General features: G+C 49.1%; 50 protein-coding genes and 1 riboswitch (2 of these 51 running past the window's edge). Of the genes, 21 read left to right on the top strand and 29 right to left on the bottom strand.

Features of this window, described 5'->3' with window-relative positions; all coding sequences use genetic code 11:
* A protein-coding gene (locus IYN85_RS19765) for a peptide ABC transporter substrate-binding protein (RefSeq protein ID WP_196160675.1) crosses the window boundary here: on the bottom strand, window positions 1-571 show its start. 1,052 nt of this gene lie to the left of the window's left edge; the window shows 571 of its 1,623 coding nt (coding positions 1-571); its start codon is at window positions 569-571; its stop codon lies off the left edge, out of view.
* Window positions 572-1,556: 985 nt separating this feature from the next.
* On the opposite strand from IYN85_RS19765, the gene IYN85_RS19760 reads away from it, so the two are divergent.
* Complete coding sequence (locus tag IYN85_RS19760; RefSeq protein ID WP_196160674.1) at window positions 1,557-1,928, top strand: hypothetical protein; 372 nt, start codon at window positions 1,557-1,559, stop codon at window positions 1,926-1,928.
* A 6-nt stretch (window positions 1,929-1,934) separates the two neighbouring features.
* Here IYN85_RS19760 and IYN85_RS19755 read toward each other — a convergent pair whose 3' ends face one another.
* Complete coding sequence (locus tag IYN85_RS19755) at window positions 1,935-2,780, bottom strand: 23S rRNA (adenine(2030)-N(6))-methyltransferase RlmJ (protein ID WP_196160673.1); 846 nt, start codon at window positions 2,778-2,780, stop codon at window positions 1,935-1,937.
* Window positions 2,781-2,973: 193 nt separating this feature from the next.
* On the opposite strand from IYN85_RS19755, the gene IYN85_RS19750 reads away from it, so the two are divergent.
* Complete coding sequence (locus IYN85_RS19750; RefSeq protein ID WP_196160672.1) at window positions 2,974-3,162, top strand: hypothetical protein; 189 nt, start codon at window positions 2,974-2,976, stop codon at window positions 3,160-3,162.
* A gap of 6 nt (window positions 3,163-3,168) precedes the next feature.
* Here IYN85_RS19750 and IYN85_RS19745 read toward each other — a convergent pair whose 3' ends face one another.
* Window positions 3,169-4,908, bottom strand: a complete 1,740-nt coding sequence (locus IYN85_RS19745; RefSeq protein ID WP_196160671.1) for a histidine kinase N-terminal 7TM domain-containing protein — start codon at window positions 4,906-4,908, stop codon at window positions 3,169-3,171.
* 198 nt (window positions 4,909-5,106) lie between these two features.
* On the opposite strand from IYN85_RS19745, the gene IYN85_RS19740 reads away from it, so the two are divergent.
* The gene (locus tag IYN85_RS19740; RefSeq protein ID WP_196160670.1) at window positions 5,107-5,592 is read left to right on the top strand and encodes a GNAT family N-acetyltransferase; all 486 of its coding nucleotides are present in this window, start codon (window positions 5,107-5,109) and stop codon (window positions 5,590-5,592) included.
* A gap of 167 nt (window positions 5,593-5,759) precedes the next feature.
* Window positions 5,760-6,551 (top strand): ABC transporter substrate-binding protein, encoded by a 792-nt coding sequence (locus IYN85_RS19735; RefSeq protein WP_196160669.1) that lies wholly within the window; start codon window positions 5,760-5,762, stop codon window positions 6,549-6,551.
* A 56-nt stretch (window positions 6,552-6,607) separates the two neighbouring features.
* Here IYN85_RS19735 and IYN85_RS19730 read toward each other — a convergent pair whose 3' ends face one another.
* The 4 genes from IYN85_RS19730 to IYN85_RS19715 form a co-directional block, all read right to left on the bottom strand.
* Window positions 6,608-7,915, bottom strand: a complete 1,308-nt coding sequence (locus IYN85_RS19730; RefSeq protein ID WP_196160668.1) for a glucan 1,4-alpha-maltotetraohydrolase domain-containing protein — start codon at window positions 7,913-7,915, stop codon at window positions 6,608-6,610.
* A 275-nt stretch (window positions 7,916-8,190) separates the two neighbouring features.
* Window positions 8,191-10,902 (bottom strand): HTH-type transcriptional regulator MalT, encoded by a 2,712-nt coding sequence (gene malT, locus IYN85_RS19725; protein ID WP_196160667.1) that lies wholly within the window; start codon window positions 10,900-10,902, stop codon window positions 8,191-8,193.
* A 152-nt stretch (window positions 10,903-11,054) separates the two neighbouring features.
* Window positions 11,055-12,116: a low specificity L-threonine aldolase gene (locus IYN85_RS19720; protein WP_196160666.1), complete on the bottom strand. Its 1,062-nt coding sequence runs from the start codon at window positions 12,114-12,116 to the stop codon at window positions 11,055-11,057.
* A gap of 75 nt (window positions 12,117-12,191) precedes the next feature.
* On the bottom strand, window positions 12,192-12,596 hold the full coding sequence (locus IYN85_RS19715; protein WP_196160665.1) for a heme-binding protein: 405 nt from the start codon (window positions 12,594-12,596) through the stop codon (window positions 12,192-12,194).
* Window positions 12,597-12,769: 173 nt separating this feature from the next.
* On the opposite strand from IYN85_RS19715, the gene IYN85_RS19710 reads away from it, so the two are divergent.
* The gene (locus IYN85_RS19710; protein ID WP_196160664.1) at window positions 12,770-13,993 is read left to right on the top strand and encodes a GGDEF domain-containing protein; all 1,224 of its coding nucleotides are present in this window, start codon (window positions 12,770-12,772) and stop codon (window positions 13,991-13,993) included.
* Window positions 13,994-14,024: 31 nt separating this feature from the next.
* Here the strand turns inward: IYN85_RS19710 and mgtE are convergent, their stop codons facing one another.
* From mgtE to IYN85_RS19685, 5 genes are all read right to left on the bottom strand, one after another.
* Window positions 14,025-15,359 carry a magnesium transporter gene (gene mgtE / locus IYN85_RS19705; protein ID WP_196160663.1) on the bottom strand — a complete coding sequence of 445 codons (1,335 nt, stop codon included), beginning with the start codon at window positions 15,357-15,359 and terminating at the stop codon, window positions 14,025-14,027.
* Window positions 15,360-15,463: 104 nt separating this feature from the next.
* A complete protein-coding gene (locus IYN85_RS19700) occupies window positions 15,464-18,766 on the bottom strand; it encodes a response regulator (protein ID WP_196160662.1) in 3,303 nt (1,100 codons plus the stop codon).
* Between the two features lie 132 nt (window positions 18,767-18,898).
* On the bottom strand, window positions 18,899-20,158 hold the full coding sequence (locus tag IYN85_RS19695; protein ID WP_196160661.1) for an ABC transporter ATP-binding protein: 1,260 nt from the start codon (window positions 20,156-20,158) through the stop codon (window positions 18,899-18,901).
* Entirely contained in the window at window positions 20,155-21,213 is a 1,059-nt protein-coding gene (locus IYN85_RS19690; protein ID WP_230390875.1) for an iron ABC transporter permease, read from the bottom strand. The genes IYN85_RS19695 and IYN85_RS19690 overlap by 4 nt, the downstream gene beginning before the upstream one ends.
* Window positions 21,206-22,135, bottom strand: coding sequence for an ABC transporter substrate-binding protein (locus IYN85_RS19685; RefSeq protein ID WP_196160660.1), 930 nt, complete (start codon window positions 22,133-22,135; stop codon window positions 21,206-21,208). Before IYN85_RS19685 ends, IYN85_RS19690 begins: the two co-directional genes overlap by 8 nt.
* 23 nt (window positions 22,136-22,158) lie before the next feature.
* Window positions 22,159-22,293, bottom strand: a riboswitch (cobalamin riboswitch).
* 50 nt (window positions 22,294-22,343) lie between these two features.
* Between IYN85_RS19685 and IYN85_RS19680 the strand changes: the two genes are divergently transcribed.
* Together IYN85_RS19680 and folE are read left to right on the top strand one after the other, a co-directional pair.
* Window positions 22,344-22,901, top strand: a complete 558-nt coding sequence (locus IYN85_RS19680; RefSeq protein ID WP_370592232.1) for an ATP:cob(I)alamin adenosyltransferase — start codon at window positions 22,344-22,346, stop codon at window positions 22,899-22,901.
* A gap of 141 nt (window positions 22,902-23,042) precedes the next feature.
* Entirely contained in the window at window positions 23,043-23,684 is a 642-nt protein-coding gene (folE, locus tag IYN85_RS19675) for a GTP cyclohydrolase I FolE (protein WP_230390874.1), read from the top strand.
* A gap of 10 nt (window positions 23,685-23,694) precedes the next feature.
* Here folE and folX read toward each other — a convergent pair whose 3' ends face one another.
* Both folX and IYN85_RS19665 read right to left on the bottom strand, forming a co-directional pair.
* Window positions 23,695-24,060, bottom strand: coding sequence for a dihydroneopterin triphosphate 2'-epimerase (gene folX, locus IYN85_RS19670; protein WP_196160658.1), 366 nt, complete (start codon window positions 24,058-24,060; stop codon window positions 23,695-23,697).
* A 9-nt stretch (window positions 24,061-24,069) separates the two neighbouring features.
* On the bottom strand, window positions 24,070-24,771 hold the full coding sequence (locus tag IYN85_RS19665; RefSeq protein WP_196160657.1) for an SDR family NAD(P)-dependent oxidoreductase: 702 nt from the start codon (window positions 24,769-24,771) through the stop codon (window positions 24,070-24,072).
* A gap of 523 nt (window positions 24,772-25,294) precedes the next feature.
* On the opposite strand from IYN85_RS19665, the gene IYN85_RS19660 reads away from it, so the two are divergent.
* Together IYN85_RS19660 and IYN85_RS19655 are read left to right on the top strand one after the other, a co-directional pair.
* Complete coding sequence (locus tag IYN85_RS19660) at window positions 25,295-25,564, top strand: hypothetical protein (RefSeq protein ID WP_196160656.1); 270 nt, start codon at window positions 25,295-25,297, stop codon at window positions 25,562-25,564.
* Between the two features lie 55 nt (window positions 25,565-25,619).
* Window positions 25,620-26,375 (top strand): sulfite exporter TauE/SafE family protein, encoded by a 756-nt coding sequence (locus IYN85_RS19655; protein ID WP_196160655.1) that lies wholly within the window; start codon window positions 25,620-25,622, stop codon window positions 26,373-26,375.
* A 15-nt stretch (window positions 26,376-26,390) separates the two neighbouring features.
* Here IYN85_RS19655 and IYN85_RS19650 read toward each other — a convergent pair whose 3' ends face one another.
* Window positions 26,391-27,080 (bottom strand): hypothetical protein, encoded by a 690-nt coding sequence (locus IYN85_RS19650; protein ID WP_196160654.1) that lies wholly within the window; start codon window positions 27,078-27,080, stop codon window positions 26,391-26,393.
* Between the two features lie 133 nt (window positions 27,081-27,213).
* Here IYN85_RS19650 and IYN85_RS19645 point away from each other — a divergent pair, with 133 nt between their 5' ends.
* The 3 genes from IYN85_RS19645 to IYN85_RS19635 are packed head-to-tail and all read left to right on the top strand — an operon-like array spanning window position 27,214 to window position 29,327.
* Window positions 27,214-28,587, top strand: a complete 1,374-nt coding sequence (locus tag IYN85_RS19645) for a hypothetical protein (RefSeq protein ID WP_196160653.1) — start codon at window positions 27,214-27,216, stop codon at window positions 28,585-28,587.
* The gene (locus IYN85_RS19640; RefSeq protein WP_230390873.1) at window positions 28,584-29,015 is read left to right on the top strand and encodes a type II toxin-antitoxin system RatA family toxin; all 432 of its coding nucleotides are present in this window, start codon (window positions 28,584-28,586) and stop codon (window positions 29,013-29,015) included. The genes IYN85_RS19645 and IYN85_RS19640 overlap by 4 nt, the downstream gene beginning before the upstream one ends.
* 12 nt (window positions 29,016-29,027) lie before the next feature.
* Window positions 29,028-29,327: an RnfH family protein gene (locus IYN85_RS19635; protein ID WP_196160652.1), complete on the top strand. Its 300-nt coding sequence runs from the start codon at window positions 29,028-29,030 to the stop codon at window positions 29,325-29,327.
* 138 nt (window positions 29,328-29,465) lie between these two features.
* Here IYN85_RS19635 and IYN85_RS19630 read toward each other — a convergent pair whose 3' ends face one another.
* Window positions 29,466-29,702 (bottom strand): outer membrane protein assembly factor BamE, encoded by a 237-nt coding sequence (locus IYN85_RS19630; RefSeq protein WP_196160651.1) that lies wholly within the window; start codon window positions 29,700-29,702, stop codon window positions 29,466-29,468.
* A gap of 136 nt (window positions 29,703-29,838) precedes the next feature.
* Between IYN85_RS19630 and fur the strand changes: the two genes are divergently transcribed.
* A complete protein-coding gene (gene fur, locus IYN85_RS19625) occupies window positions 29,839-30,246 on the top strand; it encodes a ferric iron uptake transcriptional regulator (RefSeq protein WP_370592231.1) in 408 nt (135 codons plus the stop codon).
* Window positions 30,247-30,379: 133 nt separating this feature from the next.
* The gene (locus IYN85_RS19620; RefSeq protein ID WP_196160649.1) at window positions 30,380-30,865 is read left to right on the top strand and encodes a TlpA disulfide reductase family protein; all 486 of its coding nucleotides are present in this window, start codon (window positions 30,380-30,382) and stop codon (window positions 30,863-30,865) included.
* A gap of 226 nt (window positions 30,866-31,091) precedes the next feature.
* On the opposite strand, the gene recN is transcribed toward IYN85_RS19620, so the two are convergent.
* Window positions 31,092-32,765 carry a DNA repair protein RecN gene (recN, locus tag IYN85_RS19615; RefSeq protein ID WP_196160648.1) on the bottom strand — a complete coding sequence of 558 codons (1,674 nt, stop codon included), beginning with the start codon at window positions 32,763-32,765 and terminating at the stop codon, window positions 31,092-31,094.
* A gap of 207 nt (window positions 32,766-32,972) precedes the next feature.
* Here recN and grpE point away from each other — a divergent pair, with 207 nt between their 5' ends.
* The 6 genes from grpE (at window position 32,973) to IYN85_RS19585 (ending at window position 40,143) form a co-directional block, all read left to right on the top strand.
* Window positions 32,973-33,581 carry a nucleotide exchange factor GrpE gene (gene grpE / locus IYN85_RS19610; protein ID WP_196160647.1) on the top strand — a complete coding sequence of 203 codons (609 nt, stop codon included), beginning with the start codon at window positions 32,973-32,975 and terminating at the stop codon, window positions 33,579-33,581.
* Window positions 33,582-33,664: 83 nt separating this feature from the next.
* The gene (dnaK, locus tag IYN85_RS19605) at window positions 33,665-35,578 is read left to right on the top strand and encodes a molecular chaperone DnaK (RefSeq protein ID WP_196160646.1); all 1,914 of its coding nucleotides are present in this window, start codon (window positions 33,665-33,667) and stop codon (window positions 35,576-35,578) included.
* Between the two features lie 109 nt (window positions 35,579-35,687).
* A complete protein-coding gene (gene dnaJ / locus IYN85_RS19600) occupies window positions 35,688-36,812 on the top strand; it encodes a molecular chaperone DnaJ (protein ID WP_196160645.1) in 1,125 nt (374 codons plus the stop codon).
* Between the two features lie 179 nt (window positions 36,813-36,991).
* A complete protein-coding gene (gene dapB / locus IYN85_RS19595) occupies window positions 36,992-37,804 on the top strand; it encodes a 4-hydroxy-tetrahydrodipicolinate reductase (RefSeq protein ID WP_196160644.1) in 813 nt (270 codons plus the stop codon).
* 530 nt (window positions 37,805-38,334) lie between these two features.
* The gene (locus IYN85_RS19590; RefSeq protein ID WP_196160643.1) at window positions 38,335-39,441 is read left to right on the top strand and encodes a hypothetical protein; all 1,107 of its coding nucleotides are present in this window, start codon (window positions 38,335-38,337) and stop codon (window positions 39,439-39,441) included.
* A 168-nt stretch (window positions 39,442-39,609) separates the two neighbouring features.
* Entirely contained in the window at window positions 39,610-40,143 is a 534-nt protein-coding gene (locus tag IYN85_RS19585; protein ID WP_196160642.1) for a hypothetical protein, read from the top strand.
* Window positions 40,144-40,253: 110 nt separating this feature from the next.
* Here the strand turns inward: IYN85_RS19585 and IYN85_RS19580 are convergent, their stop codons facing one another.
* The 8 genes from IYN85_RS19580 to IYN85_RS19545 all read right to left on the bottom strand — a co-directional run bounded on the left by IYN85_RS19580 (window position 40,254) and on the right by IYN85_RS19545 (window position 52,122).
* Window positions 40,254-41,102, bottom strand: a complete 849-nt coding sequence (locus tag IYN85_RS19580; protein ID WP_196160641.1) for an ABC transporter ATP-binding protein — start codon at window positions 41,100-41,102, stop codon at window positions 40,254-40,256.
* A gap of 84 nt (window positions 41,103-41,186) precedes the next feature.
* Window positions 41,187-42,173, bottom strand: coding sequence for an ABC transporter permease (locus IYN85_RS19575; RefSeq protein ID WP_196160640.1), 987 nt, complete (start codon window positions 42,171-42,173; stop codon window positions 41,187-41,189).
* Window positions 42,174-42,248: 75 nt separating this feature from the next.
* Window positions 42,249-43,628, bottom strand: coding sequence for a CmpA/NrtA family ABC transporter substrate-binding protein (locus IYN85_RS19570; RefSeq protein ID WP_196160639.1), 1,380 nt, complete (start codon window positions 43,626-43,628; stop codon window positions 42,249-42,251).
* A 370-nt stretch (window positions 43,629-43,998) separates the two neighbouring features.
* Window positions 43,999-45,723 carry a bifunctional protein-serine/threonine kinase/phosphatase gene (locus tag IYN85_RS19565; protein WP_196160638.1) on the bottom strand — a complete coding sequence of 575 codons (1,725 nt, stop codon included), beginning with the start codon at window positions 45,721-45,723 and terminating at the stop codon, window positions 43,999-44,001.
* 75 nt (window positions 45,724-45,798) lie between these two features.
* The gene (locus IYN85_RS19560) at window positions 45,799-47,274 is read right to left on the bottom strand and encodes a NarK family nitrate/nitrite MFS transporter (RefSeq protein ID WP_196160637.1); all 1,476 of its coding nucleotides are present in this window, start codon (window positions 47,272-47,274) and stop codon (window positions 45,799-45,801) included.
* A gap of 340 nt (window positions 47,275-47,614) precedes the next feature.
* Window positions 47,615-49,003 (bottom strand): HDOD domain-containing protein, encoded by a 1,389-nt coding sequence (locus IYN85_RS19555; protein WP_196160636.1) that lies wholly within the window; start codon window positions 49,001-49,003, stop codon window positions 47,615-47,617.
* 141 nt (window positions 49,004-49,144) lie between these two features.
* Window positions 49,145-51,226 carry an ATP-dependent DNA helicase RecG gene (gene recG, locus IYN85_RS19550; protein WP_196160635.1) on the bottom strand — a complete coding sequence of 694 codons (2,082 nt, stop codon included), beginning with the start codon at window positions 51,224-51,226 and terminating at the stop codon, window positions 49,145-49,147.
* Window positions 51,211-52,122, bottom strand: a complete 912-nt coding sequence (locus IYN85_RS19545; protein WP_196160634.1) for a hydrogen peroxide-inducible genes activator — start codon at window positions 52,120-52,122, stop codon at window positions 51,211-51,213. The genes recG and IYN85_RS19545 overlap by 16 nt, the downstream gene beginning before the upstream one ends.
* 100 nt (window positions 52,123-52,222) lie before the next feature.
* On the opposite strand from IYN85_RS19545, the gene IYN85_RS19540 reads away from it, so the two are divergent.
* The gene (locus IYN85_RS19540) at window positions 52,223-53,029 is read left to right on the top strand and encodes a hypothetical protein (protein WP_196160633.1); all 807 of its coding nucleotides are present in this window, start codon (window positions 52,223-52,225) and stop codon (window positions 53,027-53,029) included.
* A gap of 7 nt (window positions 53,030-53,036) precedes the next feature.
* On the opposite strand, the gene IYN85_RS19535 is transcribed toward IYN85_RS19540, so the two are convergent.
* The 4 genes in view from IYN85_RS19535 to IYN85_RS19520 are tightly spaced (at most 49 nt apart) and all read right to left on the bottom strand, a layout consistent with a single transcriptional unit that may run on beyond the window.
* Window positions 53,037-54,086, bottom strand: coding sequence for a DUF3810 family protein (locus IYN85_RS19535; RefSeq protein WP_196160632.1), 1,050 nt, complete (start codon window positions 54,084-54,086; stop codon window positions 53,037-53,039).
* A gap of 49 nt (window positions 54,087-54,135) precedes the next feature.
* Window positions 54,136-55,506 carry a nucleotide 5'-monophosphate nucleosidase PpnN gene (gene ppnN / locus IYN85_RS19530; protein WP_196160631.1) on the bottom strand — a complete coding sequence of 457 codons (1,371 nt, stop codon included), beginning with the start codon at window positions 55,504-55,506 and terminating at the stop codon, window positions 54,136-54,138.
* Window positions 55,507-55,532: 26 nt separating this feature from the next.
* The gene (locus IYN85_RS19525) at window positions 55,533-56,456 is read right to left on the bottom strand and encodes a homoserine kinase (RefSeq protein WP_196160630.1); all 924 of its coding nucleotides are present in this window, start codon (window positions 56,454-56,456) and stop codon (window positions 55,533-55,535) included.
* Window positions 56,457-56,466: 10 nt separating this feature from the next.
* Window positions 56,467-57,671, bottom strand: the 3' end of a protein-coding gene (locus tag IYN85_RS19520; protein WP_196160629.1) for a hypothetical protein. The gene runs 6,142 nt beyond the window's last position; the window shows 1,205 of its 7,347 coding nt (coding positions 6,143-7,347); its start codon lies beyond the right edge, outside the window; it ends in the stop codon at window positions 56,467-56,469.

The raw sequence follows: 57,671 nt of genomic DNA, 5'->3' as shown, positions 1-57,671 counted from the left end.
GATACGTAGTCGTGTGAACAACCATCATCGGGAAGTATGGCAGAGAATCGGTCAGCTCAACTTTCAAGGTGTAGTCGTCAACCGCTGTTACACCCAGCGTATCAACTTCGGCTTCGCCGGCAATGATTTCTGCACCGTTTTTGATGGACATGATTTCCATGAACCAAGCATAAGGTGACGCAGTTTCAGGGTTAACAGCACGCTTCCACGCGTAAACGAAGTCGCCAGCAGTAACAGGATCGCCATTGCTCCATTTAGCGTTCTTACGCAGGTGGAAAGTGTAAGTCATTTTGTCAGCAGAGGCTTCATAGCGTTCAGCAACCGCTGGGATCAGGTTACCGTCGGCGTCTTGCGCTAACAAACCTTCAAACAGGTTGCGTACATGTTCAGAACCAGAAACGTCTTCGACAATTTGTGGGTCAAATGAGCTGTGCTCATCCAGTGCCCAATATGTGAAGGTTTGGTCTTCAGCGAGTTTTTCGCCAGTGACCGGGTGGTTAGCAGCCCAGAGAGGTGAACTTACTAAAGCTGCAGAGACGATAGTTGCTGCCAGAGTTTTCTTAAAAGTCATTTTGTTATAATTCCTTTCAATTATTATTGTGATAAATATGCAAGGAGTTATTGCATAGCCTGCAAATAAAAAGCATTACCCTGCTGTTGTCAAAGGTGTTTTTCATTTGAAACGCTTGTTCTTATGTCAAACAATGCGGACAGACGTTAAAAAAGTTATAGAAATTAATGACTTAGAGCAACGTTTTTTTGATTTAATTTTTCAGCCATCCATCTCTGCACAAACACTCTGTTCCGTCATTTAGATCGTCATAATGAAATCGTACAAATGAGCTGCACATAAACGGTTCAGTTTTTTTAAACCTGTTTTGCTTTGGTGCATCTTGTTGCACGTTAATAGGTTTCAGAAAACTGATCATCCGCAGTCGTACCTCGTGCCTGCAAAATGGTGTCATCAAGCGACTCGTACTAGTGTCCTGAGTCAGAAGTTCGCATGAATTCAGCGTGTCATTCAAGTTCTATAGCTAGGCGTGTCTCGCAGTTAATGGTTGTTCCATTGGCAAGAGACAGAACAACGCTAGAGAGCTTGAATGACGCGCCCGAAGGGAGCTCATGGAAAACACTATTACGGCGTTGCTCTTCTTAAAAAGATCTTGATATTCTCTACGAAGAGCGCCTTGTACTAGCGCTTTCCATGAGCTCTGAAACGATACGAACTTCAGACTCAGGACACGAGGAATGCGTAGTCAGTCAAACACCCCATATCAATGTGCATCTTTGATAACAGGCAATGGTTAGCATGATCCATGCCGCCAGGGGTAGTTATGTCAGGATTTTTAGGGGTAAACGAGTATTTGCCTGATTAGGGCAGTCAATTCCTTGACCGTACCGTTATTTGTCGCAAAAGATAGCTAAATATCGTCAAAAAAATATCTGAAATGCCCATTTTTGTGTCGAAAAGACCGAGTGTGACGCAGTTACTCACTGTGTTGGACAATCCACTGATAAAATTGTGATCTCTTAAACAGAATTATTACGGTAGTTGTATGCCGAAAATTAAATTAAGTGATGACGATTTCCGATCTCTGTGCCGGGTCATCTTTCATCGTGCGCTTCAGGATGTAAATGCTGTTATGCGCCCGCATCGGCAACTAAAGGAGCCTGGTCATGTCAGTATGGCTTCTTTTGAAGACTATATTGCAGACCACCATCCATTGATTCGTTATGCGGCGTCCATCGAGATGCTGGCCATGGTTCTGTATAAAAAAGCCGTCGACGATATTGCGTTTCAAGCCGACATTCTCGGCTTTTTGTTGCGTGAAATACCTATTAAGGCACAACGCGACAGTTGTCAGTACGCCATTGAACATTTCAGAAAACAAGACACTTCCAGCCGGCAGGACTCCTCGGCGAGCTAAGCTGCGTTATTCGGGAACTAACGTTTCGCAGCAGTAGTGCGTTTGATTATCCTGACTGACTATATTGGCTAGCGCCGGTAACACGGTCTGCATCGTTTTCATGAGTGTCCAGGGTGGGTTAATAACCAACATCCCGGAAGAGGTCATGCCCAGACCAGGGCTGTCAGCTTGGGTGCCCAATTCAAACAGGTCAATATTCCGAATACCGGAGTGCTTAAAGTGCCGGTGGATGTCGTCTATGCGGCGGCGATCCACCACGGGATACCACAGCGCAAATATTGCTGTCGGCATTCGTTTATGGGCCATCTTGATTGCGCTTACTACGCGACGGTAATCTTCTTTCACTTCATAAGAGGGGTCTATCAAGACCAATGCTCTGCGCGATTGCGTTGGCAACAGCGCAGATAACGCCTGGAATCCATCCTGTTGCCTTACCTTAATGGCGCGTTGCCCTGCAAATTGAGCCTCCAAGCGCTGAAAATCACTGGAATGCAACTCATGTAACCAGGCTTTGTCGTAAGAACGCATCAGACTGGATGCGATTACCGGTGAGCCGGGGTAGAGCTTTAGTTGTCCTGTTTTGTTGAATTGATCAACCACGGACAGCAACGGCTCCAATTCAGCCACTGTGTGCTTGGATTGGGGCCGGAAGTGGCCGATCCCGTTTTTGTATTCCATCGTCTTTTTGGCAGCGGAGTCATCCAGTCGATACATACCAGCACCGGCGTGTGTGTCGATATAGTCATATGGTTTTTCTTTCTGCGCCAGATAATTCAGGATTTCAACCTGAACAAAGTGTTTAAGCAAGTCGGCAAAATTGCCGGCATGAAAGCCGTGTCTGTAACTGAGCAAAGGCGGATCCTCTGGAAATGGCGTGTGCAGTATAACGATTGCCCGGCAGAATTCATCCGTTCTGATATGTCGTGCGTAACAATGAATCACGTTCGCTGCAAACATTGCTGTTTGGCAAAAGCAGACTATAACAGTAACTCAAGTTTTAATGTCGACCGAAAGGTTATCTGAATAAGGACGATCGGAGCACTCCATGTCCACCGAACAATCGAATTATACGACGTACAAAGAGACGGATGTACGCAACCAGTGTCACGCCAAGCCAGCTCCGCCACCTTGTATGGCAAACGTGATTTACTACGCCGATGCGGCAGCCGCTCAGCGCAGCAGAAAGGATTCCGATCCGAGTATTGAAGACGAAGAATGGGTCTTTACAGACTGACATTCTTCAGAGTTTCGTTAGATCAGCCGGGCACTGGATGCTGAAGTGGGCACCGCCATTATCCGTTTCTAACAGACGGATACGGCCATGTAACGATTGAGTGACCCATTGATGAACGCTGAATAGACCCACGCCGGACGTAATAGACATTCGGCTACTGTTATTGGCAAAGGGCAAAAACAGACTGTCCCGAACATCCGGTGGAATGCCAGAACCGTTATCTGAATATGACAGGGTAAGCGAGTTGCCGCTCTTGTCGGCGCTGATGCAAATACGCGAGTCGACCATGATCGTCTGAAAGCCATGTTTGTAGCTGTTATCAATCAGTTGCACCAAACAGCTTTCAATGGCGATTCGGGGCAGGGTAACGACAAGGGACTCATTGATATCTATTTCGAACGTGGCCGGTTGCACTGCGCTACTGTTGTGACGTTGTAAGGTCACAATGTCGCAAACGACTTCTTTGAGCGAAAAGGTATCTGGCACATCGTCCGTGCGGATGGTGGAAATGGATTTGATTCGTTCGATCAGGTAAATGATGCGTCGAACGTTATTTTTCAACAAGGGTTCGTATTCATCGTCGTGCGCCAGATCCGGACTGTCTAACAGGGTAATGAGGTTGCCCAGCGGGGTGTTGAATTCGTGTGCCAGGCTCTGGATCAACGCGACCATCATATTGTGCTTTTCGCTCTCCAGGACATAAGCCTGAGTTTCTTTTAATTCGCGGATCACGTTGTTCAACGTCTGGTTCGAGATTTCTAGCGATTGTTTCTGCTTCACTTTATCGGTCATATCGGCCAGCGTAATGACAAAGGTATCCAGTTTTTCCTGAGTGATTAATCGACGGTATTGAATGTCGATATAGCGTTGATTGTGTTCCCAGAGAAAGACTTCATCTACGTTCAGTTGATCGGCAAACGGCAGCACTTTAATACGAGCTCCCGGTTCCTTGATGGAAATGTTCAACAGATTCAGGGCTTGAGGGTTCCATTCAATAATTCGCTCCTGATGGTCCAGAATCAAAATGCCAATCGGTAACTGAGCCAGTACAGGCAGTTGAGGCACTGTTTGAAACTCAAACGCATGTTGCCGAAATAGTCCGTAAACAATCGCCAGATTACCGACGGTGAAGGTGAATGGTGTTAGGTCGTTTAAACCAAATATTGAATATCCCAGTATGCTCGGGATGGCCATAACTAACGGGAACAGAATACCAAACATCACCGCGATAATCTGAACCCGAAAATGATGTTTCATTTGCCATTGGGCTGATATCAAAATCACAATACTGCTGATCATCAACATAAACGTCCAGAACACCGTCAGGTACAACAGCGGACCAAACTCATAACGCAACAGATTGTTTTCTAAGGTCAGGTCATAACTGACCCGGATCAGGTTGAGCTGTGTGTCAAAGGGGATCAGTAGCACGGTGATTACCGGTAAGGGCAACGTCACCCAGGGGTTACCCATTCCTTGAAACAGTGGTTTTCCGGCCAGCGAGCGACTCATCCACAACCAACAGGGGCTGATTAGCAAGTAGGGCAGGAATTGAACGTTGTCCCAGAAAAGTGCCGTTTGTACATTGTTTGTTTCAATTTCCAGAAGAAAACCACTTTCCCAGAGAAACTGACAGGCGAGTACCGCAATAAAGTAGCGGCTGGCCTGAAGTTGCCGTCGCGGCCACATCAACACCAGGCAGACGACATTGACGAGCAATGCAGCAATAAGGATCGGTTCGAGCATGAGGCTATTTAATAATCATTTGCATTCACTGTAGGTGGCCACCTGGTAAATCGCAACGTTGAGATTAAAGGCGCGCTCCAACGCCGATTGGGTATCTCCGGTTTCTGGAAATCACACCATCCTCGGGTCTATTATGAGGGAACTCCGGGGTTCTGGCTGAGCTCAGCCATTTTTTAACAAAACAAGCGGGAGGCGTATTTGAATACCAATAAGGTTGCTTTGCGGTTATATCAGCCGGACGATTGGCCTGCGGTGAATCGACTGAGCGTTGGACGATCTCAGCAGAAATATGTGGCGACGATCGATGAATTGTTCCGCAAACCGCGGGTCCATTGGCGATATCATGTGATTGAGTCCAATCCCGGCATTGTTGGATTTTTTTGTCTCGATCTGCGCTATTGGGTGGAATACGACTTCGCCCGCCATGGTGAGTTTGGCATTCGATCGTTCTTTATCGATAGGCATCATCAGGGTCATGGCTATGCCCGTGCTGCAGTTAAACAGTTGTCCGGTTTCATCGCGGCTCACTACCCCGAATGCCATTCAGTGTGCCTGACCGTTAACTGTCAGAACCACTCGGCCTATCGGTGTTATGAAACCGGTGGCTTTCAGGATACCGATATGCTGTATCTCGGAGGTAAAGTTGGCCCGCAACACATTATGCGTTTGAAAGTCTCGGGGTGAATGAGCCAAGTGATGAAGCTTGGCTATTTGAATAGCTGACAGATTCATCAGGGTCGTCTAATTTAAATCATGTCCGTTTCGGTGTTTTACAAAGCTGAACGGTGACCAAAACAGGATGCATTGATTCAGACGTTTTTTGCTGTTGTAACCTTTTCTGGAGTCAGAGCTTGCAGATAAAAAAAATGTTTGCCGCGTTGATGATGTTAGGCTCCGTTTTTGCCTCTGAATGGCCATTGACCATCTATTCGGAACAATACCCTCCATTCAATTATGTCGATGAAAACGGACAGGCGCGCGGTGCGGCTTACGATTTATTGATTCTGATTTTAGACGATTTACAGCGTCCCGATTTGAGTCGGGCTATTCAGTTTGTGCCCTGGGCCCGGGGCTACAGAGAAGCGCAAGTTAGTCCTAATACGCTGTTATTTACCATGGTGCGTAATGAAAGTCGGGAAAAAATGTTCCAGTGGGTAGGGCCAGTTTTTGAAACGTCTCATGCGTTGATCGGCAGTCGGGCATTTGCAGCCACCTTGCCATCGCCATTAAGTCTGATTGATTTAACAGCCTATTCTGTGGGTGTGGTTAAAAACGATATTGGTGAGTTATTGATTGAACAATCCAATGTGCGATTTGCCCGTATCGAATCCGTGAGTTTTCCAGTACAAGCAGCCAAAATGCTGGAGCAAGAACGTATTGAATTATGGAGTTATGGTTTTGATGCGGCGCGCTTCATTATGTCTGAAGGTGGCGTGGATCCCGATGATTTTCAGATGATCTATCGCATGAAAGATAACAGTGCGCTTTATTACGCTTTCAGTTTACAGACGCCGCGAGACATCGTGTTGTCTTTCCAGGACGCGCTGGAGCGTATGAAAATACCAGACCCCAAAACAGACTTAAGTCCGTTAGAAAGCATCAAACTTAAATACAAATTGGCCGATTTTCTGAATGAACAGTAGCTTGCCAGAATCAACACGGTGGGGCACCGGTTGGTGCCCCACTTTTCATAGATGACTCAGTTCTGTTTCCAGACCCGTACGCCACCTTCATTAACGACCAATGAAAAACTGCCCGATGTAACTTGATTTGGATTGCTCAGGTTGGAGTCAATCGCAAATACGACTTTTTTACTGACGCCGGAAGTGACGCCGGTTAAGCCGGAGAAGTTATTCTTAAAGGACACACCGGACCAGGCGCGAATATCCGCCTGCTTGCGAATGGTGATCAGGTTTTTAATGTAGTTGCGCAGACCCCAGTCATACATATGTGGCCAGTAAACCGTTGGTGTGCCTGGTGACATCAGAATGTAGGCGTAAGCTTTTTTACGCTTGCTGTCGTCCAATGGCCAATGGTGTTGACCGCCCAACGGGCCTGGTGAATATCCGGTATCGTGGTTGTCCACAAAGGTTACTGCGACTTCGCGCCACTGAACGCTCGGGTTGCCATTCAAGCCATACTGCCATGAACGCACGCTGCTGTTCTGCATCCGTTCTTTTAATGCGAAATCAAAGACCGAACAATTGGATTGGTCGGAGAAGTCTTTCGTGATGTCTTGCCAGCTGGCCGTGTGGCGCCAGTCCCAAGAAGGGTATTCGCTAGGTCCTTTCCATAATTCGCCAACGCAATAACCTGAGTTGTGAGTGTCATTCATCCAGGCGTTAATGCGTGCTGGATCGTAACCTCGAACAAAATCGAACCGGAAACCACCGGCGGAATAATTGTTCTTCAGGTTGGACATTTCGTTTTTAAACAAATTGTATATATCCGGATTCGCGGTATTGAAATCGGAATCGCCACTCATGAACGGATCGCCGTCATCACAAGAACCGCAATCTGTTCGGTATTTACCCTGGCCGTTGGCAAAGTCCATCGCATCGCCCTGATGACCGCGATTGTGATGATTGGGCACCATATCATAGATAACTTTGACACCTTTTGATTTCAGAGTACTGGCGGCTTGTTTCAATTGCCAGTCGCTGCCATATCGGCTGTTTTTGTTGAAGTCAGTCCAGAAGTAACCTTCGCCGCCAAATTGAGTACTGCTACTGGCGTTCCAGGAGGACTGGTCGCGCCATGGTGGTGGCATCCAAATAGATGTGAAACCGTCAGATGCAATCATCTGTGCGTTGTCTTTCAGTATGTTGTACCAATTATTTTCGGCCGTGCGGACGACATTCCAATGAAAGCCTTGCAGAATAATTTCATCTCCGCCGTGAAAACGAACGCCTGCTCCGCTTTTTCCCGAGATATCGGCTGATGCTAACGGACCATAAAGGACACTTGCGGCCAGCAGTACGCTGGATGCAATTAATGTTTTTTTCACTGTAATTCTCCATTTTTGTATTTATTGAGTAACAGCAAACTTCGTGGGCTTGTGTACCCATTGCTTAACGCTATCTTAAGTCACCGCGTTGGTTATGAAATCCTCTTCTGCGGGGGATATGAGGGAGGAAAACGATCAGGGGCTGAAAGTTGACCTTTAGGTTGGTGTCACTGTTTTTTCCACCCAATACTGCTTCGACTTTTTCTGCAAGCAGACCCCAGAACTGTCGGACTAGGTGTTATCGCTCTAGCATGGCCAGTTCTACTGGCAAGTCATTACAGCGCCTCAGTTTCCTGATAGTTCAGTGACTGGGCAATCCTGCGACCCTCCGCTCGGTTGCTTACCCCCAGCTTTTGATAAATGTGTTTGATGTGCGAACGAACGGTGGACACTGCAATATTCAGCGTGGAGGCGATGGCCTCGTTACTGAGACCCTGACCTATCATTTGCAGCACCTGCCATTCTTTCGCTGTCAACGCCAGCGTGCTTACGGCTTCGGGAATGGCTTCTTGTAAACGCGATTGGGAAGCTCGGCGTTTGGTTAATTCCAGAATGCGCAACAGATGCCGCTTGATGCCAGGTTCCAATGTTGCTGACTTATAGAGCTCAGCGTAAATACCAATAACACACGGCGGCATTTCTGTGAAACTTGACACGGCGCGCATGGGTTCGGCCAGTGCCAGTGCGTGTTGTAATGCGTGTTCAGCCTTGATTTGTTGCCCCATCGCAATATATGCCCAACTTCTGAGCAGATTGCAGCGCAGCTCACAAAACTGATAACCGTTTTCGTTAGCAATGGTTGAAATGTGTTGTAAAACACCGAGTGCTGGTTGCCAATAACCCACACTTAACATGGCAAAGGCAATGTTTAAGGCGCGCTTCTGATGGAAATGATTTTGAATGTCTGCGTCTATAGTCTGTTGACTGAGCCAGTTACGTATCGCTGGTTTGTTATCCTGCTTTTGCCAGAACAGAAGCTGTACTTGCATGGCCATTGAGATCCAATCGCTGTGACAGATCGTGTCTTTCATGATGCGGGAGTTCTGCTCCAACAGCCCTTGGGCCTGATCGAACTGTTCTTGATGAATGGCGACGTGCGCCTGGATCGCGTAAATCGGTAACTGGCAGTGCGGTTCAAGCGTGCGAATAACCTTTAAACCCGACTCGCAGTGCTGTAGGGCTTCATGCAATTGCAGCCATTCCAGACACAGTTCAGCGCGTCTGCGGTGCACGAATTCCATTACCGGAATCTGCGACAGGAAGTGCTCACCGGCGACCTGAAATAAAATCGTTTGATGCTGATATGATTCTACAAATTCGCCTTGATAAAACAGAATATCGGCTTGCTGAGCCATTGCCCATAACAGCGCTTGAATAGAGCGAACCTTGCGCGCTACCTTCTCTGCTTTTTGAAACGCCATCAGGGCCTTGTTGAGTTGACCCTGGCAGACCAAGACTTCACCACTCACCGATAACGCCACTGCCGTAGCATTGCTTTGCGGGTTGACGGCATGATTGAGTGCCTGGTCAGCGTAATGTTGTGCCGAGTCAATATCTTCGACGGCAGCGCTCATCTGTGCTTTCAGTGCATAGATTTCAGCACTGACTTGTCGCCATTTGAGGTCTTCGGGTTGAGATGGAATCAGTTGCTCGACCTGACTCAAGGCTAGTTGCAGGGCGTCGGCGTCCGCCTGAGTAGTGGATACCCACGCTTTCAGCAACGCCAGCTTGTAGTGTTCTGCGATTAGTTTTGCGGGCAAACGGGCCAGGCTTCGTTCAATTAACGCGATGTGGCCCTGTTCAAAAAGTGTCCAGCCGTGGCTTTCTAGTGTACTGACGATGAGTGATTCATCGTGGCACTGCAGGACATGGTGCAACGCCTCTTGCAGGTTATCGTTATTCAGCCACCACTGATAGGCGTACCGATGCAGAGCCTCGATGTGTGGATGAGAGTGTTTTAGCTGACACTGATGGCGCAGAAAATCGACAAAGAAAGGATGGTAGCGATACCACTGATTGGCATCGTCCAGCGGCGTGATGAACAATCCCAGTTTTTCCAGCGTTTGGATCAGATGAAAGCTGTCTGGCCGGTTGGTCACTGCCGTGGCCAGTTCCGCGTTAAAACGGTCGACCACGCTCGACTTCAGCATGAATTCCTGTAATGACTCCGACTGTTTGGAGAGAATTTCTTCGGCCAGATAATCCAGTACATGCGCATGAGTCCCGTTAAATTGACTGAGGAACTGCGTAATAGAATCCGCCGTGGGAGCTGACAATGCAATAATCTGTAAGCCAGCGGGCCAGCCATTCAGTCTGTGCAGAACATCGTGTACCAGTGTGTTTGGTTGTGGTAACTCTACCCGATCGGCCAGAAACTGGTGCGCTTCTTCGTGGCTGAATTTCAATTCGTCAGCACTGATTTCCTGCACGGCACCGCTTAACCGGAGTTTGGCAATGCTGATGGAGGGATCATTCCTGGTTAGCAGGAAGATATGCAGATGCCAGGGTTGATGCTGTAACAGCAAGCTGATGGCATCGTGGATTTTTTGCAGATAGATGACATGATAGTTGTCGAAAATCAGAAAAATCTGTTGCTCCAGTTTATCGAGCGCGCTGCACAACTTGCCAACCAGCCACACAAGGTCGTAGAGGTGCATAACATCAGTAATGCGTTCTAAATCGGCGTCCAACTCTGGTAATTGTTTCCGTAAAGTTGTCAGTAAATAGTGTGCAAATAAGGTGGGATCGTTGTCGAGTTCATCTAGTGAATACCAAGCCATTCGGCTGGCCTGACGACGAGCCCAGTAAGCCATGAGTGTCGTTTTGCCAAATCCAGCTGGTGCGCGCAACACACCCAGCTGAATGCTGGTCATCTGATCCAGAGTGACTTCTAGTCTGGGTCTGGACAGCGTATTCGGATCCAGACGCGGCAAATACATTTTGCTGGGAATCAGCGGCCGCGCATCGGGCAATTCGTATCGGGACAAGGTCAGTACTCCAGATCGCTATTAAGCATGGTTGAAAAAAAATGACTCATGCCTATGCGCTTTATTATTTTTTGTGGAGGGTAAGTTTACCCTCCCCCTGGGTGATGCAAAAGGGGGAGTTGACGGGGGAGGGAAAGGTGAAAATAGGTTGATTAGCGATTGCGGTTTAATAACCGGATGAATTGCTCAACTTCCTCTTCGGTTGTCCGGAAGGAGGTGACGAGTCTAACCACATCACTGGTGTCATCGAGTTCAAAGTCCTCGGGTAAAAAGGTGCGTGGCCATTCATAAAAAACCGCTCCTTGCGCGCGTAAAGCTGAGATGGTTTCTTTAGGCATGACGACAAAAAGCTCGTTGCCTTTTACCGGCCAGGCCACTGTGCAGCAATCATGTTGACGCAAGGCTTCGGTCAATTTTGCGGCCATTCTGTTGGCGTGGCTGGCCAGTGCCAACCAATGATTATTTTGCAGCCAGCCGACAAACTGAGCACCAAGCCAGCGGCTTTTGGATATCAGATGTCCGGATCGTTTGCGTTGCGCGACAAAGTTTTTAGCCAGTGATTTGTTAAAAAACACAACCGCCTCAGCAGATAGCGCCCCATTTTTTGTTGCACCAAGACACAACACATCCACGCCCGCTTTCCAGGTCAGGTCGGCCGGGCTGCATTGCAACGCCACCAGTGCATTGGCAAAACGCGCGCCGTCCATATGAACGGTAAGGCCGTGGTTGTGTGCAATTTGACATAGCTCAATGACTTCGTCGACGCTGTATACCTGACCGGACTCATTAAGTTGCGTCAGGCTCAGAACACTTGGAATGGCATTGTGAGGAGGGTGGGCAGCCCCTTGCGCGAGATAACGCTGTAAGGAGTCTGCTGATAATTTAGCGAGTCGGGTGTCCAGTCCGACCAGCCGGGCGCCACCGGTAAAGAATTCTGGCGCGGTCAGTTCGTCATTGATAATGTGTGCCTGACCGTGGCAAACAACGCTGTCCCACGGTGCCGACATGCACGCTAATGCCAGTGAATTCGCTGCGGTGCCGGTGCTGACCAGAAAGACCTCCGCGTCACATTCAAATAGATTTTGTATGTCGGCGATGGCTTTCTTGCTCCACTCGTCGTCGCCATAGGCGGCGGTGACACCCTGGTTTGCCTGTTGTAAAACCGAAAAAACCTGTTCCGATGCGCCGGTTTGATTGTCGCTGCCAAAATACATCTGTTTATCCTGATTTTCTGAAAGCCGAAACGGTACCACTGCTCGCGGTAATCTGACAACGGTGGCTATCAGCCCCTAGTTCTTGACCAGGCTATCCAGTGCTATCTGTGCAAGTGCGGCGTCTTCTTCCTCGCTGAGACCACTGATGCCAATGGCACCGACAACGTTGTTGTCCTTCAGGATTGGCAGGCCACCTTGAATACCGGTGAAGCGGGCATCTGTCCAGTAGCCCATGTCTTTGCCGGTCGCTTGCGCCCATGCCGCAAGATTCGCCGTCGGTTGCCGATCTCTGGCCGAGGTGTAGGCCTTATTCTGGGCCAATATTCCAGCGTGATAAGCCGTGTTGTCCATTCGGGCGAATGCCAGCAGCTCGCCGTGGTCATCGACAACGGCTACCGCGATTGACTGACCATGTTGGGACGCCAAGGCGATGCTGTTATGAATCAGTTGTTGGGCGTAATCGAGGGTCAATGTTGTCATAATGCTGTCCACTTTAAATTGATGCCGGATTATTTCGTGGAAGCCAGAGCGTAACAAGTGGATTTCGAACCAGAGTCCGAACAAAGGGACGATCCTTCATTTATTCGCTAAACTGTTTCTGAAGTCAGTGTGAGGTCTGAAACTGAGACGAAAACCGTTTTTTCTGAGGGTACATGAATTCCTATCGGAAGCATTTTGTTATTCCATTCTTTTTTTTCATGGCGTTGATCATTGCAATGGTAGGGCTGCAGGTCTCTTGGATACCCTACCGGCAACTGTTGCTGGTGTTACCCTGGCCACTGTTTTTGATAACTGCTGTTGCCGCACTGTACCTGTTGCAGTTTGGATTTTTCTATACCGCCGCATTATACGCCGCTGTTTTGGGTGTGATTCAGTGGCACTTACAAAGCACACTGGCCGATCCTATAACCTGCGCCGTATTTGCTGTAGTGAATATTCTGTTTCCACTTATCATGATGGTCGTTGTTTTGGTGAATCAGTCAAGACTATTGTCTTGGCCGGGTTTGACCGTCTTGACTCTTATGGCCAGTTTGCTCTGCCTACCGTTTCTGTTCTGGCCACTGGACACGGCGGCGTTATTGGCACTCATTCCTGAGGTATTGTGGCAGCCGGTTGTACCGGGTTGGCAAATGCCGTTGGGATTGCTGGTCAGCTATCTGCCGGTATTGATATTTTTGTGTTTGCTTTACGCTCTTAACCCGACGGCTCTGACGGCACATTGGCTGACCGGATTACTGGCGGTGTTTGCGACCTTTACTTTTTTTTCCACGCCTTTCATCAGCGCGTTGGCGTTTTCCGTGTTGGGGATGTTGTTATTGATCTCATTGATTCAGGAAGCTTTCCTGCTGGCATTTGTCGATGAGTTAACCTCCATTCCAGGGCGCAAGGCACTGCAAAAGCAGATGCAGGGGTTAGGCCGGCGTTACAGCATAGCCATGCTGGATGTGGATCATTTCAAATCATTTAACGACACTCATGGACATGATGTGGGTGATCAGGTGTTACGAATGGTTGCCACGAAAATTGCACAGGTAAGTGGTGGTGGAAAAGCATATCGGTACGGTGGAGAGGAGTTCACTATCTTGTTTCCCGGAAAGACTTCCCAGCAAACAATGGACGCACTGGAGCAAGTGCGTTTGGCGGTGGCTGCATATCAGTTGCAGCTGCGAGAACCCTCAAGGCCGCAAGATAATAAGTCGGGTAAAAAACAGCGGCAGGGAGTTAAGCGGAGAAGTGTCAGCGTGACGATCAGTATCGGCGTCGCTCAGGTATCAAGCCAGGTAAGTGAACCGGAGCAAGTGATCAAACTGGCCGATAAAGCATTGTATGCGGCCAAACAGGCTGGTCGCAATTGTGTTAAACGAGCCAAACAGTAAGATTCCTGACGAGAGTCTGGAGCGGAACACCTTAGGTGAGCAATAAAGTACCGATTCCCAAAAACGCCACAAAGCCAACGATATCGGTGACGGTGGTCAACACCACGGAACCCGACAGTGCCGGGTCCAGTTTGAGCTTATCGAGAATGATGGGAATCAGTACGCCAGAAAAAGCCGCGGCGACAATATTCATTAAAATCGCCAGCGATATGACGAAGCCAATGAGGGCACTGCCAAACCAGAAGGACACTACAACACCGACCACGATGGCCCAGATGATGCCATTCAACCCGCCAACACTCATTTCTTTTTTCAATAACGCTTTACGGTTACCGCCGGTGACCTGACCGAGTGCCAGACCCCGGATAATCAGTGTCAGGGTTTGACTGCCCGCAATGCCGCCCATGCTTGCGACGACCGGCATCAGCACCGCTAATGCCACGACTTCCTGTAAAGTGGCTTCAAACAAACCGATAAACCAGGCTGCTGCGAACGCCGTTACCAGGTTAATGCCCAGCCAGAATGCGCGATTTTTTGCGCTTGTGACAACCGGGGAGAATAAGTCTTCGTCCTCATCCATACCAGCGCTGGCCATAATTTGACCTTCGTAATATTCATTGACGATTTCACTGGCGGTTCCGACGTCCATCCGGCCGAGTAGAGTGTTGTTTTCATCGACCATCGGTAATGCGGCGTAACCACTTTTCTGGACTTTCAATGCCGCGTCGAAGGCGTTCTCGCTGGCACTTACAGTGGGAAATTCTTCTTCGCCGATGTCCGTCAACGGAACGTGATCCGGTGAGCCAAAGATTGCGCCGATTTTCACGCCTTCAAAAAAATGACCGGTTCGATTGATCAGATAAACCGCATCAACATACTCCGGTAACTCCCGGCGCAATAGTCGCAATGCGTCGCGAACCTTAGCATTCTGAGGCAAGGTGAGCTGATGGTGATCCACCCAGTGACCGGCCAGGTTGTCGGCGTATTGCTGTGCGTCTTCATAATATTTCCGTTGCTTGGTATCCATCGCCTGCAGGGCGCGGTCTACCAGACGCGAGGGCAACGATTCGGTTAATTCGACCAGATCTTCTGCGTCCAGATCCTGAAACAACATGTCCAACTCATCGAGCGACATAGCGTCGAGCAGACTTTCACGCGGGTCGCCGCGCATCGCCACCAGAATGTCAATGCGATTCTCAGCTGCCACCTGTGACCAGGTCGCCAGTCGCTGTTCCAACGGAAGTGATTCCAGCAACAGGGCCAGGTCATCAAATTCCCGTTGAATAATCATTTTCCCGATGAGGACATCCTGTTGTGTTTTAGCATCCACAACTTCTTCGATCAGGTTGGACAGTTCTTCGGCCAAAAATCAGTCTCCAGTTGGTCAGGTATGTTCGTTGCAGAGTCGGTTTACACAGATTACGCAAGTGTACCGAATGTCAGTTCGCTTGTCTGTGGACTGCTTCCGCTCTACAGCCGGCTCAGCCAGCTTTTTAAGGTTTGTTCCAGAACGTCTTTGCGTAATGGTTTGCTGATGTAGTCATCCATCCCCACTTCAAGACATCGATCGCGGTCACCCTTCATGGCATTTGCGGTCATGGCAATTATTGGGATATTCAGATAGCGGTCTCCCGCTTCACCGATACGAATCTTGCGCGTTGCTTCAAAACCATCGAGTACAGGCATCTGACAATCCATCAGAATCAGGTCGAAACTTTCTTCGGTTTTGGTCAGTAAATCGAGCGCGACTTGACCATCTTGTGCGACGGTCGCGGTTAACCCCAAGGTGTTGATGTATTTTTTGGATATCATCTGGTTAACCGGATTGTCCTCGACCAGCAATACTCGATACGCTTTACTGAATGACTGCTCTCGGCGCAGACTCCGGACATAGTGTTGAGTAACCAACGGACTGGCTTCCGACAGCGCTTTGCCATCGTCAAACAAAACGCTTAAGGCGTCAATGATGTCAGTGACAGTAGCAGGTTTCGGAAAATAACCGGCGTATCCTAGGTCGGCGAAGTACTGTGCGTCACCCCGTTGGCTGATGGACGTCATCAACACCAGTTTCATGTGTTTGCAGTGCGGCATTTGACTGACCCGTTTACCAAATGCTGCACCGTCCATTTCCGGCATGTTCATGTCGACAATGGCTGCGTTGAATCGATCCGGATATTGTGACAATAGGGCCAGTGCATCGTTAGCACTGGCGCAGCTCTCAGCTTCAATTCCCCATTTTTCCAGCTGTTTTTCCAGTACTTTGCAGTTAGTGGCGTTATCGTCCACTAATAGAACGCGTTTGTCTTTGGTGTTGAGTGGTGGTAATACTGGTGAAGAGCGATCGCTTGGACGCAATTGAATATGAAAGCCAAACGTACTGCCGCGACTGGCTTCGCTGTTTACCCAAACATGGCCATGCATGGCTTCACAAAGTTGTTTAACGATGGCCAGACCCAATCCGGTACCTTGTTGCGCGCGTTTGTGTGAGCCGTCGACTTGGGTAAACGGGTCGAATAGATGAGCTTGTTTTTCATGCGGAATACCAATGCCGGTATCCGTGATCGTCATGTCGAGCCACAACTGATCTTCACTGAATTCATTCAGTTTTGCATGAATGACGATCTCTCCACGTGCGGTGAACTTGATTGCATTACCCACCAGATTGGTCATGATCTGGCGCAACCGACCTGGATCGCCTTTCACATAAACCTGATTTATTTCACTGGAGTCCAGCACCAATTCCAGATTCTTACTGTGTGCCTGGTGTGCCATAGAGTCGACAAAGCCGTCCAACATATCGCTGAGATTAAAGTCGATTTCATCCAGGGTCAGTTTACCGGCTTCGACCTTGGAGAAGTCGAGTATGTCGTTGATGATGGTCAATAATGATTCGGCGCTGTCCTGGGCGATGCTGACGTAATTTTTCTGTTGTTCGTTGAGGCTGGACTCATTCAGTATGTCTAACATTCCGATAACACCGTTCATGGGTGTGCGGATTTCGTGGCTCATGCTGGCCAGAAACGACGACTTAATCTGGGCGGATTCTTCGGCTTTTTGTTTGGCTTCTAATAGCAGTTGTGCTGTCATCTGTTGCTCGGTGACATCCTTAAGTATGCCGAGATAGTAGTGTTTCTGTGTTTCGGTATTCAGCTTGACGGAACTGAGCGATATTTCCAAATGGAACGTACTGCCGTTACTGCGTTTGCGTTCCAGAACCTCAACGATGGACTTACCGGTTGAGGTCGCTTCGATAATCCGGGACAGTGCTTTTTGGTCGGTATGCTGTGAGGAAAAAATGGACAGCGTACTGCCTATGATTTTTTCATGGGTGATACCGATGAAATTCTCAGCACCTCGGTTGGCGTAAATGATTTTCGAGTACTCGTGGATCACTTCCAGAATAATGATGCCGCTGTCGGCTTCATCGATGGCCGCTTCTTTCAACTTGATTTCGGCTTCCAGCTCATTGGATTTGGTGGTATCCATGCCTACGAAGGTAATCCCTGTGACTTCACCAAAGTCGTTGAACTGTCTATGTCGTGTCCATCGAACGGAAAAATATCTCTGTGTCGTGTGCGGATTCTGGCTGAGATAGTGTTTTTCTACGGGTGTAAATGGGTGTTCTATGTCCAGTATTTCTTCAGGTTGCTGGCCGAAAAAAATGGTTTGAATTAGGTTTTCTGGTTCGAATGACGTATTGGTGAGAAATGTGTCAAATGCCCGGTTAGACAAAATCATCTTGCCATTCAGATCAAACACCACTAACAGGTCATTCAGTGAATTCATCATGGCTGAGACACGTTCGGTGGATAGATTCGATTCGCTGAGGCTAGTCAACAGGGAATCAAACTCCTGACGCAGTTTTTTTAACTCGATCGCATCGGAGTCGAGAGACTGAAGTTCGCGCAGATTTTCATTCTTCCTAACTGTTGTCAGAGAGTTTAGAAAGCGTTCAATGGTTTCTGCACTTAATTTGCCCGCGGCGCGGGCGCTGAGCAGACTGCTGATGATAATGAACGATACAGGTAAGAGCGCAAACAAAAATAGCCTGAGAAACTCACTTAAAAACAAGCCTCTGGACTCAATACCAATGAAGGCAAAGTCATCTTTGGTTGCCTCATACCCTACCCGCCATTGACTCTGATTTTCTAATGCCAGTGTTTCATAGAGTGGCAGTTTCGCGGTGTCGGTTGAATAGATGACCTGCTGATCTGTTGTAGTAACCACTACGACTGAATCTTCAAAATTGAACTGCAGTAAAGAGTCCAGACTCGGAAAAGAGGTGATGAGGGCACCGATGACCCGATCGGAGTCGATGACCGGTATTACCAGCTCAATGGGGGCAGAGCCTTTGCTTTGGAAGCTAACTTGGCGAACGAAGACCGGGTTAAACCAGGGCTCCGTGGCTAAAGTGATGGTGGTGTCGTTTTCATGGCTGATATTGGACGCTATTACCTCGCCCGACAGAGTCACCAACCGGATGGTGGCTTTGCGCAGCGAGTCGGAACTCATCGAAGCCAGGTAGTTTCGCAGCAGATATTTGGTCAGGGCAGAGGGCTCTGTTAGTGCCTGGAGCGTGAACCTGTTGGAGGCAATGACGTTGAGTTGCCGGATCTGTTTTTCCATGACCTCGGTATATTGATCCAGAACCTTGGTCACCCGCTGTGTATGCCGGTTTTCGATATCGTTATTAACAATGAGAATGATGCCAATGAACAGCAATAACGCGGATCCGAACGCCAGGGACACGAGCGTCGGTAAAGTTTGGCTCAAAATGACTTTCCCGATGCTTCGATTTTGCGGCACAACTTACCCCGGTAAACATGAAAGACGGCATTATTGAGTGATAACCTGAATCGCTGTTAGTTTAGCAGGTGTCTTGTAAAATGCCTTAAATTCAACTGTTTACCGAGTGTTGGTATCGGTCAGATTGGCCAGTATAGATCGGATAGTGGCCAGCGCGCCTAGTGAGGAGTAGCGGGGCACCGAAGCTTTCATCGCTTCATGGGCTTGCTGTGCATCAGGGTGATGAAAACGGGAAGGATCGGTGTGTTCTTCTTCGATTAACCACAGGTTTTTGGCTTGAGCGGCCAGCTTTAGATTCTCATCATTCATGATCCCAATCGGGAATTCGGTCAGCAGTGTAATATCGGCACTGTGAACCAAGTACTTGGCGCGTTCAACATCCTGTGAGGTAATCGCGGAGAAGGCGGCGACCTTAATATGTTCAATGCCGGTAACCTGCCAGAATTCGGTATCTGAATCCTGTTCGTGGCCGATACCGGCTGTCACCTTAACGCCCATTTGTAGCAGTGTTCGGACCAGTGCAACAGTGCTACCTGCGCCACCGATAAGGTGCACGGTGAAATTGTGGTGCAGCTGTCTTTCCAGCAGGGGCAACACGGTGACGGTGCCGGAAACCGGATTGTGACTGACCATAACCTGTTCAGCGTACAGCTGGTTCATCCGTGCCTGCGTAATGACATCCTCTGCGCGACCGCTGGCCAAAACTTCACCGCGATCCAGCAGGATCAAACGATCGCAGAAAGCCGCGGCAATATTCAGATTGTGAATGGCAACCAACGCTGCGGATCCCAATCGACAATGATGCCTGAGCAAGTTCATGAGTTGCGTTTCATGGCCAATATCCAGTGCCGCTGTGGGTTCGTCCAACAACATCAAGGGCGTGTTTTGCATTAATATCCGGGCAAAATGCACCAGCTGGGTTTCCCCGCCCGATAATTCGTCTAACTTACGGTGCAACAAAGGTTGTAAGTCCAGTTGTTCAACGATGGCCTGTAACCGCTCCTGTACCGTTTGGCCGCTGTCGTGGGTGCGATGCTGCCAATGATAAGCGCCCAGGCAAATAGTGTGCTCTACGGTAAACGCGAAGGCTGCCTGCTGTTGTTGAGCAAGATAGCTGATGTGAGCAGCCCGCTGACTATGGGACAACTGTGCCAGCGGACTGCCTTGAACCGTTATCGTTCCGCGGTTTAAAGCATGAATACCCACGAGGCATTTGAGCAGCGTGCTCTTACCCGCACCGTTTGGGCCGATAATGCCAACTAGTTCGCCGGGCTTTATCGAGAGGTTAATGTCGTTCAGTAAAATGCGAGAAGCGCGTTTGAAACCTAGCGAGGTCGCGCTCAATAAGGGCTGTGTCATAGCTGCCCTCGTTGTTGAATGCGTGCAATCAGAAATATGAAGTAACTGCCACCGATCAGCGCGGTAATGATGCCAACCTTGATTTCATGTGGCGCAACGATCGTTCGGCCAATCAGGTCTGCCAGCATCACAAACGTCGCACCAATGATGGCGCTGACAGGCATTAACCGGCGATGATCCGGACCGACAAATAGACGGACCAGGTGCGGAATCATGAGTCCGATAAATCCGATCGGACCGGAAATGGAAATAGCGAGTGCGGTGAGCAGGGCACTGCCGAGCAAGGTGAATTTTTGTGCTCGGGGTACATCCAGACCCATACCATGTGCGTTTTCTTCTCCAAGTGCTATTAGATTAAGTGCCTGAGCCTGTCGCCATAACAGCAAGCCTACCAGGACGATGGCTGGGGCGGGCCACAATACGTGTGCCCACAGTCGACCTTCGAGACCGCCCATGGTCCAGAAAACATATTGCGAAACTTCGTATTGTTTGGCCATCAAAAGGGTCGCTGAAATGGCCCCTGTCAGTAAACTGGATAAGGCTAGACCGGATAAAATCACAAAAAGCAGTTGTTGCATCATGGCTTTGCGCAGAGCCAGAAAATACACCAGCGCCGCTGTCAAGGCGGCACCCATAATGGCACTGGCGGGAATAACTAACGGATGGCGCATGGACCAGCCGGCCGTAATGGCGATGACAGCCCCCAAACTGCTACCTGCGCTGATGCCGAGAATATCGGGGCTGGCCAATGGGTTCCGGAACAGCCCTTGGCTGGCGACCCCCGCTGTTGCCAGTGCGGCACCTGCCAAAATAGCGGCGAATGCGCGGGGTAGTCGAATATGCAATAAAATGGCTGTGGTCTTTGGATACAGGCTTTGAGCTTGCTCCAACTCTCCTTGGATGGCCAGGTTTAACACCGCCACAACGTCGTTGACGGGTAATTTGATGGCACCCAAGGCGAGCGATAGTACAAAGGTTATCCCCATTAGCGTGAGCAGGCATAACCCTAGTATGCGCGAGTTGATGGCGCGGGCATTCATAAGGTTTTTATTCAACAGCGTCCGCGACCGACTCAACAACATAGCCGATAGTGTCAATAATGTACTGACTGTAAGTGCCGCGCAGGTTTTCCGGGATTTGATAGACACGGCCTTGTTTGATGGCGGTCACATTGCTCAGAGCGGGGTCATTGGCGACCTGTTGATAAAAACTGCTGGCGGCATCGCTTTCGCCGTAGATCCATCCGGGTAGAAAGAGAATGTCAGGATCGATTTCGACGATGAGTTCTTTTGACATAGGTACCTGACCATAGGCACCCTGTTCGTATTCTGCTGAGCCATTGATGATGCCTGCGTTGGTTAGTACTGCGTTCCAGGTGGTATCAACACCGCTGGCAGTCCCCCAGCTGTTGTAATCCAAAGCAACCCACTGCTGTTTTGCAATGATCGAAACCTTAGACTGGTATGATTCCAGTTGGCTGTGCATGTCGGCAACCAGTTGCTCTGCTTTCTCAGCCACATTGAGCAGCATCCCCAGTTTCAGGATTTCTGTCTCGATCCCTTCAAGTGTATTAGGGGTATTGACCAGATAAACCTGAATACCGGCTTGTTTAAGTTGCTCTACTTTACCGGCGTCGCTCCAGTTCGCAGCAAACACGATGTCCGGATAATTGCCGATAATTGCTTCTACGTTGAAATCCAGCAATGGTACGCCTGCAGGCAACTTTCCGGCAATATTGGAGTAATTATCATCGCTGGCGAAATTTGTCAGGCTGCTCAAACGACTGGTGTCGAGCATATTAAGCAGGATTTCATCCGTAAACAGGGTTTTGGATGAGATTGTTTTTGGAGCAGACGTTAGCGTTATTTTCTGACCCATTCCATCTTGAACAGTCAGTGGATATTGCGTTTGAGCGAAACAAAGGGTGGTTAAGGTCGCAGCGGCAAAAAAAGCAGCCGCCTTCAAAAAATGAGGCATCTGTGTCTCCTGTAAGACGCGTACAGTATAAAATTGTGTAGCTCACGTCTCCTGGCTAATAACATAAACTGTTAATTACAGTGGCGCGTCCGCTGCGGATTCTAACCGCATTCCGTATGAGCAGGCGCGAATTGGACAAGGAAAGGGTGGTTAAGTCAATGTATTTATGTCATTCCATTTTGGTCCAACAGCCCTGAGGAGATCCCCTGTGTTCAAATTTAATGGCGACGTTGATGAAATGAGTTATCCGTTCATTTACGAAACATCAAATCTGTGTGATTTCGAGATTTTAACTGATGAGTTGTGCACGCAGGTCGGTTTGGCTGGCAGTGCCTGCATCGAAAGGGATGCAGACTTGCAGCAAGTGTTGTTTGATATTCAACCTAAGATGTTTGATTTGAATGGCTCCATTCGTGGACGTTGCGCGATTGGTGACGTTGAATTGGTCGAGCTTAAGGACATTTATAGCCAGCTTAAGCAGTTGCTGGTGGCTGATGACCGGAAATTTGTCCTACCTCGTGGCGTCGGCGCGGTGGTGCCATTGCATTATTGCCGGAGCCTGAGCAAGAAAGTAACCAGACTATTGGTTCGGCTGGACCTAGAAGGAGTGTCGGTACCTCCAACTTTACCAAGATACACGAATGTGCTGACCAATCTGTTTTTTGTCATGACCCGTATCATCAACCAACGCTCCGCTGTTGAAGAACCCGAATACATCAGCTCAAATTACGGAAAAGCGCGCTTATCGCGTGTTGAAAACCCGTAGTCTCTGCATGGATTTATTTGCCGGCGGATATGATATTATGGCGCGCTAACTCGCCGATGGCGGCATCAATTGTGTCTGTCGCCAAAAGCCTCCGGTGGCGATGCTCGACGAAAAACGCAAATTCAGTAGGTACAGAAAATTATGGCAATATCCGCCGAAGCAATCGCTGTTCGCAATCGATTAATTGAACTGGGATTGGAAACTCCGATGCTTGAACAGACATTGTCTAAGCAAGATCGGGTGGCACGTATTGAGTCGTTGATGACTGAAGTGATGGGTGTCTTGGCGCTGGACTTAGCTGACGACAGTCTCGCAGAAACTCCTCATCGCATCGCCAAAATGTATGTCAATGAAGTGTTCTCCGGTTTGGATTATGAGCACTTTCCCAAAATTACACTGATCGAAAACAAAATGTCTGCATCAGAAATGATTCGGGTAAAAGATATCGATCTGACCAGTACCTGTGAACACCATTTTGTGACTATCGATGGCAAAGCCGATGTGGCCTATATACCGGGCAAAACCATCATAGGTTTGTCCAAAATCAACCGGATTGTCCGCTTTTTCGCACAGCGACCACAGGTTCAGGAACGATTGAATCAGCAGGTGCTGGTTGCGTTGCAAACGCTGTTGGGTACTGAAGATGTGGCGGTCAAAATCAACGCTACACATTATTGTGTGAAAGCGCGCGGGGTCATGGACAGTACCTCATCCACAGAAACCCTGTCGCTGGGCGGCCAATTCTTGGCGGACCGAGACTTGCGACGAGACTTCGTCCGCTAACAGAGCGGGGTTAACCCGCTCGTGAATGACTTTCCATCGTAATGGAAACGGAATCTGCAAACCGCAACGCATGCGGTTTGTCCACCGATACCCTCGCAAAGAGCACATCCGGATGTGTTTGCGCAATATCGAGTAAATCGCCCGCCAGTTTTTCCAGCAATTTGAATTGTCCTTGTTCTACATGCTGAATCATCTTTTTGGTTATGTCCTTATAATTGACCGCGTTTGACTCGCTGTCGGTTTCCAGCGCCTGGTCAGCCGGGTAGTGGATTTCAGCATTGATGACCACATCCTGTTGTTTTTCGAGTTCTTCCGGATTAAAGCCAATGTATGTGCGCAGACGCAGATTCTTGATATTGATGATGGCTGTTCGCATGGGGTTCCTTTATCGGCAAATGGACCGGCCACCGTCTACTTTTATGGCGGTACCGGTAATGAATGGATTGTTGAGAATAAACTGAATCGTCTGATAGATTGGCTCGAATCCAGCTTCCTGTTGAATTAGCGCTGCTGACAACACCGCTTGTTTTGCGGCATCGCTGTGTTCTGGCAGAAACTTGAGCGCGCCAGGCTGAATCGAATTGACCCGGACTTCTGGCGCTAACCTTTTGGCAAAGGATTTTGACAGGTTTTCCAGGGCAGCTTTGGAGGCGCAATAGTGACTGAAACGGCTATTCGGATTGTCGACATAGATATCGGTCATATGAATGATATTGGCGTTTGCTGATTGCTTGAGCTGTCCCGTAAGTGCGTTATTCAGAAACATCGGCAGCGCGACATGAGTTTTCAGCATTTGATCCATCTGGTCGAGCGCTTCGCTCGTCTCATCAGCGTCTGGCGCAAAATACGACGCGTTGTGAAACAGCAAGTCGATGGCGTCCTCGCCAATTTCCTGCACCAAGGCTGCAAAATTTTCGGTATGACTGTAATCCGCACTGACCAGTCGCAAGTTGCTTTGTGCCAGACCGAGAAGGGCGTCACTTGGGCTGCGTGTAATGGCGGTTACCCGCCAGTCAGCCAACAGAAATTGTTCGGTCAGGAATAAACCCAGTCGGCGACTTGCTCCGGTAATGACCATGTGTGGCATGCTTTTGTCCCTGTTGATTGAGGTATCGATTAGGACTATCTATGTTCATATCATTGCCGCTAACCGTGAATGAGTTGCTGACGGCAAGATGTAAACGAATAGTACACGTCAATGTTTCTGACTCAGTTGCCTTGCCACTAGTCGGCTTTAACCGCTTGCCTTTGCAGATAACAATCTTTGGTCGTTGAGCCTAATTTGCCTACCGTTCCAAAGCAAGAGTCATTATCGGAGCATTGGCCTCAACCTCAGTTGGTGACGGATTGACGTATTGCTGTAGGCATCTCAAATTACGTGCCGATACCCGTTTCAGATTTAGTTGACCGCGACTTTTTGCAGCGCAGCGTGGTTTTGGTCTGTGGTGACTAAAATAATACTTTGTCTATATCGAAATTTGTTGATATAGTTTTTGGCATTGAAACCGCTGATTTAGAGTGTCACTTGCGAGCGGTATATAAAAGCAGCTAAAGCGCACCGCACACAAAACCGTGTCGCTGCCTCGCAAGTGTTCATTTGGGAGGTCATTATGAACATCATTCAATCCTTTTTACTGCATGCATTACAGGTCCCCCAGACAGATCTGCGCTCAACCCTGGAACGGGCATTTGCGAAAAGTGAATTTTCAGCCAGTTTGCAGTATCGTGCGGACGCGTTATTGAGGGCGGAAGATCATTTGCGCGATGACCTCTGGAAAATCAGCCTGAGTCTCGGATTACCTCATCAATTGCTGTTTGACGCATTTCTATTACAGCAGCAGGTGTCGCACACCTTCGAATCTCGGCTTAAAGTTGGGTAGCCCGGAACCGTCAGTACTGGTAATGTCGCCCCCTTCGAAATGATAAGGTCGAGTCATGGAACTGTCTTGGTTTATGCTTGCGCTGCTGACTATCACTGGATTTATTGCCGGGATCATTAACACACTGGCCGGTGGCGGTTCTAATTTGACATTGCCTGCTTTGATGATTCTCGGTTTACCCGCGGATGTCGCCAATGCCACCAATCGTGTGGGCGTCTTTATGCAGTCTCTGGTGGGTATGCGCGGTTTCAATCAGCATGGGCAGCTGCCATTGTACGACTTGAAAGGTATTCTGTTGCCGGTGTTGGGGGGAGGATTATTGGGTTCGGGGTTGGCCTCCTATCTCCCGCCGTCGCTTTTAAAACCTGTCTTACTGGGGACGATGATCTCAATGTCTGTGGTTATCCTGTTCCGGCCATCTACCGTTTTTCCGGGCCCGGAGGAGAAGAGTCTCACGGTAAAGCAGTCATCAGGCGCATGGTGGATTCTGTTCGCAGCGGGTATTTATGGCGGCTTCGTGCAGGCTGGTGTTGGTTTTGTCTTAATCGCCGCCATTGGCGGCAGTCTGCGTTATGACTTGGTAAAAACCAATGCATTGAAGATGCTCTGTACCGCCGCCTTTACGTCGGTTGCGCTGGCAGTTTTTATTGCCCGAGGTCAGGTGGCTTGGTTGCCCGGAATTGTTCTGGCGATGGCGACTATGGTCGGTGCACGCGTTGGCGTTCGATTGGCGTTACGAGTGAGTCAGCGTTTTATGAAATGGTTTTTGTTTTTAATGACCGTGGCCGCCAGTTTGGCGGCATTGCTATAAATAGTGGTAAACAGCTCATTCGAGGCTCAGGTGGCTGATATCGACTCGCACTGGCGCTTGGTGATCGTCCAACGTATCGATAGTCGCGCCAGGATCTGCCAACGAGATAGCTTCAGTATTAATGACCGGAGTGGGCTCTTCGAACCCGGAATGAATGATCAGGTCAGCACCCGGGGCGGCAACCGATAAATCACTGGTATCGATATTCGCTGGCACAAAGGGGGTTTCACCTCCCAGCACCGCGCCCGGAGCGCTAACATCCCAGCTGGGGATGGTCGTTGGCGCTTTAATATCAGGCTGGTGATGTTCTATGAGTTCATCGGCATTTTCGCCTGGAGCAACTGCTGTGGTCGTTCCTAACTGAGCTGGAATCCCTGCTGGCACCTGCGGCTGAACTGGGCGGTTCGGTACGGATTTAGATTCTGGTGCAGCAGCTGCATTTACAGTGGGTGTGATAGGCTGGGCCGATGGATTGTGAACTTTAACCGTCAGTTTGGCGCCCGCTTTTTTAAAAGCCTGCTGGAATTTAATGGCCGTTGCCTTATCAACTTTACGTTTGATGATCTGTTCCTGACCGGTAAACAGACCATCGATATAGCCTTGGTTGGCTTTAAACAGAGTTTGCAGGTCCGCTTTGACGAAATCGACATAGTGGCCTTCAAGACATTGTCCGCTAAAAAGTAAGTCGTATTGCTGTTCTGCCATGTGCTTTCTATCTTTCTAAGATTGCTGCAGTATAGCAGCGGCTTGGACGTCTGGATAATGTCAGTCCAATCAGGGACCTGTCCGGCAGGTCCCACGTGTATGACCGATCAAATGGGTGTTTCGGGAACTGTATGTGAATTTGGTATTACTGATTGCTTTACTGGTTGGGACTCAGGTTGGTCTGTCGGATGGTCTCATCCTCCCAACGTTGGTCTCACAACACGGAAACGGAAGCTTCCTGTTGTTTTACGCCTTTCTCAAACTGCTGTTTATTCTACCGGTTTTGCAAGCGGAGCTGGTTGCTGGCCGATTGTATCGGGTAACACCGTTTGAATTCAGTTTTTTGGTATTAAACCGATCTTGGGCTCGGTTGGCATTCGGAATTCTCTTGATGGCCGTGGTTTTTGTGATGTCCACCAACTTATTTAACACCGCGTGGGCGCTGATATTCGGCATCGACGGCCTGCAAGGAGAATTGTTGGGGTTGCGACCGCTGGACCAAAACCTTTACTGGTTCGAGCAAAGTCAGGATATTTACCGAATTATGAGCTTCGTTATTGCGCAAGGCATTTTGTTGATGCTGCTGGGCGGGCTCGCCTGGCACGGTATTGCCGCCATATTCGTTATGCTTATCCCTATTCTTTTTATGTTTATCCTCTACTGTATTCCAAAGTTCGTACCGCTGTTTTTGAGCCTGCAATGGCCAGCATTGCAATGGGACGACATTCTAGCCGCCATGCAACACGCACTAACCTCATCTATGGTGGGACTGCTGGTTTGGTATGTGTTGGGCACAAAAATATCGGATCGCTTACCTACGGCCAGGGTGATCATCCTGGTGCAATTGTTTGATCTATTGTTCGGTTTGGCGATGTTGTCGATCTCATGGGAGTGGCTGGCAGCCCTCAATGGCAGTGGGCTGGACGCAGGCAACGTGCTGCGATCATTGGTGAACTCCCTGCAGAGTGCCGACTCTTTGCCCTTCGATGTTGCTCTGTGGCTCACCATGCTGTGTATGGTGGGTTTGGCAAGTAGTTTGCCGTTGCTACTATTGGTCGCTCAAGAGTCGAATGTGTCGCTGAGACAATGGCTACTGGCAGCAACCGTATGCGGTGTGGTTGTACTCAGTGGCGTTTTGGTGTTTTCACATGATGTATATTCTCCGCTTACCTGGTATGGCAAGCCGATTTATGAAGTGGTCCAGAGGATCGGGCAGGGTGTGATCATCCCGACCATAACTGCAGGTATCGCAATATGGGTGGGTTGGATCGTCTGGCCAAACCGGGTATTGCAGCAAGTGAACCCCCATGGTGGTTTCCGTTATTTTCTCTGGCGCCTGGTGTTAAGGTTTGTTGTCCCTCTGGTGCTTGGGTTAGTATTCGCCCGCGCGACGCTCAGTCTGCTGGCACTCAGCTTACCACAAGTGATGCTTTCGCTTGTGGTGTTAATGTTAATTGTTCGCCTGTATCGATGGGTGAAAAAACGGGCAATATTTCCTGGATTATGATTGAAATTCATCGCTCCGCTCTGGTGTTAGTTCCGGCGGAAAAACTGTATTCGTTAATTAACGATATTGAAGCCTACCCTGAGTTTCTGGAGGGTGTTAGTGCTGCGGAAATCCTTGAGCAATCAGAAACTGAGATGCTCGGTCGACTGGTGGTAAAAAAGGCCGGGTTTGAGAAAACCCTGATTACCCGCAACCAGCTTACCTACCCAAGCCGGATTGAAATGAATCTGGAACAAGGGCCGCTGGAATATCTGAATGGTATCTGGCAGGTCAAAGCACTGCACGACACGGGCTGTAAAGTCAGTCTGGATCTGACTTTTTCTGCTGCCAAGGGTTTGAAAATGATGGCGTTCAGTGCGCTCTTTAAACAGATTGCCGACAGTATGGTGGGTTCTTTTGTGGATCGCGCCCACACTATCTACTCCTAGCAGGACAACAATATGCACGCAAAGCTCATTAAAGTAGAAGTTGCCTACGCAACACCAGAGAAACAGTTAATAGTAGAAGTTGAAGTGCCGGAAGGGTGCACTTTGTTGCAGGCTGCGTTACAAAGTGGCATTGACAAGGAATTCCCGGGGTTGGATATTGAACAGTCGGCGATGGGGCTTTTTGGCCGAAAAGTTGCCAAAGTAAATGAAGAAATTCTCCGCGAAGGTGATCGTGTCGAGATATACCGCCCACTGCTGATTGATCCGAAACAGGCCCGATTAAACCGTGCAGCAAAAAATAAGAAGGAATGAAATGCTGAATTTTGTCGTTATTCCGTAACAAAAAGAGTTGTTTTCGCTCTCGGCTCAGTCTTGAAGCGTAATGAGACTGCCCAGTTGAATCTACATTGCCAGGGTCAGACAAGACCCTAGCGCTTGCAAGGTTCAGATTTACTGACGAGTGATGTTCGAAACCAAGCCATTTTCAAACTGAATGGACAGGATCTCATATCCGGATTGTTCATCTTTAAGTGGGTAATTCCAGCGAGTTTCCCGAGCTTCCCCCGTCAAAAGTGGAGTGCCCAACAGAAACAGCACCTGCTTTGGTGTTTGCCCAACCTCTAGCTGGTCAATCTGTTCTTCTCGAATGAAATTGCCCTGACCCAATTCCGCTTCATAGGGTTTCAAAATACTACACCCAGTTATTGACATAGCAACGAAGCAAAGCAGGACTGTTTTTGTTAATCTAGCACTCAAGAACGTTAACCTCATGGTCGGTTTGCATGAAACCGAGCATTGTACACACATATTCGGAGACGAGAAGGTGGCTATACAAAATCAGGAATTAAAAAATGCTGGGCTCAAGGTCACGTTGCCCCGAGTGAAAATTCTGCAGATGTTTGAAGGCGAAGAAGGCGGGCATCTCAGCGCAGAAGACATTTATAAGTCCCTGCAGGATTCTGGGGAAGATGTCGGATTGGCCACTGTATACCGTGTGTTGACCCAGTTTGAAGCTGCCGGCTTGATCCGCAAGCATAACTTTGACGGTAACCACGCCATTTATGAGTTAGCGTCAGAAGAACATCACGATCATATGGTGAACGTCCAAACCGGCGAAGTGATCGAGTTTGTGGATTCAGTCATCGAAGAGCGTCAGCATCAGATTGCCGAAGAGCATGGTTTGGAAATTGTCGACCATAGTTTGGTACTTTATGTAAAGTCGAAGAACTAATTTGTCATATCGTGAACGGCTTCAAACACTCAAACTGCCTTTACATGAAAAAATACGCACATGTTCCGCTGAGGTTCAGCTAGTGTGCGTAAACTGACTTATAACTAATCAAGTTGTGGTAGAGGATGAGAGTATGTTGAAAAAGATGGCGTTTTTGGTGATGGGGCTGATGATCACCGGTTTCAGCGCTGCTGAAGTGAAAGTAGGTGATGAGTTCCCGGCGTTTAAGATCCCCACGCTTGATGGCAAAGTGCTGGACACGGCGCAATTGAAGGGGCGCGTCCTGTATGTTGATTTCTGGGCGAGCTGGTGTACGACTTGTAAAAAATCTTTCCCTATCATCAGTGAGTTGAACACTGAATTGAAAGGGCAGGGCGTCTTCTTTCTCGGCATTAATACCGATGAAGATGTGAAACTGGCAAACAAATTTCTGGAAAAAACACCGGTTAACTTCCTGAATGTGTCAGATAAGAGTCAGAAAGTCGTGCAATTTTTCGAGCCAAAAGGTTTCCCTTATGCCTACATTGTCGGTAAAGACGGAAAAGTCCATACAATTAAGGCGGGCTTTGCCGGTAAAGAAAAAACCAAAGAGTTGCTTCTAGAGCTTGTGGCTCAATAACAAATATCAAACCGTAAAAAAGCCCGTTATCGGGCTTTTTTGTTTCAGGATTCTGTTGTAGCCGACGACTTCTTGACTAACAAATCTTGCACTAGCTTGAAAACGACATTTGGCTGCTTTTGCTGCCACTGTTGACGAACAACAGAACTTCTATTTACCACTGACTGTGCCTCCATTTTACCCAATTTTCGCCATCAGCGGGAATACATGGCTAGCCATTTGACGTTCAGTGAGCCTGACTGTGGCTGCGAAGCATTTCTTCAGCGTGCGCTCGGGTTTGCGCGGTAATGTCTATACCACCCAGCATCCGCGCAATTTCGCTTATGCGTTGTTCTGAATCCAACCTCACTATGTTGGTGGTTGTTTGGCTTTCGGTGTGTTGTTTTTTCACTATACAGTGATTATGGCCTAACGCTGCAACCTGTGGCAGGTGGGTCACGCAGATTACCTGCCCTTGGGCCCCGACGCTGCGCAACATATGGCCGACGATTTCAGCGGTTGCTCCGCTGATACCAACGTCGACTTCGTCAAACACCAACGTTGGAATGGTGGTGTGTTCGGCGCAGATCACCTGAATGGCCAGCGACACCCGAGACAACTCACCACCGGATGCGACTTTCGCTAGAGGCTGCAGCGGTTGCCCTGGGTTCAAGCTGATATGGAACTCAACAGCATCGATACCGTTTGACGCTTGTTTTGGCTGTTCTTCGAAGGCAACGTTGAACTTAGCGCCCGGCATAGCGAGTTGCGATAGTTTCTCAATAACTTCTTTTTCAAAAGACTTGGCATGTTGCTTCCTTTTTGCTGATAACTTCTTCGCCGCCGCAAAATAGTGCTTCTTGCGCAGTTCAACTTCTTCCGCCAGTGTTTCCGAGGCCGCATCGGAGTCGGTCAACTCGTTAAGTTCTGCGTCCAACTGGTAATAGTGGTCGTGCAGGTTCTCTGAGGCCACAGCGTGTTTTCTGGCAAGTTCATGGATTGTGTTTAAACGGTCTTCAACCAGAAATCGACGTTCATCATCGAAATCGAAACTCTCGATGTAGATTTGCAGGTCGTGACCGGCTTCTTGCGTCTGAATTAATGCACTTTCAATCAGTGAATACGCGCTTTTTAAGCTATCTGAGGGGTCATCTAAGCACTTAAGCTCGTGAAGTACGGCTTTTAGTGCTGCAACAGCGGTCGGTTCATCATCCCCGTTCAATATGGATTCTGCCGCATGGGCCCCTCGAAGTAAGCTTTCGCTTTTGCTCATGCGTTTGAACTCTGTATCCAGCTCCTCGACTTCCCCTGGTGCTAATGCCAGGTTTGCCAATTCTTCGCATTGATACTGCAGCAGTTGTATTCGCGCGGCTTTTTCATCCGCATTCTGTCTCAACTGGGCGTATTTGCGTTCCAGTCCCTGCCATGCCAGCCAAGCTTCTTTCACTGTTTGGCGCAGTGGGGTCAGCCCCGCGTATTCATCCAGTAAGCGCAGATGTGTGTCGGATCGAAGTAGAGACTGATGCGCATGCTGGCTATGAATGTCGATCAGGAATTCACCGAGCGTTTTAAGTTCAGCCAGGGGCACCGGTTGACCGTTGATAAAAGCCCGGGATCGGCCCTCACTGGAAATGGTGCGCCGTAAAATGCATTCGTCGGTGTTGTCCAGATCCCGCTCCTTTAGCCATTTCAGAGCCGCTGGTATTCGACCAACGTTAAAAGTGGCAACAACTTCAGCGCGCGACTCACCGTGCCGAACAATGGTGCTGTCGGCTCGGTCACCTAAGGCGAGGCTGAGGCTATTTAATAAGATGGACTTACCAGCACCGGTTTCGCCCGAAATGGACGTCATACCCGGTGACCAGTCGATTTCAATATTGTTTGCAATGGCAATATTACGGATCAGGATATTTTGTAGCATGCGCATGCGCTCCATACAAAGTCTGTATGTTTATACAGTTGTTATGGGTGTGCATCAAGTACTTGCCGTAAGATTTTACGTTTTCATTGAGATTTATGTGCTGTAGTTCTGAAATTTGCCGATTAAATCCCCTTGAAAAGGAAGGGTACAGCCCCATTACTGGGCCCGTTGGATACATATTGCTCAAGCATTTAAAGAAGGTAAACCATGACCGGCGAAGACAAATCGTTAGATGATGTAGTTGAAAATGAAACGGTATCTGATTCCGCAGAGATTGAAGCAGATACCGCAAATTCAAACGGTTCCGAACCAGTGGGCGAGGATCTTGCGAGCCAGCTTGAAGCTGCTTTAGCGGAAGCGGAAAAGTTGAAAGATCAATATATCCGTACCGAAGCAGAAATGGCTAACTTACGCCGACGGGTTGAGAAAGACATTGAAAATGCACACAAATTTGGTCAGGAGAAACTGTCCAGAGAGCTGTTAGCCGTTGCAGATAACTTGGAGCGTGCCATCGAGTTCACTGAGGGTGATTCCGCTGATGTAACCGCCATCAAAGAAGGCGTTGAAATGACCTTAAAGGGTCTCTTTGACGTGTTTGCGAAGTTTAACATCGAAGCGGTTAATCCTCACGGCGAGCCATTTGACCCGCAGCTGCATCAAGCTATGTCAATGGTAGAGAATCAAGAGGTAGAGCCGAACACCGTCATTGCAGTTATGCAAAAGGGCTACCTGTTAAATGGCCGTCTGATCCGGCCTGCGATGGTGATGGTCAGTAAAGGCGGCGATAGCGCTAAGAAAATTGACGAGACTGCCTGATTTTTCATCACAGGCCTTGAAATTGATTGGATTGCTCGCATATTTGCGAGCATGAAACAACGAACATTTACGGAGTAATTGAAATGGGCAAAATCATCGGTATTGACCTCGGAACCACTAACTCGTGCGTATCCGTGCTAGAAGGTGGCAAACCTAAGGTAATCGAAAATGCCGAAGGTGACCGAACCACCCCTTCCATTGTTGCCTTTGCAGAAGATGGTGAAGTTCTGGTTGGCCAACCCGCGAAACGTCAGGCGGTAACGAACCCTGCGAACACGCTTTATGCGGTCAAGCGTCTGATTGGTCGCCGGTTTGAAGACGATGTCGTACAAAAGGACATCGGAATGGTCCCTTACAAAATCGTGAAAGCCGATAATGGCGACGCTTGGGTTGAAGTGAAAGGCGATAAAAAGGCACCACCACAGGTGTCCGCTGAAGTTCTCAAGAAAATGAAAAAGACGGCCGAAGAGTTTCTGGGCGAAAAGGTAACTGAAGCGGTTATTACCGTACCAGCGTATTTTAACGATGCTCAGCGGCAAGCGACCAAAGATGCCGGTAAAATAGCCGGGTTGGACGTTAAACGCATTATTAACGAGCCGACAGCCGCAGCTCTAGCTTATGGCATGGACAAAAAACGTGGCGACAGTGTCGTGGCGGTATATGACTTAGGTGGTGGTACCTTCGATATTTCAATTATTGAAATCGCGGAAGTTGATGGTGAACACCAGTTTGAAGTGTTGGCGACCAATGGGGACACGTTCCTGGGTGGTGAAGACTTTGACATGCGCGTCATTAACTACCTGGCCGAAACTTTTAAGAAAGATTCTGGTATCGACCTGAAAGGTGATGCGTTAGCGATGCAGCGACTGAAAGAAGCCGGCGAGAAAGCGAAGGTTGAACTGTCTTCAGCTCAGCAAACAGACGTTAACTTGCCATACATTACGGCCGATGCCTCAGGTCCTAAGCACCTTAATGTTAAATTGACCCGTGCGAAACTCGAGTCTTTAGTCGAAGATCTGGTTGAACGTTCCCTGGAACCTGTCCGCATCGCATTGAAAGACGCCGACCATGATATTTCAGATATCAGTGAAGTGATTCTGGTAGGCGGTCAAACTCGTATGCCGATGGTTCAAGCCAAAGTTGCCGAGTTTTTTGGAAAAGAGCCACGTAAAGATGTAAACCCTGATGAAGCCGTTGCTATGGGTGCTGCTATTCAGGGCGCTGTGCTGTCAGGTGACGTGAAGGATGTATTGTTGTTGGACGTTACACCGTTGACTCTGGGTATTGAGACAATGGGTGGTGTGATGACACCGTTAATTGACAAAAACACCACGATTCCGACCAAGAAGAGCCAAACTTTCTCTACAGCGGATGACAACCAGGCAGCGGTGACCATTCACGTGCTGCAGGGTGAGCGCAAAATGGCGGGTCAAAACAAGTCACTGGGTCGTTTCGATCTGGCGGATATCCCACCCGCACCACGTGGTGTACCACAGATTGAAGTGAGCTTCGATCTGGATGCGAACGGCATTTTGAACGTATCCGCCAAGGATAAGGGTACCGGTAAAGAACAGTCGATTGTCATCAAGGCGAACTCAGGTCTGTCGGATGAAGAAATCGAACAAATGGTGAAGGATGCGGAAGCGAACGCAGAAGAAGACCGTAAGTTCGAGGAACTGGCTCAGACCCGTAACACCGCAGACGGTTTAGTTCATGCGACTCGTAAGTCTTTGAAAGAAAACGCTGACAAAGCAACTGACGAAGAAAAAGAGTCCATTGAGAAAGCCTGTGTCGCTGTTGAGGACGCTCTGAAGGGTGACGACAAAGAAGCTATTGACAAGGCTGTTGAAGCGTTAAGTCAGGCTTCTGCTGGTTTCGCTCAGAAGATCTACGCCGAACAAGCTCAGGATGCTGGTGCTGCCGAATCAGCCGCTGATAATGCTGCTGGCTCTGACGATGCAGTCGATGCTGAGTTTGAAGAAGTGAAAGATAAGTAATGACCCAGTGCTCGCGTGCATGCAAGTACAGCGTTATGTAATGTGAGCTGGGCGTTTATTCGCGGGTCAATTGACCCGCGTTTTTGTATTGAGCAAGGCCTTGAAAATTATGTCAAAACGCGATTTATATGAAGTGTTAGGTGTCGCAAAAAACGCCGACGAAAAGGAAATTAAAAAAGCCTATCGTCGCATGGCGATGAAGTTTCACCCAGACCGTAATCCTGACGATAAAGACGCAGAAAGCAAATTCAAAGAAGTGAATGAAGCTTACGAAGTGCTTTCAGACTCACAGAAGCGCCAAGCCTATGACCAGTTTGGGCACGCAGGCATTGATGGCCAAAGCGGCTTTGGCGGCGGTGGAGCCGGAGCAGGCAGCTTCAGTGACATTTTCGGTGATGTTTTCGGGGATATCTTTGGCGGCAGTGCCGGTGGCCGGGGTCGGTCTTCTGTGCAGCGTGGCTCAGACTTGAAATACAATCTGGAGTTGACGCTGGAAGAAGCCGTAAGAGGCATCGAGAAAAATATTCGTGTTCCGACTTTGGTGAACTGTAATACCTGTGACGGGTCTGGTGCAAAAAAAGGAACGTCTCCTGTTACTTGTACGACTTGTGGTGGTTCCGGTCAGGTACGAATGCAACAAGGCTTCTTTGCCGTGCAGCAAACATGCCCCGCATGTTCAGGCGCGGGCAAAATTATCAAGGACCCCTGCACCAGCTGTTATGGCCGCGGTGTAAAAGAAGAAACCAAAACGTTGAATGTTAAGATTCCTCCTGGCGTGGATACGGGAGACCGGATTCGTTTGTCTGGCGAGGGCGAGGCTGGACGACATGGCGGACCTGCAGGCGATTTGTATGTCGAAGTGCATGTTAAACGCCATGAAATATTCGAACGTGATGGTGCGAATCTGTACTGTGAGGTTCCCATTAGTTTTGCGGAAGCAGCCCTCGGGGGAGAGCTGGAAGTGCCAACGTTGGATGGCCGCGTTAAATTGAAAATTCCAACTGAAACTCAAACTGGTAAGCTGTTCCGTTTGCGTGGCAAAGGTGTTAAACCAGTTCGTGGCCACAGTGTTGGCGATCTGATGTGCCGGGTGGTAGTTGAAACACCCGTTCACTTAACGGCACGTCAAAAAGAATTGTTAACGGAGTTGCAGGAAAGTCTGGAAGGCAAGAAACACTCGCCAAAAAGTAAAGGTTGGTTCGACGGCGTTAAAAAGTTCTTTGGCGAAAGCTGAAGCGCTCGAACGATTGAAAAAAGCGACGCGTTGCAGAACCGTCGCTTTTTTTATGCTCAGACCAATGCAATACAGTGCTGATAAATTGCAACTGGACGTTCCTGACAAAGCTTGTCATTCTTGATTTTTACGATTTAACACCGGGCTTGATTCAAGCCCCTGACGACAAGAGTAAGATTATGCAAAAGATTGTGGTGACTGGAGCCGACGGGCGAATGGGGCGGGCCATATTAGAGGCTGTTTTTGCGATGGACGGTGTGGAATTGTCTGGCGCGCTGGTTAAGCGTGACTCGCCTTATATTGGGTTTGATGCCGGAGAGTTGATTGGCAGAGGCAAATTGGGCGTGTCTATTACGGATGACGTCAAGAGCGTGCTGAACTCGAATGTGACCGTCATTGATTTCACGGCGCCCTCAGCTACGTTAGCGCATTTGGCGATCGCAGCTCAGGTCGGTTGTAAGATGGTCATAGGAACTACTGGTTTCAGCGAACAAGAATTAGAGCAATTGCACCACTTTGGCGGCAATGTCTCGATGGTCTTTGCCGGTAATTATTCGGTTGGCGTAAATCTCTCTTTGCAGCTATTGCGACTAGCGTCTTCCATTCTTGGCAATAGCAGCGATGTTGAAATTATTGAGGCGCATCATAAGCACAAGGTCGATGCCCCAAGTGGCACTGCGTTAATGATGGGGCACGCAGTAGCGGATGGTCGTGGCGTGCAACTGAACGACGTTGCGGTGTACAGTCGTGAGGGCATCACTGGCGCTCGTGAAGAAGGTGCTATTGGTTTTTCTGCGATTCGTGGTGGGGATATCGTCGGAGAGCATACGGTCATGTTTGCCAGTGAAGGCGAGCGGGTAGAAATCACTCACAAAGCGAGTAGTCGACAGACTTTTGCTCGTGGTGCGGTTCGAGCTGCAAAATGGTTAAGGGAAAAAAGAGAAGCAGGCGTTTTCGATATGGAAGATGTGCTGGGTTTCAAGAGAAACTAACGATTTGTGTCGGGAAATCAAAAGTCTTGTTACCAAAAAATTCTGATTCAAATCAATTAAATAGCTGGCACCGCAACCTGCAGCTCCAGCCATATTCAAACACTTGTTTGAAAATTACCAACGCAACTTGCCATTGTGGAAGGCTAATTCAGTTGATTTTCATCAAGGTGGGATCTATTGGGGCTGGAAAAGCCCAAATACTCGCCTTTCACGGTAAAAAAGTGGTTGACCAAGTCTTTGCGCTCTGGTTTTATAGACCGCGATGGTTGGTCGGGCTACCGAACAACCCTGGGATGAAAAAATAAACACAAGAGTCACCATACCCAGCCGATGTGAATCGCCGATTTTAATATTGATGACATCTTTGTAGTTTGAAATTTCTCTCAGTTACGTTTTGACACTGTATGCAAATTAAGATAAATGTATGCGGCGTTAATGATAACAAGGGTGACAGGTTCATTCTGAATTTGAAGCTCAATCAAGTAGTCTGGTCACCAAACCAGTATTGATAATAAAAATAGGGGAATCTAATGAAAGCTATTTTTGCAGTTACTGCACTTGCTGCTGCTATCTCTGCTCAAGCCATGGCGGCTGATACAGAGGCAACTACATCTTTTACTGGCGCGATGGACGCTCAGTTTATTCTGAACCTGGAGCCTGCAACTGATGATCCAGCTACAACTGATGAAGTTGAGGGGACGCTAGTTCCTGTTGACTCTACGTACGATGTTGATCTGAAAGAAGATGACTACAACTACGGTATCTCTATTGAGACTGCTGTTGTCAACGGTCCTTTCTCTGGCTCTATCGGGCTGAAGTCTGACGAAAACAACGAAGCTGAAATTACAGTTGGTGACTTGGTTGTTACTGATGGTAAGTTGTCTTTCGGTCAAGTTGGTAACTTGATGTCTACAGACGAATACACTGGTGAAATGGAAGAAGCTGGTACGCTGGATGTTGACGTTGCATTTAAGTACGCAGTTATGGACGGTTTCACTGTTCAGTTGCAAGGCCAGAATGATGATGCTCTAACCACTCGCACTGGTGTTGCTGCACAGTACACTGGTGAAGCTGGTGCACTGAGCTATACCGCTGAAGCTGAAATGTATGCTTCTGCTGTCGGCGCAGAGTTGGATCTTGACGCTCCTTACTTCGCTGGTGTTGGTGTTACATACACTGCAGACGTTGCGACAGTAAAAGCTGCGACCAACTTAACTGGCGATACTGCTGGTAACACAGTAACTGAGTACGCAGTTTCTGTTGACTCAACTGTTGCGGGTGCGACTCTTTCAGCTTCTTGGACTGACGTAAATGCTGATAACGACGACGACGAAATCGCAAAAGTTGAAGTGTCTTACGCTGCTGGCGCTGTAACTCCTTCTGCTGGTTACACGTTCACCACATTGGCTGATGCTGGTGATGAGCTGTGGGCGAAAGTTGCATATGCTGCTGACTCTTACAATGCTTCTGCTAAAGTAATCATGGAAAACTTCGACGGTGGCGACGCTGCTGCAGATCCTAAGATCGAATTGCGCGCTGATACTACTTCAGAAGTAGGTGTAACTTACTACGCTGAGTTCGACTTCCAAACTGACACAACTAACATGTTGACTGTTGGTGCTAAGTACAGCTTCTAATTTCAGATTCCTCTGAAAACTAGAATCGGGCCAACCTTCGGGTTGGCCTTTTTTATGCCAGCATTTTTCTTTTCCATTTCACAGAACTCTCCTAAAAGTCTGCTCTTATGTATTGCTCAATGCGCGTCAATTTGGATATTATGCGCGCTCAACAAGTAAGGATAGAAAATGAAGAATATTTTAGGATTGGTGTTATTCCTCAGTGTGTTTGTATCGGGTTGTGCTACTTTCCCTTCTCCAGAAGAAAGCAGTGGTGGACTCCTCGCATTGCCTTTGGAAGTGAATTCAGAAGTTCCCGGACAGTTTTCTTTTATCTATACGATGGTTATCGTGGATGAGGATGGGAATGTCGTGGATCATGCCAGAGTAGACCCCAACGTTTACAAGCATTCTTATGTGTTAGGTCCATTACCAAGCGGCACATACACGATAAAGGAGCTGTATTCGCGTCCTGTTAAGACGGGCAATAATCGGTATACCTATAAAGACAATGCGGTAGAAATAGGCATTGATTTCAGTATTAAAGAAGATGTCGTGACTGAACTGGGTTATATATTCACAGTAAATCGTGAGAAAAAGAACAACGGTTTTTCTACCTGGTTTAATTTCTTAGATGAGTTTTCTTCAGGCGATTTGCGAGATCGATATTTGACCGATTTGGGCAAGCGAGTTGATTTGGCGGCTTGGGAACTGGCTCGATAACAGCGCTAATGCCTGTATCAGGTTTGTAAGAGCCAAAGCTTTGGTACAGGCATTCAAAATAACTGGTTGAAAAATAGACGATCTAGAAAAAAGCGAACAGTTGCATCTAATCAGGCCACTTCACTCGTGGCCTTTTTTATTCCTACTGATTGGCTGGCCGATTTAATATCTTCGATTTTCTTTTGTTTCTCATACAAAAACTTCAATACTGCAGAACGGTAATGGTTGTACGTCGGGTCATCCGCGAGTGCAATTCGATTACGGGGTCTGGGCAAGTCAATTTTCAGTATTTCACCTACCGTAGCGGCCGGTCCGTTTGTCATCATGACGATACGGTCAGACAGCAAAACGGCTTCGTCGACATCGTGAGTGATCATAACAACGGTGTTGCCTAGTTGGGCCTGGATCTCCATTAACGAGTCCTGCAAATGCGCGCGGGTGAGGGCATCCAGTGCGCCGAAAGGTTCGTCCATCAACAGTACTTGGGGTTGCATAGACAACGCACGTGCGATCCCGACTCGTTGTTTCATTCCACCAGAAATTTCATCCGGGCGTTTGTGCAGTGCGTGAGACATATGAACAAGTTCCAGATTGTGTTCAATCCATTCTCGCTTTTCTTTCTTTGACATGGTGTTCTTAAATACCTGATTGACCGCCAGTTCAACATTTTCGTAAGCCGTTAACCAGGGCAATAAACTATGGTTCTGAAAAACAACAGCGCGTTCTGGTCCGGGTTCATTGACTTCTTTCCCATCTAATACCGCGCCACCTTCGGTAGCCTGATGCAGTCCTGCGATGATGTTCAGGACAGTTGATTTACCACAACCGGAATGACCGATGAGTGAAATAAATTCGCCCTTGTTGATTTTCAGGTTGACATTGGCCAGCGCACGAAACGCCCCTTTTGGCGTCGGAAACTCAATGCCAATTGCTGACAGTTCCAAATGCAGTTTACTCATGATTTATTGCTCCAGTATTCGTGTTTTTAGAGACGGCGGGTTTTTTAATCGAACTGGCCGTCCGTCTATTGGGTTCTGTCTCTCTTAACGAACCTGTGTTGATTTGTCCCAGTTCACTCTTTGCTGAATAAGTAACATGATGCGATCCAAGCAGTAACCGACAAAACCGATTGTTAGAACTGCGACTATTATGCGCGCCAATGAGTTCGAGCTGCCATTTTGAAATTCGTCCCAGACAAACTTCCCTAGGCCAGGGTTCTGCGCCAACATTTCAGCAGCGATTAATACCATCCAGGCAATACCGATTGACAGGCGAAGCCCGGTGAACATCATCGGAATAGAAGAAGGCAGGACGATTTTGCGAATATGGGTCAGGGTAGATAGTCTCAAAACCTGGCTGACGTTCATTAGATCTTTGTCGATGTTAGCCACACCCACTGCAGTATTGAGTAACGTTGGCCACAATGAGCACAGGCTGACGGTGATGAGTGATGTAATGAAGGATTTTTCGAACAGAGGGTCTTCGCTGACATAGACCGCGCTGACAACCATGGTCACAAGGGGTAACCAAGCCAGTGGTGAAACGGGTTTGAAGACCTGAATAATCGGATTCACAGCTTGATTCAGTCGCTCCGACAAACCGATAAAAATACCGAGCGGTATCGCAATAAGGCTGGCCAGGACAAAGCCAGCGAGAACTGTCACCAGGCTGGTGCCGATCTGGTCTATAAAAGTTGCTTTGCCAGTATAGGAGCGAATTTTTACTTCATAGCTGGGGTCTTGCGCTGCACGCTGGGCGTTACGTTCTTCTTGTCGGATATAAAAAGCCTCTTCCTTTTCGCGTTCCTGAATGTGTTCATCCCAAAGGGTCAGTGTTTGTTCCCATACTTGGGCTGGACCAGGGAACGCTCCAAGTGATGTATCGATCTTGGGCGCCGCAGCGCTCCACATCATTAGAAACAGGCTGATGCCAATCGTTGGTAGCAATAGGGCGAGGAGCATCGATGTGTTGAATTTTGGCATCGATAGGTTCAACGATGACAAAACATGTGATTTGGTTTGTGTGGTCATGGTTCAGACCTCCGTAGCGATCTATTGGCTGAATCAACAGAGCAGCGTTACCGCTGCTCTGCGATAAGCGGGTACTTACAGGGTTTCGTCTTTCAGGCCAATCGGGAATTTTTTCATGTAATCGTTTGGTTTTGTGCCGTCGAATACGATGCCATCAATGAACCCTTTCTGTGGTGGTTTAAAGCCCGTTTCCGTTGCAAAGGCAGGAAACATATCTGCTGTAAACGTGCCGTCTTCAATTAACGCTTCTGCCGCCAGGCGATACAGATCAGGTCGGTAAACATCGGCAGCAACTTGCTTGTACCAATCGTCTGTTTTCGGTTCGGCGATTTGTCCCCAGCGACGCATTTGGGTCAGGTACCAGATAGCGTCGGAGTAATACGGGTAGGTCGCGTTATAACGGAAAAAGACGTTGAAATCCGGTACTTCACGCTTGTCGCCTTTTTCGTATTCGAACGTTCCTGTCATGGAGTTGGCGATAACATCGTAGTCAGCACCGACGTAATTTGGTTGTGCCAGAATTTTAACCGCTTCCGGGCGATTGCCGTTGTCGTTTGCATCCAGCCATTGAGCAGCACGGATTAATGCTTTCACCAATCGGATCGTGGTATTCGGGTACTGCTCAGAAAATTCTTTGGTGATCCCGAAGACTTTTTCTGGGTTGTTCTTCCAGATTTCATAGTCAGTGATCACCGGCACCCCAATGCCCTTGAAAACGGCTTGTTGATTCCAAGGCTCACCAACACAGTAACCGTAAATGGTCCCTGCTTCCAGGGTGGCAGGCATCTGCGGTGGCGGAGTCACGCTTAACAGTACTTCTGCGTTGATCTGACCTGAGGTGTCGCCTTTCTGTGGTGCATAATAGCCGGGGTGTATTCCTCCTGCGGCCAGCCAGTAGCGCAGTTCATAGTTGTGCGTTGATACCGGGAAAACCATGCCCATGTTAAAGGGTTTGCCTTCGCTGGCATAAGCTTCGACGACGGGCTTCAACGCATCGGCTTTGATAGGGTGAACGGGTTTGCCATCTTCCTGGTATTCCAGATAAGGTTTCATATCTTCCCAGACGGAGTTGGATACGGTTATGCCGTTACCGTTTAAGTCCATTGAGAATGGCGTAATGATGTGAGCTTTGGTGCCGTAGCCAATCGTCGCCGCCAGTGGTTGACCGGCAAGCATGTGCGCACCATCCAGTTCACCGGTGATGACGCCATCGAGCAAAACTTTCCAATTTGCCTGCGCTTCTAATGTCACATACAGGCCTTCATCCTCAAAAAAACCTTTTTCGTATGCAATCGCCAGCGGGGCCATATCGGTCAATTTAATGAAGCCAAACTTCAGTTCTTCCTTTTCCGGCCAACCGAGTTCTGCGCTGGCAAAGGTTGCGATACAACTGGCAACCGTAATGGTCACCAAAGTCTTAAGTGTTTTTGCTTTCTTGCTGAATGTCAGGGGCATGTGACTCTCCGTTGTTCCACTTTTATTTAGGCAAAAAAAAGCGCATCCCTTTTCAGGAATGCGCCGTTGCGAATGGGGTGCAAATTAATTTATTGCCACAATATCATGGCAGTGGGCCATCTTTGGCCTCAGTTGGTTGTCTACCTTTGGACAGGTATCTTGTCTTGTATATAGCGATGATTGTGCCAGTTTTCTTAAAGTGCTGATTTAGACGGGGTTCACAAAGGTTTTGTCGGTTTGAATGTCTTAAGGATGATTTTTTATGCACTCAGACAGTGCGATAAATACCTCAAAAGAGGTATTTGGCTTTAAATTGATTCATTTTAAATAATGCTCATAAGTCGAGCCGGACGGCATGCAAGTACGTCGGTTAGAGCAATCGATTGATCCACAAACAAAGCGCGACGATGATCGCAAATAAAAAGGCACTGATCGTTTGCCAGACTTGGACAGGATGTGTTTCGATTAAAGGCGAGGACATATTGGAGCTCACTTCTGTGTTGGGGTGTTTCAAGTCAAACACAAATTCGGAGAGCGATGCGTAACGTAAATCGGGATTGATATTGAGTGCTTTTTTCAGACTGGTGTCTAACCAGATCGGCACCATTGGATTGTGGAGTGCTGAGCTTTGATAGATGAGCTTTCGGAAGTCTGGTAAAGTCGCCGCTTTCTCGTATGCCGCGCCAAAGGGGAGTTTCCCCGTCAGCATTTCATACAGGACAACGGCCAGTGAAAACTGATCGCTCTTTTCGGATCGAGGACCTCCATAACGGTATTCTGGCGCCGAATATTCAGCAGTACCAAGAGCAACTTCGCGCGCAAAAGGCGCTTGTATTTCATCGATACCCGCAACCAAGCAAGATCCGAAGTCGATGAGTACGGCCCCGGTGGCAGAAATAATTATGTTCGCCGGTTTCAAATCCTGATGCAGAGTTTCTTTTCGATGCAATGCCCGCAGGGCTTTGACCAGTTGTTCTGTTATGTCTATCGCATCAGTAATGTCTAACCTGCCCCGTTGTTTGATTACCGCTTCGAGCGTAGGCCCTGGAATATATCGCGTTAAGTAGTACAAAAAATTGCGCTGCATCGGCGCGATTGTTTTCACGATGTTTGGGCTACTGACACGGCTGCCGATCCACTCCTCCATTACAAAGCGTTCAATATAGGCCGGGTCATCCAGATAATTTCTTGAGGGGGTTTTCATGACGCAAAGTTGGTGTTGCGAGTCTTCAACCAGGTACAGTTGGCTGCGTTCTGAATCCTGCAGCAGACGGATAACCCGTAAGCCATCGATGACCATGTCCGTGTTCAGATCCGGTGGGAAAGGTAACTCACGCAGCGCTTTGTAGGCATCTGGAGCGCTCACGTCTTGCAGCGTATGGATGTGGACGACTTGACTACTCAGGTTATCGGTTGAGCCTTTTTGCAGCGCGAGTCGATGCAGCTCATTCGGAATGCTTTCAAGGTTCTCATTGGCGGTTACCTCTTCAATTTCCCGGGTGCTTAGCACATCATGTATGCCATCGGTTGTTAGCAGAAACCGATCATTCTGTTGGACCTCTTCGACTCTATAGTCAATATCCAGTGACAGATCGGCCCCCAGTGCGCGAGAAAGGTAATACTGATTACCCGAAAGATGCCGAGCATGATCATTTGTCAGTTGCTCTAACTGGTTGTTCCTTAAACGGTAGATGCGCGTGTCACCCACATGAAATATGTGCGCACTGTTGGATTTAATGATGAGCACGGACAGTGTTGTTAAATAGCCGCGCCCCTGAATGTGGCTTTGACTTTGACCATATAGCCAATGGTTTAAAGACTGCAACACTTTCAACGCTGATTTCTTAACGCTCCACGTATCGGGGGTCGAAAAATAATCGGTCAGAAAACCGGTGACACTGGCTTGGCTGGCTTCTTGTGCTGCTTCTGCCGCTGAAACCCCATCGGCAATTACCAAGGCGATGCCTTTTACGGTTTGCGTCGAACCCTGTGGAATCCGAGCACCGATGGCATCCTGATTTTCGTTTTTTTGGCCCGCTTCTGAGCGTTGATAGATATCGACCAGAGTTGCGTTTTTAAGATGGTTTAATGTCATAGTTCTTCACAGAAACAACAAAAGTGGGTTGCCCCACCTTTGCGTCATTAACAGGCCTAAGGTCGATTGGTTTTTTTACGATACTTCAATCAACTGGACATTGCCATGTTCGTCAATCTCTGATGTATGACCCGCCGGTTCCACCATAAACTGCACCATAATAAATACTGCGACCGCGCAACCCGCAATAATAGTAAAAAACACCGGCGTGCTGACAAAGGTAAAGGCCGTTAAAAAGGTCACGGCTCCGACATTGCCATACGCGCCAGTCATGCCTGCGATCTGACCGGTCATTCGTCGTTTGATCAACGGTACAATTGCGAATACCGCACCTTCTCCGGCCTGAACAAAGAAGGAACAGCACATAACAGCCACAACGGCTAACCAGATGGGCCATTCGCCTGTGACCCGCGCCAGAACCAAGTAACCAATACCCAAACCGATGATCAGGATGGAAAGCGATAGTCGGCGTCCGAACTTGTCAGAGAACCAACCACCGGACGGGCGTGCAACCAGGTTCATGAACGCAAAGGCAGCGCCCAACATGCCTGCTTTGGCGAGTGACAATCCGGAAAAAGTTTCCAGAAAAAAAGCAGGCAGCATGGAAACCACGGCCAGCTCGGAACCAAAGGTGACAAAGTAGGCCCAGTTCAGGATGGCGACCTGCTTGAATTCATATTTGTCATGATCTGGTACACCTTGCTTGAGCATGTCTGCGTTCACTTTATAGATTTGTGAAAACTGATAGACAAATAACACCACCAACAGACCATAGAGTGAGTATGTCGCGGTTGCAGACAGTAAACCGACACCTGTGGGTGATAACTTCCAAGCCAGGACGGCGAGAATGATGTACATCGGAATGTTCATGCCGACGTAAAACCAGAAGTCTCTTTTTGTGGACACTTCCAGTCCGCCGCTTTTTTTCGGTTTGAAATAGGTAGAACCTTTTGGGGTATTACGTGCGCGCCAGTAAAAAAAGAAACCGTAAACAATGGCCATAATCCCAGTTGAGGCGATAGCAAACCGCCAGCCAAATTCGCCGTTAAACACAACGATGGCCAGTGTCGGTAGTACGAAGGCTGCGGCCGCCGAACCGAAGTTACCCCAACCACCATAGATGCCCTCGGCTAAGCCCACTTGTCGCGCTGGAAACCATTCACCGACTAATCGAATGCCGATAACGAAGCCAGCGCCGACAAAACCAAGCAGAAAACGAAACAGTGCCAGTTGTTCAAATGTTTGGGCACTGGCAAATGCAATGCAGATAAAACCGGAGCTGATCAACAGGCCACTGTAGATGATTCGCGGTCCATATTTGTCAACCAGCATGCCGATGATGATGCGGGCAGGAATAGTCAGTGCCACATTCAGCGTGAGCAATGCCTTCCATTGATCTTGCGACATGTTAAACGTTTCCATGATCAGCGGCTTTAATGGGGCGTGACTGAACCAGACAACAAATGAAAGAAAAAAAGCAAACCAAGTAAGGTGAAGGGTCCGGATTCTCGGTTGGCTGAAGTCGACCAAGTTAAGCCGTTGCTGAGACATGTCATCAATCCTGTTGCGTTTAAGTCTTTTCCAACAAAAAAGGCGCATTCCAGTGCCGGAATACGCCTTTGTAAGTTGAATATGAATGGGTTGTGTTGTTTGAATCGATCCTGAAGAGACATGTTCGATTCAAGTGCATTTCTATAGCGAGAGTTGTGCCAATCGTGTGCGTACGAAAATAAAGGCTCGATTTCTGTGCGTCGGCAGCCGATTCATCATCTATCGCAATATTAAGTTGTGATTAATGCTGAGTATTTATGCACGACCTTGGCGCAAAATTCCCGGGCCGTGCACAAGTTTGGTTTGAAACGCCAACTTTGGCTGCTACCAGAAGGCTGAACTAAGCGGTAGGTTCCAGCGAATGGGCAATCATGTCCAGCTCTTTACGGCTTTCCCGTAGCTGCTCCATCAATGGCACTACATCGGTCGGGTTTAAGTTCAGATGTTCATAAACCGTTTTATCAAAGCGATGGTTCATTTTCGGCAGCAGGCCGTATTCCTGCAACAGATGATTGGCGAGATAAATCAGATGTGCCTGGTCACTGTTAACTCCCAGATACTGCGGGTCGCTCTGATATCGAATGCCCATCGTGACCTCACCCGGCATATTCCAGCTGTGCATGAGATTGGAGGCTATTTGATCTCGGGTAATACCAAGTACGTGCTTTTCAATGTGTTGATGTTCAATGTGGCGATTGAGGCTGATCATTTCATTGGTGGTTTCAAAGTGCGGTTTGAACGCGTGTGCGAGTATCAGGTATCCGAAGTTATGCAACAGGCCAGATAAATAGCTTAAGCCGAAACCGGGGCGAAATTCTCGGGGAATGGCACTCACCAGCGCACCCACACAAGCAGCCACATAAACTGCCTGGGTCCAGTAACTCGCATTGCCATTATCCTGTTCTTCGGGTAACTCCAGCGTTTTACCGAGCGATAAGCCCAGAGCAAGGTTCATCACCAAGTCGTAGCCCAACACCCGGACTATAGCGTCCTGAACCGATTTGATCGAGCCCGGCGCAGAGTAGTAGGACGAGCTTGCCCAACTGACAACCTGTGCCGCCAAACTTGGGTCTCGTTCAACGATTTGACTCAGCTTGTCGATGTTCGCATCAGGGTCAACCCGCAAACGAATGATCGCCTGAGCCGTGTCCGGTAGGGGCGGTACTTCCAGCGTTTCTTCTAAACGTTGTTTAATGCGCAACGCCGTAAACTTGGTGACGGCGCTGTTGATTTCATCTCGATCGTGATCGAACAGACTGAGCTCGTATTCGATATCTGTGTAAGGTAGCGACGTGGCAATGTTCATAACGCGGGTGTCGTCTTTGCGTTTCATGGCGCTGGCGTCTTTCAGCGCCATCAGGAAGTCACTGTTTCCGGTATGCACGAAAATCCGGGTGGTGTTAAATAAGTTTTCGTCGATGATGGTATCAGCCTGGATAAAATCATCAAAAGCGGGCAGCGTTTGTACGCCGACTTTGTTTTTCAGGCGATTAATCTCCTCAACAGTCAGCGGTTTGAGGTCACGACCGGTGATCGCGCGAATTTTATCGATATGAACAATGGCATTGGACGATACGAAAACCTGAACCAGCCCTTGGTCATCGCTGAGCAGACACACTTCCGCTCGCTCAAGCGAGGCTTTATTCGGCCCGAGGGCATGGGAAATTGTTTTCTGCGCTAAATGCTGGCGCACAACGATAGGGATATTCGCTTCAGTATGACTTACCACGGTAACGTTCCTGTGCAATGTAAAGGAGCCTACTCGGCTCTGCTGTTTGATCAGTATAGTCGCAGTCCGTAAAAGTGTTGCGAATTCGACCATCGGACGATAATTTTTGGCGACCAGCGCACAATCTGAGCTTTTTGCGTATCAGACTTGCGCGAATCGGTCGGCCTGGCTGAGCCAGCGTTCAATAATGGGTTGCGCGTGAGAGGGGTACTCAGTGGTCAGGCGCTGGGCCAGTTCCGGTATCAATGCCAGTAAATGTTGGTCGCGCTCCATATCGGCAACACGAAAACCGATGGCGCCCGTTTGCCGCGTGCCGAGCACTTCACCAGGTCCGCGCAGTTTTAAATCTTCTTCGGCAATCACAAAGCCGTCGTTGGTGCTGCGCATCACTTCCAATCGCTGTTTGCCTTGTTCTGACAGCGGCGTGCCGAACATCAACAAACAATAGCTTTCTGTTGTTCCCCGACCAACTCGCCCTCGCAACTGATGTAATTGGGCCAGGCCGAGTCTTTCCGGATTTTCAATAATCATGACACTGGCATTGGGCACATCAACGCCGACTTCGATGACGGTGGTGGCCACCAGTATATCCAGCTCATGCGCTTTAAAGGATTGCATTAGTCGTGATTTATCGGCCGGTTTCAGTTTGCCATGCAGCAGTCCGATGCGTCGGTGCGGCAACGCCTCAGCCAATCGGTTGGCAGTGGCTTCCGCCGCTTCAGCTTGGAGTTCTTCCGACTCTTCAATCAGTGTGCACACCCAATAGATTTGTTTGCCGTCTTCACAAGCGGCATCCACGCGGCGGATGACCGCATCGCGCCGGTCCTGGCTGATGACGGTCGTGACCACCGGGGTTCGCCCCGGCGGCAGTTCATCGATAATGGAAATATCCATGTCGGCAAAGGCTGTCATCGCCAGCGTCCGCGGAATTGGCGTGGCGGTCATAGTCAACTGATGAGGTGTACCATTATTGGCTTTTTCTTTGAGCGCCAGTCGTTGCTGGACGCCAAACCGGTGTTGTTCATCAATGATCACCAAACCGAGGTTGGCGTAGTCCACGCCTTTTTGAAATAACGCATGCGTGCCGATCAATAAGGCTGTTTTACCGGTGTCGAGTCGGTCGAGAATGCCATCGCGCTCTTTTTTACTGGTTTTTCCTAATAATAAGTCAACGCAAATGTTGAGCGGCTCGCACCATGCCTGCATGTTCAGGAAATGTTGTTCGGCTAGCAATTCAGTCGGTGCCATCAAAGCTACTTGCAGACCGGATTCGATGGCTTGCAGCGCGGCCATCAGAGCAACCAGCGTTTTTCCCGCGCCTACATCGCCCTGTACCAGCCGCAACATGGGTAATGGTTTGGCCAAATCGGCGCTGATTTCCTGGCAGACCCGTTGCTGGGCGCCAGTCAGTGAAAACGGCAGTTGTGTCAACAATGCCGGGGCCAGTTTTCTGGACGGCGGTACCGGGTGTGCTCCAGTGGCTTGAACCGCTTGCCTTAATGCCTGCAGACTGAGGTGATGTGCCAGTAACTCTTCTAGCGCGAGTCGTTGTTGCGCGGGGTGATCCCCTTCCAACAGGGCCACCGTGTCGTCGCTGCTGGCAGGGTGATGCAATGTACGCAAGGCTTCAGATAACGACGGCATTGCCCACGGAGTTAACCATTGCGGTGGCACCCACTCCGACAAGCCACCTTGGCGATTCAAAATCTCGATGGCCTGTTCAATCAGGTTGCGCAGGCGAATTTGGGCGATGCCGTCGGTGGTTGGATACAAGGGGGTTAAGCGGTTGTCCAGAGGTGGGAAATCACCTTCTTCTTTAACCTGATATTCCGGATGCACCATCTCCAGCCCAGTGGGGCCCATACGGACCTCGCCGTAGCAACGGATGCGGTAACCGGTTTTTAAATGGTTTTGTTGAGCTTTAGAAAAGTGAAACAGGCGTATGGTCAGCAGTCCGGTGCCATCCTGCAGTCGACACAACAATGAACGGCGTTTACCAAAGGTGACTTGAGCGGCGCGGATTTCAGCTTCAATAACCACAGCCATACCCAGGCGCAGGCTGCCGATTGGCATAATGCGTGTTCTGTCCTGATATTTATAGGGCAGGTGAAACAGGAGATCGCCAATACTGTTGAGCCCTATATTGGCGAGTTTTTCGGCCAGTTTCGGACCTGCCCCTTTTAGTTTGGCAACACCATCGGACAGAGTCAGTGCGTTTTGCATATTCGGATGGCCGCTTCGATGGCATCAATTGCACTTGGGCGTGGGAAGCTGGCCCGCCAAGCCAGGGCCACTTTGCGGGTCGGGCTTTTGCCCTTGAAGGGACGAACCTGCACCAGATCGTCCTTGTATAGATGCGACCCCGTGGCTGAGCGTGGCAGGATGGTTATCCCCAGGTTGGATGCCACCATGTGGCGCAGCGTCTCCAATGACGTGCCATCGGCCATGGTTTGTATTTGCCCCACAGGATCCCTCGTCGCCTGGGCTATGCCGGGGCAAGCGGTCAATATCTGATCGCGAAAGCAATGGCCGTCACCAAGCAATAGCAACGGTTCACCCACCAGTTCGTTGGCATCAATGGCTTCTCTCTGGGCCAAGGGATGTGCCGCAGGCAACAGAATATCAAAGGGTTCGTCGTATAGGGGCTTGGTCAGAACATCGGTCTCGACAAAAGGCAGTGCGAGAATGGCGACATCAATCTTGCCTTCCCGCAGGCGTTGTCGGAGCACTCCGGTGAAGTTTTCATCGATAAACAGCGGCATATTGGGCGTGTTCACCCGTAATTGCGGAATAATGTGCGGCAGTAAGTACGGACCAATGGTGAATATAACGCCGAGTCGCAGCGGCGACGTCAGTTGATCTTTACCGGACAGCGCGATGTCTTCAATCTTGAGGCTCTCCTCAATGACCCGATTCGCCTGCGTGACAATTTTCTCTCCAATGGGCGTTACTGTGACGCCCTGTTTATTGCGTTCAAAAATCGCGACGTTCAGGCGGTCTTCCAGCTTTTTAATCGCCACACTCAACGTGGGTTGGGAAACCCGACAGCGGTCTGCGGCTTTGCCGAAATGCCGTTCCTGGGCGAGGGCGATGATGTATTTGAGTTCGGTGAGGGTCATGCAGGGCGTGTCCGTTTGTTTAGGTGGAAACTATCGAAAAGTTGAAGTTGATACAAGGGGTTAATATGATGCAGGCCTCAATTTGGAATGGAAACCCACCGTGGCGAAAAAACTTCTGTGTGCCGGCGTCGGCAAACTCAACTCCCGTGTCGCGGCTAATTGGTTGCTGCAAAGCGGATCTGTTATTGGCTTACGGCGTAGCCAAGTGGACGAGACATTGCCGTTTGAACAAAGAATGGTCGATTTGGCCTGCGAGCCATGGCCCGATGTTGGGGCGGATGTGATCGTGGTCGCTCTGTCGGCGGCTGAGCGGACTCCAGAAGCCTATCATCAGGCGTATGTGGCACCTATTCAGCAACTGGCTCAATCCCTTTCTACCTGGCAACGTTTGCCCGAAAAGTTAATCGCCGTCAGTTCAACGCGAGTCTATGGTTCAGAAAATGGCGAGTTGATTACGGATGATCTGGATGCGCAAACCGATGATGAATTTGGCCGGATACTGTTGGCCATGGAAGCGGAAGTGACCGCGTTACCAGTACCGGCGAGCGTTGTCCGACTGAGTGGTATCTATGGCCCCGGTCGAGATTGGTTGAAACGTTCGGCGCTCCAAGCTACCGAGGAAAGTGTGACGCAAAACAAATGGACGAATCGGATTCATATCGATGACGCCGCCGCTGCCATTGTCTTCTTATTGCATCAGCGTGCGTTGGCCGATCATTACATCGTGAGTGACTTACAACCGGTGAGTCTGCTGGACATGTATGATTTTTTCCGCAAACGGGAAGACGTTGCACCGTTGGCCATCAGCCTGCCCGTGTCCGCCGGTAAACGTTTGCTGCCAACCCGGTTGCAAGGGTTAGGTTTTACCTGGCAATACCCGAACGCATTTAGCGGCGGCTATGATTGACGCCGATTCAACGCTGGCTTTTTTTGTATAACCAATCCTGGTAACTGCTCAGCGCCATGGCTTCCCCCATGGCGTAGCTCTTCAGGCCTTCGGGCACTCCCTGATTTTTTAGATTGACTTCATACGCTCGCCAGAACAGGTGGCGGATATTCCAACGCGGTTGCGCCGACAAATGTTCGGCATAGCAAGCCATGGTGCTGGTTAACAGCGCTGGCAGTTGTTGTCTTACCTTATCTGGTTCGCGGATACTCATCCACCATTCGAGCCAGGCTGAGAATTGCCAGATGGGATCGGGTGACAGCCACAGTGACCAATAAGCCAGGATATCGGCATCGTATTCGCGCGCGTAGCCCGCCCAATGACTGTATTCGTGGGTCATGACAAAGGGTTTTGCGGCATCAAACAGGTCGCGATTAACCGTTGGTTCACCAGTAAAGGGGATATAAACGCCGGCGGTGCTTAAGCGTGTATACACCGGTGACCAAGCCGAGGCGGTGACCGAACGAGACGGTGCCGAAGGTAAGTTGGCCAACGCTGACGCTGACAGGGCGAAAGCTGCCGGACGATCTGGATGAAAGCTGGCGTCAACGGAAGTGCAAGGGTCGAATTCTGCGGGCAGGCGATCCACAACCCGCTTGGTTTCGGTGATGGCAAATTGCCAATGGCCATCACCCAGTTGAGTGGTAAAACCTTGTGCTTGCAGCTGGTGATAAAGCGGTTCTCGGTGGTAGTTCATGCCCCAAAGCAACATCAGCAACAGATATCCGGTACTGAACCAGAGCGCGGTTTCCGCCAGCGCGGTTAACCAGCGGCGAACCAGATTCTTGCGCCACAACCACCACACTCGCAGGATAAACAGTGCCGGGATCAGCAGCCAAAGCACATCCGCTAAGGCGACATTGTGTAACGATGGTAATCGGAGTAATAACGATTGAATGGCCGGGTAGGCGTGTTCAACGTAAACGACATCGGAAAAGCCCTGCCAGGCTTCCGGCCACTGAGTCAGTACGACCCCAAGAATGATAAAGGTGAGCGTGAGCCCGATTCGCCAGCGCATGATTAAAGTCTCCTCTTCTGCGCATCATAAACAGACGAATCGGTCGTGGCTACCGAATGACCCGATAACAGGGAATGTATTTGCTGCCCGGTAATTTCATGCGTTCCTGAGTAACGAATGAATTCAGCAGTTCATCAAACGGCTCCATGATATCTGGATCACCGTGGATTTCGTACGGGCCGTATTTTTCAATGGCCAGCAACCCCTGTTCTTTGACATTGCCGGTGACGATGCCGCTGAATGCCCGACGCAGGTTCGCCGCCAGTTCATGTATCGGCGCCTCTTTATGCAGGTTCAGTTTTGCCATGTTTTCGTGGGTTGGGTCAAAGGGTTCCTGATAAATCGGGTCAATCGTTAATCGCCAATTGAAGTGAAACGCATCGTTGGTTTTCTTGCGGTATTCGGTGACTTCCATCATGCCCTTGGTCATTTCCCGGGCAGCCCCGGCGTAATCATCGACAATAATTTTATATTTCTGCTGCGCTTCGTAGCCTAGTGTTTTCGCAATAAAATCGTTTAATTGTTTGAAGTAATCTTCCGATGATTTAGGTCCGGTTAACACCAACGGAAAGGGAATGTCTTTGTTGTCCGGATGCAGCAGGATACCCAACAGATACAACAATTCTTCGGCGGTGCCGGCACCACCGGGAAAAATGATAATCCCGTGACCAAGGCGGACGAACGCTTCCAGCCTTTTTTCAATGTCGGGCAAAATGGCCAGTTCATTTACGATCGGATTCGGCGCTTCCGCAGCAATAATGCCGGGCTCCGTCAGACCGATGTATCGGGCGTTCAGAATGCGTTGCTTGGCGTGAGAAATAGTGGCGCCTTTCATCGGGCCTTTCATCGCACCGGGTCCGCAGCCCGTGCAAATATCCAGTCCGCGTATGCCCAATTCATGGCCAACGTTTTTGGTGTATTTGTATTCTTCTTTACCAATGGCATGACCACCCCAGCACACGACGATGCGTGGCGCTTCACCAGGATACATCATTTTGGCATTGCGCAGAAAATGAAAAACGTAATCGGTAATGTCGGAGCTGCTGTTCAGCTCCGTTGCAAAGTTTTCACGCTCACTTTCGGCATAAACAATATCTCGCAGCGCAGCAAATACCATTTCACGGGTTGAGGTAATCATTTCGCCATCGACAAAAGCATCGGCAGGGGCGTTAAATAAATTCAGGCGAATACCACGGTCCTGTTGAATGATGTCAATTTTAAAATCTGGGTAAGCTTCGAGAATGGTTTTGGCGTTGTCGCTGTCTGAACCGGTATTTAATATGGCCAGAACACAACGTCGGAAAAGCTCATAAAGGCCGTTTTCTCCAGCTTGCTTCAGTTTGGCGACTTCGACTTGCGATAGAACTTCTAATGAGCCAATCGGCGTGATAGACGCATCGATGGTGTTATGTCTCGTCATTGCGATCTTCTTATCTGTTTTTTTATTTAGTTAGTATAGTTTAAAAGCTGTTTGAGCAGCGATTTCATTTGCTCAGGGTCTTTCACGGTAATGTGATCATCGCTTTGCTGATGTTGTTGTTGCGCTAACCAGCGACTGATCCAAAAACGGGTGGCCGCCTGTACCTGCAGTCCACTGATGGCACGGTATTCTTTGCGGTTCAGCTGACGTACCGCGTTATAGGCTTCGATAAACGCCTCGCCGAGATGCGGATCATATTGGTTTTGTAAGACACACCAGTCGTTCAGGGTGATGGCGATATCCAGCGCGTAGCTGTCCAGTCCGGCAAAGTACCAATCGATGATGCCTGAGATGTGCCCTTGATCAAACAGTGCGTTGTCGTGAAACAGATCTGCATGAATAATACCGGAAGGTAAATCCGTCGGTAGCTGTTCAACAACGGCCACTGCTTCTCGCAGAATCGTTTGGTCGTGTGCGGGAAGTTGCGGGAGCAAAGTGTGTGCTTCCCGTAAAACCCAGCGAGCATCATGAGAATGCGCACGTGACTGAGTAAATTGTTGGGTCGACAGATGAACCTGTGCCAGTGCTCGGGCAATGTCGAGCGCATAGTCACGGCACACTTCAACATGCTGCCCACGTAAACGTTCAATTAACACTGCGGGTTTGTTTTTTACGGTTTGCAGTAAGTTCCCCTGCTTATTGCGGAACGGTTGTGGCACCTTGCAATGGTCGTTATGCAGATGCTCACCCAACTCCAGAAAGAAGGGCAGTTCGGACACGTCGTGTTTTTCAAAAAGGGTCAGTACCAGAGCATGTTCATCGGTGTTGACAAAATAATTGGTGTTTTCGACCCCAGCGCTGATGCCCTGATGTGAACGGTATTGGCCTAGGTCATAGTCAGCGAGCAGGGTTATGATGTCCTGGTCGCTGAGTTGGGTGTAAACAGACATATTAATTCAGCTAGTCATTGGAAATACGGCCGAAGAGTATTTCATAATTGCTGCTCGCATCAACGCCTGTGGCGACAAACATCGGTTGATAGGTGTAAATATCCAGTAGAATTTCCGCTGGCCACTGGTCGTTGAATCCCGCCGTTCCCATTGTACCATCGGTAAATTGCTTACTGACTTCAACGGTACCATCGGCCGCGATGCGCCAGTACATAATGTCCCGGTCTCCACCACCATTGTCGATGGTGCCAATCGCATGCAAGGTGTTGTCTGGTTCCTTGCGCATGCTGTCAATGCGAACTGGGTTTGCTTCATTCAGCGTAATACCGGCCCCGAAGGTTGCATTGGCGGTGCCATCGGCGTCAACCGCATAGATTTTTGCATCACCTCCAGCCGTCACGGTGCTAACATAAATCGGGAACGACACTGACAGTTCAGAAGCGTATGCCCGCGAAAGTGCGGTCACTGCGTCATCGGGCAAAGACAATTCGCCATCGCTGTCAAAGCCGTTATTCAGCGAACCACCGGTTGAGGACAGGTTCACGGATACCAGACTGTCGCCGAGCGTCGACTCAATGGCAAACAGGTGGCGACCGTCACTGGTGTGGATGTGATCGACGACCTGCCCTTGTGCATTGGCTGTGGGAATGGTCCAGGAACCGCTGTTGAAAGCAGCCCTGACGTAACCGCCGCTGTCGAGTGACCAAACCACGGGGTAAGGGTTGCTGCTCACTTCGCGGTAGCCACTGGCAAAATAGTAGCCACTGTACGTTAGCATGTTGGTAGCGCGATCGTGATCGTTGAACGCACCTGTGTCGTAGGTTGAACTGCTGTAAAAGGTGGTTGCTGTGTAATAAAAACGCCAGGTCGCCAGGTCATCGTTGGTGGTATTGGCTCGACCGGCTCCGTACCAATAAGTGCTGTATAGGCTGATGTCGGCAAGGGTGTAAAGTGTGGGAGTCGATCCATTGCCGATATTGCTGATGTGTTGGCCATCCATGTCGATGCGGGTGAGGTTTACCTGAGGTGTAACCGCACTGTTATTAGCGGCGACCAGATAACGACCACTTTGATATTTCAGGGCAACCGCTTCGCCAGTGCTGGCGCCGGCAAAATTAATGGGGCCGAGGTATTCCAGTTCTCCAGAGGCCAATGGCGTCAGCGTAAAGCCAGTCCCCGTTGTGTATTCGCCGTCGTCTTCCACGGAGAAAATGG

This window comes from Reinekea sp. G2M2-21 (assembly GCF_015687175.1).
Taxonomy (GTDB): Bacteria; Pseudomonadota; Gammaproteobacteria; order Pseudomonadales; family Natronospirillaceae; genus Reinekea.
The sequence above is the reverse complement of the archived record's forward strand: the minus strand, read 5'-3'. Positions and strand labels throughout refer to the sequence as shown.

Coding starts and splice junctions, on each gene's coding strand:
- IYN85_RS19760 (WP_196160674.1), top strand. CDS start 1,557: ATGCCGAAAATTAAATTAAGTGATGACGATTTCCGATCTCTGTGCCGG.
- IYN85_RS19750 (WP_196160672.1), top strand. CDS start 2,974: ATGTCCACCGAACAATCGAATTATACGACGTACAAAGAGACGGATGTA.
- IYN85_RS19745 (WP_196160671.1), bottom strand. CDS start 4,908: ATGCTCGAACCGATCCTTATTGCTGCATTGCTCGTCAATGTCGTCTGC.
- IYN85_RS19720 (WP_196160666.1), bottom strand. CDS start 12,116: ATGTATTTTGGCAGCGACAATCAAACCGGCGCATCGGAACAGGTTTTT.
- IYN85_RS19715 (WP_196160665.1), bottom strand. CDS start 12,596: ATGACAACATTGACCCTCGATTACGCCCAACAACTGATTCATAACAGC.
- IYN85_RS19710 (WP_196160664.1), top strand. CDS start 12,770: ATGAATTCCTATCGGAAGCATTTTGTTATTCCATTCTTTTTTTTCATG.
- IYN85_RS19695 (WP_196160661.1), bottom strand. CDS start 20,158: ATGACACAGCCCTTATTGAGCGCGACCTCGCTAGGTTTCAAACGCGCT.
- IYN85_RS19685 (WP_196160660.1), bottom strand. CDS start 22,135: ATGCCTCATTTTTTGAAGGCGGCTGCTTTTTTTGCCGCTGCGACCTTA.
- folE (WP_230390874.1), top strand. CDS start 23,043: ATGGCAATATCCGCCGAAGCAATCGCTGTTCGCAATCGATTAATTGAA.
- folX (WP_196160658.1), bottom strand. CDS start 24,060: ATGCGAACAGCCATCATCAATATCAAGAATCTGCGTCTGCGCACATAC.
- IYN85_RS19665 (WP_196160657.1), bottom strand. CDS start 24,771: ATGCCACACATGGTCATTACCGGAGCAAGTCGCCGACTGGGTTTATTC.
- IYN85_RS19660 (WP_196160656.1), top strand. CDS start 25,295: ATGAACATCATTCAATCCTTTTTACTGCATGCATTACAGGTCCCCCAG.
- IYN85_RS19655 (WP_196160655.1), top strand. CDS start 25,620: ATGGAACTGTCTTGGTTTATGCTTGCGCTGCTGACTATCACTGGATTT.
- IYN85_RS19650 (WP_196160654.1), bottom strand. CDS start 27,080: ATGGCAGAACAGCAATACGACTTACTTTTTAGCGGACAATGTCTTGAA.
- IYN85_RS19640 (WP_230390873.1), top strand. CDS start 28,584: ATGATTGAAATTCATCGCTCCGCTCTGGTGTTAGTTCCGGCGGAAAAA.
- IYN85_RS19635 (WP_196160652.1), top strand. CDS start 29,028: ATGCACGCAAAGCTCATTAAAGTAGAAGTTGCCTACGCAACACCAGAG.
- IYN85_RS19620 (WP_196160649.1), top strand. CDS start 30,380: ATGTTGAAAAAGATGGCGTTTTTGGTGATGGGGCTGATGATCACCGGT.
- recN (WP_196160648.1), bottom strand. CDS start 32,765: ATGCTACAAAATATCCTGATCCGTAATATTGCCATTGCAAACAATATT.
- grpE (WP_196160647.1), top strand. CDS start 32,973: ATGACCGGCGAAGACAAATCGTTAGATGATGTAGTTGAAAATGAAACG.
- dnaK (WP_196160646.1), top strand. CDS start 33,665: ATGGGCAAAATCATCGGTATTGACCTCGGAACCACTAACTCGTGCGTA.
- dnaJ (WP_196160645.1), top strand. CDS start 35,688: ATGTCAAAACGCGATTTATATGAAGTGTTAGGTGTCGCAAAAAACGCC.
- dapB (WP_196160644.1), top strand. CDS start 36,992: ATGCAAAAGATTGTGGTGACTGGAGCCGACGGGCGAATGGGGCGGGCC.
- IYN85_RS19590 (WP_196160643.1), top strand. CDS start 38,335: ATGAAAGCTATTTTTGCAGTTACTGCACTTGCTGCTGCTATCTCTGCT.
- IYN85_RS19585 (WP_196160642.1), top strand. CDS start 39,610: ATGAAGAATATTTTAGGATTGGTGTTATTCCTCAGTGTGTTTGTATCG.
- IYN85_RS19580 (WP_196160641.1), bottom strand. CDS start 41,102: ATGAGTAAACTGCATTTGGAACTGTCAGCAATTGGCATTGAGTTTCCG.
- IYN85_RS19575 (WP_196160640.1), bottom strand. CDS start 42,173: ATGACCACACAAACCAAATCACATGTTTTGTCATCGTTGAACCTATCG.
- IYN85_RS19570 (WP_196160639.1), bottom strand. CDS start 43,628: ATGCCCCTGACATTCAGCAAGAAAGCAAAAACACTTAAGACTTTGGTG.
- IYN85_RS19565 (WP_196160638.1), bottom strand. CDS start 45,723: ATGACATTAAACCATCTTAAAAACGCAACTCTGGTCGATATCTATCAA.
- IYN85_RS19560 (WP_196160637.1), bottom strand. CDS start 47,274: ATGTCTCAGCAACGGCTTAACTTGGTCGACTTCAGCCAACCGAGAATC.
- recG (WP_196160635.1), bottom strand. CDS start 51,226: ATGCAAAACGCACTGACTCTGTCCGATGGTGTTGCCAAACTAAAAGGG.
- IYN85_RS19545 (WP_196160634.1), bottom strand. CDS start 52,122: ATGACCCTCACCGAACTCAAATACATCATCGCCCTCGCCCAGGAACGG.
- IYN85_RS19535 (WP_196160632.1), bottom strand. CDS start 54,086: ATGCGCTGGCGAATCGGGCTCACGCTCACCTTTATCATTCTTGGGGTC.
- ppnN (WP_196160631.1), bottom strand. CDS start 55,506: ATGACGAGACATAACACCATCGATGCGTCTATCACGCCGATTGGCTCA.
- IYN85_RS19525 (WP_196160630.1), bottom strand. CDS start 56,456: ATGTCTGTTTACACCCAACTCAGCGACCAGGACATCATAACCCTGCTC.